General features: G+C 71.9%; 33 protein-coding genes (1 of these 33 cut by a window edge). 26 read left to right on the plus strand and 7 right to left on the minus strand.

What is annotated here, in order from left to right; translation table 11 throughout:
• On the minus strand, positions 1 to 610 hold the 5' portion of the coding sequence (locus AB0G04_RS04350; RefSeq protein ID WP_360976064.1) for a hypothetical protein. It extends 662 nt beyond the left edge of the window; 610 of the gene's 1272 nt are visible here — the first part of the coding sequence; its start codon is at positions 608 to 610; the stop codon falls past the left edge of the window.
• A 93-nt stretch (positions 611 to 703) separates the two neighbouring features.
• Positions 704 to 1645 (minus strand): LPXTG cell wall anchor domain-containing protein, encoded by a 942-nt coding sequence (locus AB0G04_RS04355; protein ID WP_360976067.1) that lies wholly within the window; start codon positions 1643 to 1645, stop codon positions 704 to 706.
• Positions 1646 to 1958: 313 nt separating this feature from the next.
• On the opposite strand from AB0G04_RS04355, the gene rsmD reads away from it, so the two are divergent.
• From rsmD to mutM, 9 genes are all read left to right on the plus strand, one after another.
• Complete coding sequence (gene rsmD, locus AB0G04_RS04360; RefSeq protein WP_360976070.1) at positions 1959 to 2522, plus strand: 16S rRNA (guanine(966)-N(2))-methyltransferase RsmD; 564 nt, start codon at positions 1959 to 1961, stop codon at positions 2520 to 2522.
• Positions 2519 to 2998 carry a pantetheine-phosphate adenylyltransferase gene (gene coaD, locus AB0G04_RS04365; RefSeq protein ID WP_360976073.1) on the plus strand — a complete coding sequence of 160 codons (480 nt, stop codon included), beginning with the start codon at positions 2519 to 2521 and terminating at the stop codon, positions 2996 to 2998. The genes rsmD and coaD overlap by 4 nt, the downstream gene beginning before the upstream one ends.
• Before the next feature lie 65 nt (positions 2999 to 3063).
• Positions 3064 to 3561, plus strand: a complete 498-nt coding sequence (locus AB0G04_RS04370; protein ID WP_093622215.1) for a hypothetical protein — start codon at positions 3064 to 3066, stop codon at positions 3559 to 3561.
• Positions 3562 to 3636: 75 nt separating this feature from the next.
• Positions 3637 to 4200, plus strand: coding sequence for a DUF177 domain-containing protein (locus AB0G04_RS04375; RefSeq protein WP_360976076.1), 564 nt, complete (start codon positions 3637 to 3639; stop codon positions 4198 to 4200).
• 5 nt (positions 4201 to 4205) lie between these two features.
• Entirely contained in the window at positions 4206 to 4379 is a 174-nt protein-coding gene (gene rpmF / locus AB0G04_RS04380; protein WP_043527495.1) for a 50S ribosomal protein L32, read from the plus strand.
• A gap of 36 nt (positions 4380 to 4415) precedes the next feature.
• Positions 4416 to 5378, plus strand: coding sequence for a phosphate acyltransferase PlsX (locus AB0G04_RS04385; RefSeq protein WP_360976287.1), 963 nt, complete (start codon positions 4416 to 4418; stop codon positions 5376 to 5378).
• On the plus strand, positions 5375 to 6121 hold the full coding sequence (rnc, locus tag AB0G04_RS04390; RefSeq protein ID WP_360976079.1) for a ribonuclease III: 747 nt from the start codon (positions 5375 to 5377) through the stop codon (positions 6119 to 6121). Before AB0G04_RS04385 ends, rnc begins: the two co-directional genes overlap by 4 nt.
• Positions 6118 to 7284: a mannosyltransferase family protein gene (locus tag AB0G04_RS04395; RefSeq protein ID WP_360976082.1), complete on the plus strand. Its 1167-nt coding sequence runs from the start codon at positions 6118 to 6120 to the stop codon at positions 7282 to 7284. The genes rnc and AB0G04_RS04395 overlap by 4 nt, the downstream gene beginning before the upstream one ends.
• Positions 7285 to 7310: 26 nt before the next feature.
• Positions 7311 to 8156 (plus strand): bifunctional DNA-formamidopyrimidine glycosylase/DNA-(apurinic or apyrimidinic site) lyase, encoded by an 846-nt coding sequence (gene mutM, locus AB0G04_RS04400; RefSeq protein ID WP_360976085.1) that lies wholly within the window; start codon positions 7311 to 7313, stop codon positions 8154 to 8156.
• Positions 8157 to 8240: 84 nt separating this feature from the next.
• Here the strand turns inward: mutM and AB0G04_RS04405 are convergent, their stop codons facing one another.
• From AB0G04_RS04405 to AB0G04_RS04415, 3 genes are read right to left on the minus strand one after another with little or no spacing between them, the layout of a single operon-like run.
• Positions 8241 to 8795, minus strand: coding sequence for a spherulation-specific family 4 protein (locus AB0G04_RS04405; RefSeq protein ID WP_360976088.1), 555 nt, complete (start codon positions 8793 to 8795; stop codon positions 8241 to 8243).
• Complete coding sequence (locus AB0G04_RS04410) at positions 8792 to 10849, minus strand: hypothetical protein (RefSeq protein WP_360976091.1); 2058 nt, start codon at positions 10847 to 10849, stop codon at positions 8792 to 8794. Before AB0G04_RS04410 ends, AB0G04_RS04405 begins: the two co-directional genes overlap by 4 nt.
• Positions 10846 to 12390 carry a DUF3492 domain-containing protein gene (locus AB0G04_RS04415; RefSeq protein WP_360976094.1) on the minus strand — a complete coding sequence of 515 codons (1545 nt, stop codon included), beginning with the start codon at positions 12388 to 12390 and terminating at the stop codon, positions 10846 to 10848. Before AB0G04_RS04415 ends, AB0G04_RS04410 begins: the two co-directional genes overlap by 4 nt.
• Positions 12391 to 13122: 732 nt before the next feature.
• Here AB0G04_RS04415 and AB0G04_RS04420 point away from each other — a divergent pair.
• From AB0G04_RS04420 to AB0G04_RS04435, 4 genes are all read left to right on the plus strand, one after another.
• Positions 13123 to 13317 carry a hypothetical protein gene (locus AB0G04_RS04420; RefSeq protein ID WP_106316364.1) on the plus strand — a complete coding sequence of 65 codons (195 nt, stop codon included), beginning with the start codon at positions 13123 to 13125 and terminating at the stop codon, positions 13315 to 13317.
• 228 nt (positions 13318 to 13545) lie between these two features.
• Entirely contained in the window at positions 13546 to 17127 is a 3582-nt protein-coding gene (gene smc / locus AB0G04_RS04425) for a chromosome segregation protein SMC (protein WP_360976097.1), read from the plus strand.
• A gap of 26 nt (positions 17128 to 17153) precedes the next feature.
• Positions 17154 to 17771 (plus strand): HAD-IA family hydrolase, encoded by a 618-nt coding sequence (locus AB0G04_RS04430; RefSeq protein ID WP_360976100.1) that lies wholly within the window; start codon positions 17154 to 17156, stop codon positions 17769 to 17771.
• 94 nt (positions 17772 to 17865) lie between these two features.
• Positions 17866 to 18552, plus strand: coding sequence for a hypothetical protein (locus AB0G04_RS04435; protein ID WP_360976103.1), 687 nt, complete (start codon positions 17866 to 17868; stop codon positions 18550 to 18552).
• A gap of 43 nt (positions 18553 to 18595) precedes the next feature.
• Here the strand turns inward: AB0G04_RS04435 and AB0G04_RS04440 are convergent, their stop codons facing one another.
• Complete coding sequence (locus AB0G04_RS04440; RefSeq protein WP_360976106.1) at positions 18596 to 20275, minus strand: alkaline phosphatase D family protein; 1680 nt, start codon at positions 20273 to 20275, stop codon at positions 18596 to 18598.
• 140 nt (positions 20276 to 20415) lie between these two features.
• Between AB0G04_RS04440 and ftsY the strand changes: the two genes are divergently transcribed.
• The 8 genes from ftsY to AB0G04_RS04480 all read left to right on the plus strand — a co-directional run bounded on the left by ftsY (position 20416) and on the right by AB0G04_RS04480 (position 32322).
• Complete coding sequence (gene ftsY / locus AB0G04_RS04445) at positions 20416 to 21594, plus strand: signal recognition particle-docking protein FtsY (RefSeq protein WP_360976110.1); 1179 nt, start codon at positions 20416 to 20418, stop codon at positions 21592 to 21594.
• Positions 21595 to 21678: 84 nt separating this feature from the next.
• Positions 21679 to 22476, plus strand: coding sequence for an aminoglycoside phosphotransferase family protein (locus AB0G04_RS04450; RefSeq protein WP_360976113.1), 798 nt, complete (start codon positions 21679 to 21681; stop codon positions 22474 to 22476).
• A gap of 238 nt (positions 22477 to 22714) precedes the next feature.
• Complete coding sequence (locus AB0G04_RS04455) at positions 22715 to 24100, plus strand: ammonium transporter (RefSeq protein WP_360976116.1); 1386 nt, start codon at positions 22715 to 22717, stop codon at positions 24098 to 24100.
• Between the two features lie 33 nt (positions 24101 to 24133).
• Positions 24134 to 24472: a P-II family nitrogen regulator gene (locus AB0G04_RS04460; RefSeq protein WP_170153773.1), complete on the plus strand. Its 339-nt coding sequence runs from the start codon at positions 24134 to 24136 to the stop codon at positions 24470 to 24472.
• A 4-nt stretch (positions 24473 to 24476) separates the two neighbouring features.
• Positions 24477 to 26747, plus strand: a complete 2271-nt coding sequence (locus tag AB0G04_RS04465) for a [protein-PII] uridylyltransferase (protein ID WP_360976119.1) — start codon at positions 24477 to 24479, stop codon at positions 26745 to 26747.
• Between the two features lie 64 nt (positions 26748 to 26811).
• Complete coding sequence (locus AB0G04_RS04470; protein ID WP_360976122.1) at positions 26812 to 29247, plus strand: glycosyltransferase family A protein; 2436 nt, start codon at positions 26812 to 26814, stop codon at positions 29245 to 29247.
• A gap of 55 nt (positions 29248 to 29302) precedes the next feature.
• The gene (locus tag AB0G04_RS04475) at positions 29303 to 30337 is read left to right on the plus strand and encodes a class I SAM-dependent methyltransferase (RefSeq protein ID WP_360976129.1); all 1035 of its coding nucleotides are present in this window, start codon (positions 29303 to 29305) and stop codon (positions 30335 to 30337) included.
• Positions 30337 to 32322 carry an acyltransferase family protein gene (locus AB0G04_RS04480; RefSeq protein ID WP_360976132.1) on the plus strand — a complete coding sequence of 662 codons (1986 nt, stop codon included), beginning with the start codon at positions 30337 to 30339 and terminating at the stop codon, positions 32320 to 32322. Before AB0G04_RS04475 ends, AB0G04_RS04480 begins: the two co-directional genes overlap by 1 nt.
• A gap of 361 nt (positions 32323 to 32683) precedes the next feature.
• Here AB0G04_RS04480 and AB0G04_RS04485 read toward each other — a convergent pair whose 3' ends face one another.
• Positions 32684 to 35146, minus strand: a complete 2463-nt coding sequence (locus tag AB0G04_RS04485; RefSeq protein ID WP_360976135.1) for a glycosyltransferase family A protein — start codon at positions 35144 to 35146, stop codon at positions 32684 to 32686.
• Positions 35147 to 35222: 76 nt separating this feature from the next.
• On the opposite strand from AB0G04_RS04485, the gene AB0G04_RS04490 reads away from it, so the two are divergent.
• From AB0G04_RS04490 to AB0G04_RS04510, 5 genes are read left to right on the plus strand one after another with little or no spacing between them, the layout of a single operon-like run.
• The gene (locus AB0G04_RS04490) at positions 35223 to 37397 is read left to right on the plus strand and encodes a glycosyltransferase (RefSeq protein WP_360976138.1); all 2175 of its coding nucleotides are present in this window, start codon (positions 35223 to 35225) and stop codon (positions 37395 to 37397) included.
• A gap of 9 nt (positions 37398 to 37406) precedes the next feature.
• Positions 37407 to 38027: a hypothetical protein gene (locus AB0G04_RS04495; RefSeq protein ID WP_360976141.1), complete on the plus strand. Its 621-nt coding sequence runs from the start codon at positions 37407 to 37409 to the stop codon at positions 38025 to 38027.
• Positions 38024 to 39592 carry a hypothetical protein gene (locus tag AB0G04_RS04500; protein WP_360976144.1) on the plus strand — a complete coding sequence of 523 codons (1569 nt, stop codon included), beginning with the start codon at positions 38024 to 38026 and terminating at the stop codon, positions 39590 to 39592. Before AB0G04_RS04495 ends, AB0G04_RS04500 begins: the two co-directional genes overlap by 4 nt.
• On the plus strand, positions 39589 to 40554 hold the full coding sequence (locus AB0G04_RS04505) for a glycosyltransferase family 2 protein (protein ID WP_360976147.1): 966 nt from the start codon (positions 39589 to 39591) through the stop codon (positions 40552 to 40554). The genes AB0G04_RS04500 and AB0G04_RS04505 overlap by 4 nt, the downstream gene beginning before the upstream one ends.
• A complete protein-coding gene (locus AB0G04_RS04510; RefSeq protein ID WP_360976150.1) occupies positions 40541 to 40921 on the plus strand; it encodes a GtrA family protein in 381 nt (126 codons plus the stop codon). Before AB0G04_RS04505 ends, AB0G04_RS04510 begins: the two co-directional genes overlap by 14 nt.
• Positions 40922 to 41058 lie beyond the last annotated feature (137 nt).

Consider the following 41058-nt stretch of genomic DNA (forward strand, 5'->3'; position numbering starts at 1 on the left):
TGGAGGTGCTGCGGTTGATCAGCTTGAGGGTGACGTTGCCGTCGCAGTCGGACAGGGCCTCGACCGCGGGCTCGGCCACGCAGGTGCCCTGGCCGCCGTTGTACCAGGCGTGCTTCGGCTGGTCCTTGGCCGGCCGGGACTTGGAGCCCTCACCCTGGTCGCTGCCGACCTTGCGGTCGTTGTAGAGGTCCTTGTCGCTCTTCAGCGGGTCGATGATGCGGTCACCGAAGACGAAGTCGACCTGGGTGAAGCACTCCGGCACCTCGACCTTGAAGTCGAGCTTGCTGCGGGTCAGCTTCTCGGCGCCGGTCGGGGCGGTGAACTTGTCCGTCGACGACTCGAGGACGTACTGGGGGAGGGCGAACGTCGCCGACGGGGCGGTGTAGGAGACCAGCGAGAACGCCTGCTCCTCACCCTTGCAGAGCGGCCCGTTGGTGATCTCGACGGAGGCGGTGCCGGCGGGACCGTTGAAGGAGTGCACGTATGTGGCTTCGGCGGCGGAGACGCAGTCGGCCCCGGTGGCGCTCGCGGGGGAGGAGAACCCGGCGAGTCCCGTCAGGCCGACCAGCGCGGCGGCCGTGAGCGCCGCTGCGCGGTGGAACTTCTTCATTCGTGCTCCAACTTGAGGGGAATGGGCGGGGCGCGCCGATTCGAGATCGACGCGCCCCCGGTTGTTGCTGTTGTCGTGGTGCTGCTGCCGCTGTCAGGCGGTGAACTTGACCTTGCGGCGGCGAGCGACGAAGAACATGGCCGCACCGACGGCCAGCAGGCCCGCGGCACCGGCGGCGACGCCACCCGCGGCGGCACCGGTGACGGGCAGGCCGCCGCCGTTGTCGTCGCAGCCCTCAGCCGGCTTCTCCCACGGGATGGTGCCGGAGGTGGTGTAGGTCTTGCCCTTGTACTCGACGGTGAAGGTCACGTCGACGGTGAAGCCCTCGGTCGCGCTGAACTTCTCGGTCTCGCGCTCACCCGGCTTGACGACCAGCGTGCGCTCCTCGCCCTTGCTGGTCTTGAACTCCACCGTGAAGGGGGTCTTGTTCTTGGTGTTGTCGACACCGATCTCGATGGTGTCGCAGGTCATGTCGAGGATCGGCTTGGCCGGAACCTCGTCGGGGATGTCCACCGGCGGGGTCTCGGGCTCGGCCGGGGTCTCCGGCTCGGCGGGGGTCTCCGGCTCTTCGGGCTCGGTGGGGGTCTCGGGCTCAGCCGGGGTCTTCTTGCACTCCTCACCGAACGTCACGGTGAAGGACGCGCCCTTCTCCTCCTGGAAGGAGGGGTTGCTCCACTTGGACGCGATGCTCAGTGTGGCGCTCTCCGCCTTGCCGTCGACCAGCTGCTTGGCGGTGACCTTCTTGCCGGCGGGCAGCGCCTCGCCGTTCTCCACGATCTTCGCATTGTCCAGCGTGGTGCCGGCGGGGGTCAGCTCGACCTTGGTGAAGGTGAAGGTCTGGCCCTCGGAGCCGTCGCCGATGGCGTTGACTTCCCAGTCCACGACCCACTTGCCGTTGACCTTGTCGCAGGTCGGCGTGCCCGACACGGTGCTGTGGTGAGCCAGGGCCGGGGACGCGAACGCGACAGCGCCGGCGATGCCGATCAGCGAGCCGGCGGCGAGAGCTGCCGCGCGACGGAGCGGGGACTTGGACACGTTCACGCATCTCCTGTGTAGGGGGTCGAAGGAGTGCGCGGAGAGATCGCAGAAGTCGCTGGTGGATAAAGCGAACTGCGACAACGCCTCCCCGCGTCATCGGCGGGGACGATAGAACGCACCCGCAACGTCGCCCGACCATAGTCACTTCCCGAGATCAAAGAAACGTCTCAGCCGCCGCTAATGCTGTTGTTGCCAACCTGAGATCTTCGATCTACCGAACGGCACCGTAACGTCGCCCGCAGTGCCCATGGGGAGGGAAAAGTTAACGCCACCGTGGTCTTGCGCGAGTGGTGAAGTAGCGTCGCCTGTGATGACGAGGATTATCGCGGGCGCACACGGCGGTCGACGCCTGTCCGCTCCATCGGGTGCGCACACGAGGCCTACATCGGACCGTGTCCGGGAGGCCTTCTTCAGCACCCTCGAGACGATGACCGATTTGTCGGACGTGCGGTTCGCCGACCTGTACGCCGGATCCGGCGCGATAGGACTCGAGGCGCTCTCCCGGGGTGCCGCCCACGCGCTCCTGGTCGAGGCGGACGGCAAGGCGGCCCGGACGATCCGGGACAACATCGTGGCCCTGAAGGCCGGCTCGGCCGCCCGCCTGGTGACCGGCAAGGTGCTGCAGGTACTCGGTGAACCGCCGGCCGGCGGACCGTTCGATGTGGTGTTCGCCGACCCGCCGTACGCGGTGGGTGACGACGAGGTCGCGACCGTGCAGGAGGAGCTGGTGGCCAACGGATGGCTGGCGCCGGACGCCGTGGTGATTTTTGAGCGATCCACCCGCGGTGAGCCGCTGAGCTGGGTGGACGGTCTGTCGGGCGACCGCACCCGGCGTTACGGGGAGACCACTCTTTGGTACGGTCGCCGATCATGAGACGAGCGGTGTGTCCTGGCTCCTTCGACCCGGTCACCAACGGGCACCTCGACATCATCGGACGGGCCAGCCGGCTCTTCGACGAGGTCATCATCGGAGTCCTCATCAACCAGTCGAAGACCGGGCTGTTCACCATCGAGGAGCGTCTGGAGATGCTCGGCGAGGCGACAGCCGAATACTCCAACGTGCGGGTCGCGGCCTTCCACGGCCTGCTCGTCGACTTCTGCCGGGACCAGGGCGCCGCGGTCGTGGTCAAGGGCCTCCGCGCGGTCAGCGACTTCGACTACGAGCTGCAGATGGCGCAGATGAACATCGGGCTCTCCGGAGTGGAGACGCTCTTCATGCCGACCAACCCGCTCTACTCCTTCCTGTCCTCGAGCCTCGTCAAGGACGTGGCCAAGTGGGGCGGCGACGCCTCGCCGTACCTGCCGGACAACGTGCTGGCTCGCCTCGTGGGCCGGTTGAAGCAGAATTAGGCGGCGGCACAGTAACGTGATCGCACCACGCTGGGTGGCGGTTCGACGACGGGAGTGAGGCACCGGTGGATCCGCTCGACCGTATCGACGAGCTCATCGAGCTAGTCCAGGACGCGCGCTCCGTGCCGATGTCACGGACGAACTTCATGTTCGACCGCGGCGAGATGATCGAGCGCCTCGAGGAGCTCCGCGCCGAGCTGCCCTCGGAGTTGCGTAAGGCGGCAGCGGTCCTGGACGAGCGGGACCGGATCGTGGACGCCGGGCGCCGCGAGGCCGACCGGATCGTGAGCGAGGGTGAGAGTGAACACGCCCGCCTGGTCTCGGTGAACGAGATCACCGTCTCCGCGGAGCACGAGGGTGCCCGGATCATCGCCGAGGCACGGACCGAGGCTCAGCGGCTGCGTGAGGAGGTCGACGACTACGTCGACACCGCGCTCGCCAACTTCGAGCAGTTCCTGACCCGTGCGCTGGCGTCGATCGAGCGGGGGCGTGACAAGATGCACGCGCTCCGCGAGATCGGCACCTTCCAGGGCGAGGACGCGGAGCGCCCGCTTCCGTTCTGAACGGGGCCGATTCGACGACGTACAGCAAGCTCAGGTAATGTTTTCGGTCGGCCTACCCATGGCTGAGGAATCACGATGCCCAAGTCACCACAGAGCCACCTGGACCCCAGGCAACCGCTGGTCGTCGACACGACGAAACTGCCGCGGCAGCCTGGTGCGACGCGTGCCCTGAATCGGGTGGTGCCGGCTCCGGCAGACCTCGGTCTGGAGTTGATCTCGGTCCCGGAAGGGTCCGACCTCACGCTCGACATGAGCATGACGTCGGTCTCCGAGGGGGTCTACATCAGTGGCACCGCCACGGGCTCGCTCACCGGCGAGTGCGGGCGTTGCCTCAACGAGATCGACAAGCCGTTCGAGGTCTCCATCGCGGAGTTGTTCGCCTACGCGGACAGCACCACGGAGGAGACCACCGACGAGGACGAGGTCGGCCGGATGCATGGCGACCTGCTCGACCTCGAGCCGGCGATTCGGGACGCGATCGTCCTGATGCTGCCGACCAATCCGCTCTGCCGCCCGGACTGCCCAGGGCTGTGCCCCGACTGCGGGGTGCACTTCGACGACCTTCCGGCTGATCACAGCCACGAGGAGATCGACGCCCGCTGGGCTGCTTTGCGCAACCTGTCAAAAAACGAGGAGTAGGAACCGTGGCCGTCCCCAAGCGCAAGATGTCGCGCAGCAACACCCGCTCGCGCCGGGCGAACTGGAAGGCGACCGCGGTGGTTACCGCGGCCTGCTCCCAGTGCAAGTCGCCGAAGCTGCCGCACGCCGCCTGCGGTGTCTGCGGCACCTACAACGGCCGTCAGGTCCTCGAGGTCTGACGTCGCCGCGTGACTCGCCCGATCATCGGGCGGGTCGTGCCCGAGCGGTGGCGAACCACCGGTGCCACGGTTCCCGGACAGCGGACTGTCGGGGAACCGGGCACCGCGCGGATCGCCGTCGACCTCCTCGGCGGGGACCAGGCTCCCGCCGTCGTGGTTGACGGCGCTCTGCGTGCTTGCAGGGCAGACCCGTTCCTTCAGCTGCTGCTCGTCGGTCCGGCCGAGGCTGCCGACGCGATGCTGGCCGCCCTGAAGCCGGGCGTACGCCGCCGCATCACCGTCACGAACACCCCGTCCGACACCGTGGGCGCCGCGGTGCTGGCCGTCGCCGAGGGCCGTGCCGACGCACTGGTCTCCGCCGGGGACACCCGCGCCACCGTTCTCGCCTCGGCCCGTGAACTGGGCCGCTGGCCCGGCATCCGCCGCCCGGCCCTGACCGCGGTCCTGCCGACCGCGGCCGGCCGTGTCGTGCTTCTCGACGTCGGCTCCAGCGTCGACCCCGACGAGGAGACGCTCGCCTGGCACGCCCGGCTCGGAGCCGCGTACGCCTCGGTGGTCCACCGCATTCCCACCCCGCGTGTGGGGCTTCTCACCATCGGCACCGAGCCCGGCAAGGGTGACCGCCTGCGCCGTGCCCTGCCCGCCCGCCTGTTCGACCTGCCGCTGCCGGCCGGTGCCCGTTACGCCGGCCTGGTCGAGGGCAGCGACGTCGTCCTGGGCCGGGCCGCCGACGTCGTGGTCACCGACGGTTTCACCGGCAACGTCCTGCTCAAGGGTCTGGAAACGGCGTACGCCCTGACCGGCACCCCGGCAGTCAAATCGGAACCACCACCCCGTGCGGCGCTGCTGCTCGGGGTCTCCGGCACGGTCGTCGTCTGCCACGGCGCGGCCACCGGCCCGGACATCGCCGCGGGCATCGCGCTCGCGGCCGACCTGCACCGCCGCGGCTCGATCGCGGCGATCGCCGATCTGCTCAGCGCTCAGCGAGGTATCGCATGATTGACAAGCGTCGCCGTCCATCCACCGAGCCGCTCGAGGAGGCCTTCGGCGTGCCGTTCAAGCCGGAGTTGCTGGAACGCGCGCTGACCCACCGGTCCTACGCCTACGAGAACGGCGGCCTGCCGACCAACGAGCGCCTGGAGTTCCTCGGCGACTCGGTGCTCGGCGTGGTGATCACCTCAGCGCTGTTCCACAACCACCCGGATCTGCCCGAGGGCCAGCTCGCCAAGCTCCGGGCCAGTGTGGTGAACATGCACGCGCTGGCCGACGTGGCGCGGGGTCTCGGGCCGGACGGGCTGGGTCCGCACCTGCTGCTCGGCAAGGGCGAGGAGACCACCGGCGGCCGGGACAAGGCCAGCATCCTCGCCGACACCCTGGAGGCTCTCCTCGGTGCCATCTACCTGGAGCACGGGCTGGAGATCGCCAGTGAGGTGATCCACCGGCTGTTCGACCCGCTGATGGCGGAGTCGGCGGGCCGGGGTGCCGCGCTGGACTGGAAGACCAGCCTCCAGGAGCTGACCGCGGCGCTGGGCCTGGGCGTACCTGACTACGAGATCGAGGACTCCGGCCCGGATCACGCGAAGACGTTCACCGCCTGGGTGGTCGTCGCCGGTGAGCGGTACGGCGGCTCCGAGGGACGCAGCAAGAAGCAGGCCGAGCAGCGTGCCGCCGCGGCAGCATGGCGCACCCTGACGGAACAGTCGGAGAAGACCGAGGAGCAGCCGGAGAAGACCGAGCCGTGACGCTGGTAGAAGAAACGACGAAAAAAGAGTCACTATGGGATAGATCGGGCGGGCTGAACGGCCTGCTCACTGCCGTCGGCATCCTCGCGCTGACCCGGGTCGGCCAGCTGCTCATGATCAGCTGGCTGGACGGGGGCACCGCCGAGCCCCGCCCACTGTTCGAACGCCTGCTCATCTGGGATGCCGGCTGGTTCCTGCGGGTCGCCGTCGACGGTTACCCGGAGGGCTACACCTACAGCGCCACCGGTCAGCTCGAGGGCAACGAACTGGCCTTCTTCCCGGTCTACCCGATGCTGATCCGGGCCGGCGCCGCCCTCGGCGCCGACCCGAGCACGGCTGCCCTCACCGTGGCGTGGCTCGCCTCCGTCGGCGCGGCCGTCGCCCTGCACCTGCTCGGTGCCTCGCTCTACGACCGCCGGGCCGGCTGGGCCCTGGTCGCCATCTGCTGCTCGGCGCCGGCCTCCGTGGTGCTGTCCATGGCGTACTCGGAAAGTCTCTACATCGCCCTCGTCGCCGGCATGTTCGCCGCCGCGCACCGGCGCGTGTGGTGGGCGGCCGGCCTGCTCGGCCTGCTCACTGCGCTGAGCCGGCCGACCGGCGCCGCCGCCGCACTGGCCCTGGCCGTCGCCGCGATCCTCGCGCTGCGTCACGACGACGGCCAGCCGAAATGGAAGCCGCTCGCCGCCGCCGCGGCCGCGCTCGCTGGAGTCCCCCTCTACCTCGGCTGGGTGGCCTACCGGGTCGGTGACCTCACCGCCTGGTTCAAGATCCAGACCGCGGGCTGGGGTACGTCCTTCGACTACGGCTCCAGCACCGGCAAGTTCCTCTGGACCACGCTGCGCTCCGGCGACGGCTGGATCCCGATGAGCGTCGCGCTGATCCTGCTCGTGGCCCTCGCCGCGGCCGGGGTGGCGCTGGCGCAGAAACCGTGGCTGCCGCTGGCCGTCTACGGCGTCGTCGCGATGATCCTCGTCTACGGCCAGGCCGGCTTCTACCACTCCAAGCCGCGGCTGCTGCTGCCCGTACTGTTGACGCTGCTGCCGGCCGTCGTGGCGGCCGCCCGCGCCCGCCCCCGGGTCGCGGTCCTGTCGATCACCGCGTGGGCGCTGTTCGGTCTCTGGTACGGCGCCTACCTGGTCACCGTCTGGCCGTACACGCTGTAGCCGTACCGTCGTAAAGGACCTTGAAGTTGCCCGAACTCCCCGAGGTCGAGACCGTCCGCATGGGGCTGGCGAAGTGGGTGACCGGCCGCACCATCGACACCGCCGAGGTGCTGCACCCCCGAGCCATCCGCCGTCACCTGCCCGGCGACGTCCACTTCGCGGCCGTGCTGGCCGGCCGCACCGTCCTCGACATCTCCCGCCGAGGGAAGTACCTGTGGCTGCCGCTTGATTCCGGCGACGCCATCATCGGTCACCTCGGCATGTCGGGCCAGCTGCTGATGCAGCCCGCCGACGCCCCCGACGAGAAGCATCTGCGGGTCCGCTTCACCTTCACCGACGGCGGCCCGCAACTGCGCTTCGTCGACCAGCGCACGTTCGGCGGCCTGTCGGTCTCCGAAGGCGGCGCCGAACTTCCCGGCGAGATCTCCCACATCGCCCGCGACCCGATGGACCCGCTCTTCGACGACGAGGCGTTCACCGCCCGCATCCGGGGCCGGCACACCGAGGTCAAACGCGCCCTCCTCGACCAGACGCTGATCTCCGGAGTGGGCAACATCTACGCCGACGAGGCGCTGTGGCGTGCCCGGCTCCACGGCACCCGCCCCACCGATCAGCTCACCCGCCCGGCCGTGAAACGCCTGCTCGGCCACGTCCGCGACATCCTCGGTGAGGCCATCGTGGCGGGCGGCACCAGCTTCGACGAGCTCTATGTGAACGTCAACGGCGAGAGCGGCTACTTCGACCGGTCCCTCAACGCCTACGGCCGCGAGAACGAGCCGTGTCACCGGTGCGGCGCCCCGATCCGGCGCGAGCAGTTCATGAACCGGTCCAGCTTCAGCTGCCCGAAATGCCAACCCCGGCCCCGTTCATAGGCCACACAGCCGGCTGTGCGCCACCGCCGTCTCAAGCGCCTCGAGACGGCGTGGCGCACAGCTCGGGTTTTGGGGTTGGGTGGCTCAGCTTGACGCGCCGGCCTGAGCCATCCGGACCCGGGGGCCCGCGTCGGTGGCCAGGCCGAACCCGGCGCCCCGCCGGCCCATCAGGCGGCGGGCAGCGGTGAGCAGCGGAGCCGGGACGCCGTACACGATGTGGCCGTCACCGGGCCGCACCCCGTCGCCGTCCCAGCTCTGGTAGGCCGACCACGGTCCCTCGAAGGTGCAGATCCGCACACCGAGGTCGCGGTAGAGCGGATGGGTCGGCACCCCGGGATTGAGGACGACCCGGTGCAGGCCGCGCCGTGCGGCGAGCCGGACGGTGAGAGCGACCGGCCCGACGCCGCCGGATCCGGCGGGAGCCCGGTCGAGGAACAGTCCTTCCACGCCGTCGGCCCGCCATGCGTCGACGTCGGCGAGCACATCGGCGAGGGAGCGGCTGCCCCAGTCGAGGTCGATGCGGCCGAGTGACTGGTGCAGGGTACGGCGGTCGCCGGGCTGTTCGCGGACGATCCAGGTCTCGGCGTCCAGCTCCAGTTCGGGCGACGGGTGGGCGTACGGGGGGAACAGGGTCTTCACGGCGTCCTCCGTAGATCGGCGGCGGTCAGAGCGACGATGAGCAGGCCGGCGAGGTGGGTCGCGGCGAGGACCGCGACCGCGGCGGGCAGGAGCCCGGCCGGCGGTGCGGACATGGCGAGCACGGCGGCGGCGATCGGCGGGATGGCGGCGAGGGCCGCGGCGATGCCGTGCCGGGAGCGGGCGGCGAGCAGGAACGTGACCGCGAACACCCCGCCCAGCAGGGTGGCGGCGGCGAGGGCGAGGACCGCGTCGCGGGCGCCGGGTACGCCGGAGAACCCGTACGGCAGCCGGTAGGCGGCAACCAGCAGCCCGCATCCGGCGGCGAGTGGTGGCAGCAGGCCGGCCAGGGTGATGGCGGTGACGTTGCGTACGTGCCGGTCGAATTCCTCGGGGGTCTCGGCCGAGTCGAGCCCGGCGTCGAGACGGTGGGTGTGCCATCCGATCAGGCCTTCGAGCAGCGGCACGGCGAGCAGCAGCGGCAGGGCGGCGGGCAGTGGCATCACGGCCGGCCCGCCGCACCAGAGAAGGGTGACGGAGACGGCCTGGGCAGCGCCGATCACCAGGTAGGCGACGGCCCGCCGGCGGTCGGCGGCGGTGAGCCGCGGTGGCGGGCCGACCGGAGTGGACAGGACGGCCGGCAGCACGGCGGGCCGGAACGCGCGGATGGCCACCGCGACGATCGCGGCGGGCAGCAGGGTCTGCACCGGCACCAGCGCCGCCTCGGGAATCCCGGCGGCACCGGCGAGCACCGCGGCGGCGAGGAGCCAGCACGGCACGTGCCATCCGGCGACCGCGCCTTCGGACCTGGTGACCAGCGCGGCCGTCACGCTGGCGAGGGTGACCAGCCCGCCGACGCCGGTGGTGGCGGCGAGCAGCCGATCGGGCCCGAGCAGCGGGTCGGGGGCGATCCAGACGAGCGCGCACCAGAGCCCGATGACCCCGGCGAATCCGGCGCCGACCATCCGGGCGGCCGCGGCGGGTCCGCTGCGGCGGGCGATGCTCACACCGACGCCGGTCAGGCCCTGCGCCGCGGTCCAGCCGAGGAGCAGGAAGACGGCGGGCACCGGCCAGGCGACCCGTCCGAGCGGTTCGGCGGCGGCCACGGCGACGCTGAGCGGCCCGAGATACAGCCCGCACCGGATCAGCGCGGCGTTCAGGAAATTGTTTCGCGGGCGCCGGGCATGTGCGCGCCGGCCGAGGCGGCGCCGTCCGGCATCGCGGTCCTTGGCAGGCCTTCTGCGGTACGGACGACGCGCGCCGTCCCGGGCCGCTTCGGGGACGTTCTCCACCGCGTCGGAGGCGTCTCCTGCCGGTGGGTTTCCGCCGTCGTGCACAGCGTCCGTGCCGGACCACCCCGCCTGGGCACCGGAGCCGTCCTCGGCCTCGGCCACGTCCCAGCCGACTCCCGGGCCGGCGGCTCCGGTCCACCCGATCGCGGATCCGATGCCGGTGACGGCGCTGTCGGTCCACGCGGGATCGATCCCCGCTTCGGCCTCCATGCTGTCGGTCCAGGCGAGGGCGGATCCGGTCCCGGTGGCGGTGCTGTCGGTCCAGGCGAGGGCGGATCCGGTCCCCGTGGCGGTGCCGTCGGTCCAGGCGGCCGGATGGCCGGCCCGGACCGCACCGCGTTCCCCGCTGTGGGTGCCGGTGCCCGCGTCGAACCAGCTCCTGGTCCCCGCGTGCCCGTGAGGTGCGGGTCCGGCCGGGCCGGGCGGCGCCTGGTCCCAGAACACCCGTCCGTCCACGACGCCGGAGGCTTCGAGCGGGTCGGTGATGCTGGCGGGCGGCAGCGCCTGCCCGGCGCTGGTGGCCCACGGGTCCCAGGCCGGTGCCGGGAACTCGACGTCGGTGACACCGGCGACGTCGGTGACGCCGGCCTCGTCCGGGACGGCCGGGTCCTCGGCGGCGTGCCGTCCACCGCGCCTGCGTGGCGCGGCCTCGACCTGGTTGAGGGCGGCGTGCCGTGGTTCGCCGTTCTGCCGGCGGCGGTTGCGGTTGCGGGCGGTACGCGTGGTGGCCGTCCCGCCCGCGCCGCGCGGGGGAGTGATCGTCATGAGGTCTCCCGTGTGAGCCAGCGCACGGTCGCCGGCGTCATGGTCCGGGGCGCGGGAACGGTGAGCGCCAGTTTGAAGGCCGTCACCGGGGGTGGCGCGGCGAGGTCGTTGTAGAGAGCGCCGTAGACCCGTACGACCCGGTCGACGGTGAAATGGCCGAGGGCGCGCTGGCGGGCGGCGTCGCCGAGGGCCCGGCGCCGGTTCGGGGACCGCAGCAGGCCGACGACGGCGATGGCGAGCTCGGACGGGTCGCCGGGCGGTACGAGCACCCCGGTGTCACCGAGGGTCTCGGCGGCCGGGCCGACGTCCACCCCGACCACCGCGCGGCCGGACATCATGGCCTCGACCAGCCGGTACGGCGGATCTGCCGGCCCTGGTACGTGCGCGACGACCTGCCCGACGGTGTAACGGTCACGCGGGTCGGCGGGCAGCGGGTGAAGCCTTATCGCACGGCCTAGCCCGGTGCGTTCGATCTGCTCGGCGCAGTGCTCCTCGTGTGCCGCGGTGACGCCCACCAGGTGCAGCACGACACCGGGTACGGCCGCCGCGACCTCGGTGAACGCTTCGAGCACGAGGGCGAGCCCGCTGTCCGGGCCACCGCTGCCGGCCCAGACGACGGCGGGTGTGTCGGTCGGTTCGGCGGCGCCCGGGTACTCGCGGGGGTCGACTCCGGCCGGCACCTGGACGAGCCGGGTGGGCTGTGCGCCGTGGTCGAGCGCCCATCCGTGGTGGTACGTGCTGAGCGGCGCGATGAGTTCCGCCTCGGTGTAGCCGGTGCGGGCCACCGATGCGCGGAACCGGCGCAGCACGATGCGGACGGCGGCGGACAGCCGGTCCTCGGTGGGTCGCTGCCGGGGTACGGCGGCGCGGGCCTCGGTGAGCAGCAGCGGTGTGCCGGTCCGCCAGTGTCCGGCGAGTGCGGCGAGCAGCGGTGTGGTGCCGCCGACGCAGTGCACCAGTTCCACCTCGGGCAGCGGCACCGCCAGTGCGCGCATGGCGTGCCGCAGCAGGGTGGCCGCGGTCCGGGCGTCGCGGACGCTAAGCCTGGGCAGGGGCGGCCGGCCGCCGGTGACCGCGGTCTGTCGCTGCCGCCACGCCTCGAGCAGTGCTTCGGTGAGCGGCAGGGTGGCGAGCGGGTCCGGTACGTCGCCCCGGCCGTCGCCGTCCCGCGGCGGGCAGAGTGCGGCGATCCGCTGGAGGCCGTCGCTGAACAGGGTGGTCAGTGGGGTCTGGTCCCCCAGCAGGCCGCGGCAGAGCATCGCGGCGGCGTCGACGGCTTCGCCCGGTACGGGGCCTCGCCGTCGTTCGGCGCGTGCCGGGTCTCGGCCCAGCGCGACGGCGTGCGCGGAGCCGACATTGAACGGGAGCGGGTACGCGGGGGCGGACGGCAGTTCACGGTCCGTGACGGTCAGCAACTCGAAGCGGAACCGGCCGAGCCCTTCGACAAGGGTTCGGCACCATCCTCCGAGGGCGTCCCGCCGATACGGGTACCCGCCGCCGGTGAGCAGACAGATGCGCTCGCGCGACGGGGTCGGATTCACGCTGGGGGCAACGACGCAACCCGCCGAAGTTGCCGGAGCATGTCGGCTAGGCGACACAATTACGTACCTTTTATACCGCTTTGTTGGCCACCTTTGACCGTTTTTGCCCGAAAGGCCACGAGGTGCGGAACGGTTTTCCGGTGCTCGGGGCCACCGGTCACCCGCTCCACGTCGATCCCACCCGCGCCGCGCGCTCCGCCGGTTGCGCGTCCGGTGGACGGTGCCATCGAGTGCCCCGCGCCACGGCTTCGGAGGGAGGGAAGCGGACGGACATGCCCGAGTACGTCGGATCTTGCGAAAACGGACCGGTCTTGACGAGATCGACATGCCCGCGAAAGATGTATAAGACCTGGTGGGATGCCCCTGAGGTGCCTTGGTGGCGTGATTCACTTGACTCGCGCGCGCAACCGGCACTGCCCCGGCTTGACGGAGGGTGGGTATCAGCGGACTATGGAGTTGTCGCCAGTCGCGCCCACTCATGCCTCGGTTTGAGCACTGTCTCGGTCTGACCGCGGTCTGAGTTCCCGCACCATAAAGAGCCCCGCAGCTTCACTGGCGGGATTCTGCGCTCACGCGTGCCCGTGAGCATGTGGTGCGTCGGTTCGCATGAGGTTCACTGCGCACTGAACCGCTGGGTGCGTGCACAGGGCGCCACGCTGTCCGGCTTTTCCGGCAGCGACAAAAGACAGCGCACCACACAAAAATCGACGCAGCGCGTCACAAGGAGTCACGATGGCGAAGGCCCTCTTTGGCCACGTAGGTGCGGCGCCCGACCGGCGCCTCCTCGACGAGGTCACCCGACTGCGTTCCCGGGTGCAGTCCCTGGAGTTCGAGGTCACCCGCCTCCAGGCGGAGAATGATCGTCTCGCGGCGGCAGCCGTGGAGGCAGATGATTTCGCACGGCTGACCGAGCCGGCTCTGACCTGATCTCCAGCGGATGCCGGAGGGTGTCAGCGGGGTGACCGTCCGGCGTTCAATCCCCTCGGAACCGACGAACAAGCACTGAAGACGCAACGAAGACGCACCGAAGAAAAAGCGCGCCTCCACTCCCGTGGCGGCGCGCCGTTTTTTAGCCACGTGATTCCGCTGCGGACCAGCACCGGCGGGTAGCCTGCCTCCCAGCAGAAACGTCCCCCGACCGACCCTCGGAGATCCGTGCACCTCAAGAGCCTGACGGTCAAGGGCTTCAAGTCCTTCGCCTCCGCCACCACCTTGCGGCTGGAGCCGGGCATCACCTGTGTGGTGGGGCCGAACGGGTCCGGCAAGTCCAACGTCGTCGACGCCATCGCCTGGGTTCTCGGCGAGCAGGGCGCCAAGGCGCTGCGTGGCGGCAAGATGGAGGACGTCATCTTCGCCGGTACGGCCGGCCGCGCGCCGCTGGGCCGCGCCGAGGTGACGCTCACGATCGACAACAACGACGGTGCTCTGCCGATCGACTACACCGAGGTCTCGATCACCCGGCGGATGTTCCGCGACGGCGCGAGCGAGTACGAGATCAACGGCAACTCGTGCCGCCTGCTCGACATCCAGGAACTGCTCAGCGACTCGGGCATCGGCCGGGAGATGCACATCATCGTCGGGCAGGGCCGGCTCGACGCCATGCTGCACGCCAAGCCCGAGGACCGCCGCTCGTTCATCGAGGAGGCGGCGGGCGTACTCAAGCATCGCAAACGCAAGGAAAAGGCGATCCGCAAGCTGGACGCCATGCAGATCAACCTCAACCGCCTCGGTGACCTGACCACCGAGCTGAGGCGGCAGTTGAAGCCGCTCGGCAGGCAGGCCGAGGTGGCGCGCCGGGCCGCCGGCATCCAGTCCGACCTGCGCGACGCCCGCCTCCGGCTGCTCGCCGACGACCTGTACACGCTGCGCACCACCCTGGACAAGGAGATCGCCGACGAGTCGGCGATGCGCGAGCGCCGCGGCGAGGTGGAGGAGGAGAACCGCGAGATCCAGCGGATGCTCGCCGACCTGGAGCACGAGCACGCCGAGGACGCGCCGCTGCTGCAGGCCGCTCAGGACACCTGGTACAAGCTGTCCACCCTGCAGGAGCGGTTCCGCTCGACCGAGCAGCTGGCCACCGAGCGGCTGCGGCACCTGGCCGCCACCCCCGACGACGAGCGTCCCGGCCGTGACCCGGAGATGCTCGAGGCCGAGGCGGAGCGGGTCCGGGAGCAGGAGGAGGAGCTCCGCGAGGCGCTCACCGAGGACCAGATGCGCCTGGCCGAGGCCGTCGAGTACCGCCAGGACCTGGAACGTCAGCTGGCCGCGGCCGAGGGCGCGTTGCGGGCCGCCGCCAAGGCCATCGCCGACCGCCGCGAGGGCATGGCCAAGCTCATCGGCAACGTGAACGCCGCGCGCGCCCGGACCACCAGCGCGGCCGAGGAGATCGAGCGCCTCGCCGACGCGCACACCGACGCCCTGATGCGGGCCGAGGCCGCCCAGGCCGAGGTCGACCTGGTCGCGGCCGAGTCGACCGAGGCCGACCGGGACAACGCCGACCTGGACGCGCGGCACGACGAGGCGGTGGCCGCGCACGACCGGGCGGCGGCCGTGGTCCGCGAGCTGTCCGACACCGAACGCGCCGCCGAGAAGGACGCCGCCAGCTGGAAGGCCCGTGAGGAGGCGCTCGCGCTCGGCCTCCGGCGCAAGGACGGCGCCGGCGCGCTGCTCGCCAAGGCCGGCCAGGTGCCCGGTCTGCTCGGCAGTCTCGCCTCGTTGCTGACCGTGCGGCCCGGTCACGAGGTGGCGCTGGCCGCGGCGCTCGGCGGCCTGGCCGACTCGGTCGCGCTCTCCGGCGTGGACGAGGCGATCGAGGCGATGCGCACCCTCAAGATCGCCGACGCCGGACGAGCCGACCTGGTCGTCGCCGGTACCGCCGGGCCCGGCATGCAGGCACCGCTCGCGAACCTCCGTCCGCAACTGCCGGACGGCGCCGTCTGGGCGCCCGAGGTCGTCGACTGCCCGGAGCAGATCCGTCCCGCCCTCAACCGGGCGCTGCGGGACGTGGTCCTGGTTCCCGACCTGACGGCTGCCGCCGCCCTGGTCGCCGCGAACAACGAGCTGCGTGCGGTCACCCCGGAGGGCGACGTGCTCGGCGCCTACGCGGCGGCCGGCGGTTCGGCGAAGGCGACCAGTTACATCGAGGTGCAGGCCGCGGTCGACGAGGCCAAGGCGAAGCGGGCGCTGGCCGAGCAGACCATCGCCGAGGTCAAGGAGCAGCTGGGCGCGGCCCGTGCCGAGGTGGCCGAGCTCAAGCAGGCGGTCGGCGTGGCGGCCCAGGCCAAGCGGGCTGCCGAGGGTGAGCGCAACGCGGCTGCCCGCCGGCTCGCCGAACTGGGCGCCGCCGCCCGGTCCGCGAAGGCCGAGACGGACCGGCTCGGAGCATCCCTGCAGAAGGCGCAGGCGGCCCGCGAGACGGATCTGATGCGGGTGGCCGAGCTCGAGGAACGGCTGCGGCTGGCCGAGGACACCCCGATCGACGAGGAGCCGTCCACCGAGGAGCGTGACCGGCTCGGCGCTCTGGTGCCACAGGCCCGGCAGAACGAGATGGAGGTACGCCTCGCGGTCCGTACCGCCGAGGAACGTGTCTCCTCCATCGCCGGCCGTGCGGACTCTTTGCTGCGCCAGGCCAACGCCGAACGGCAGGCCCGCGAGCGCGCCGCCGCCAGGCGGGCCGCACGCGCCCGGGGCGCCGAGATCGCCCGTGCGGTCGCGCACGGCGCGGCCGCCGCCCTGGAACGCGTGGCCGTCTCGCTGGCCGCCGCGGCCGACAACCGCGACCAGATCGCCCAGGCCCGCACCAGTCGGGAGGCCGCGCTGCAGGAGGTGCGTGCCACGGCCAAACGCCTGGTCGCCGAGCTGGAGCGGCTCACCAGCGAAGTGCACCGCGACGAGATGGCCCGCGCCGAGCAGCGGATGCGCATCGAACAGCTGGAAGCCAAGGCTGCCGAGGACTTCTCCCTCGACGTCGACACCCTGATCAGCGAGTACGGCCCGGACCAGCTCGTACCGCCGACCCAGGCCGAGGTGGCCCAGGCCGAGAAGGACGGTAAGCCCGAGCCCGGGCCGGCGCCGTTCCACCGGCCCACCCAGGAGAAGCGGGCCAACAAGGCGGAACGCGACCTCACCCTGCTCGGCAAGGTCAACCCGCTGGCGCTGGAGGAGTTCGCGGCGCTGGAGGAGCGTTACAAGTTCCTCTCCGACCAGCTCGAGGACCTGAAGGCGACGCGCAAGGACCTGCTCACCGTGGTCAAGGACGTCGACGACCGGATCCTGGAGGTCTTCACGTCGGCGTTCGAGGACACCGCGCGCGAGTTCCAGACCGTGTTCCAGGTGCTCTTCCCGGGCGGTGAGGGCCGGCTGATCCTCACCGACCCGGAGGACATGCTCACCACCGGCGTCGAGGTCGAGGCCCGCCCGCCCGGCAAGAAGATCAAGCGGCTGTCGCTGCTGTCCGGCGGGGAACGCTCGCTGACCGCGGTGGCCATGCTCTGTGCCATCTTCCGGGCCCGGCCCTCGCCCTTCTACATCATGGACGAGGTGGAGGCGGCCCTCGACGACGTCAACCTGGGCCGGTTGATTACGCTCTTCCGGCAACTGCGTGAGAAGAGCCAGCTGCTCATCATCACGCACCAGAAACGGACGATGGAGGTCGCGGACGCCCTGTACGGCGTCACGATGCGCGCCGGCGTCACCCAGGTGATCAGCCAGCGCCTTGCGCGCGACCCCGAAGAGTAGAGCGACCCGGCGAAAAGTAGAGGACGTTGATGCGCGACCGCGCCCAGGCCCTGATGATCGACTTGGACGGCGTGCTGCGCCGCTGGGACCCGGCACCGATGATCGCCGTCGAGGTCGAGTACGGCCTCAAGCCGGCCTCGCTGCTGGAGACGGCGATGTCGTGGGACATCTACCGGCCCGCCATGGCCGGTGAGATCACCGACGCCGAGTGGATGCGGCTGGTCGCCGACCGGCTGCCGATCGAGGCGGACCGGGCCGCCGCGGCGGTCGCGGCGTGGCAGTCCTACCGGGGGGAGGTCGACCCGGAGGCGCTCGCCTTCGTCCGCGAGGTCCGGGCCGGCGGCCGGAAGGTGGCGATCGCCACCAACGCGACCGATCGTCTCCGCCCCGATCTGGACGCGCTGGGGCTCACCGGTGAGGTCGACCTGGTCCTCAGCTCGTGGGAGCTGAAGGTGCACAAGCCGGCCCCGGAGTACTTCCAGCAGGCGTGCCTGCAGCTCCGCGTACTGCCGAAACATGTGCTGTTCGTCGACGACGACGATCGGGTGATCCGGGGCGCACGGGCGGCCGGCCTCTCCGGATACCGGTGGGCCGGGCCGCAGCACGTACCCTATTTGCGCAAGGTTCTTGATCTACCGGTTTGATGCCACGTGCCGTGTGCGTGAGGCAACCGGGAGTGGTTTCTCCCTGAGGATGTGGTCGTGCCAATGAGGCATGACTTTTCGGAAAGGGATTGATATGTCTGCTGTGACCAGGATCGCCGCTCTCGCCGGCGGATGCGCGCTCGTCGCGGGCCTGACGGCGTGCGGATCCACACAGAAGACCGACACGCCCGCGGCCGCGCCCACTGCCTCGGCCGTCGCCCCGGCCGTCACCTCCGCCACGCCGGTGCCCGCCACGTCGGCATCGGCGGGTGGCACGTCCGCGCCGGCGCGTGACACGGCCGGTGGCGCGAGCGCGCAGATCCGGGGCGAGCGGGAGTTCGCCTTCCTCGCCAGGGTGGAGAACAAGCCGAGAACTCTGACCGTGGGCCCGGACGGCTTCGCCACCGTCACCGCGGACCCCGGCGACCGGTCGCTGTTCGTGACCACGCCGCTCGCCCCGGGCTCGCAGAGCTATCTCATGCAGACCGCCAGGATGATCGAGGGCGGCGAGCCGTGGTGCCTTCAGGTGCACTCGGCGGGCGGGACCGAGCCGCTGCGGCTGAAGACCGCCGCCTGTGACGCCGGTAAGAAGGACCAGATCTTCACGTTCCCGAAGTCGTACGACGGCAAGGGCCGCCACATCGAGGTCAACGGCCTCTTCGTCGCCGCCGACACCGGTGACGGCCGGGTGATCGTCCAGGAGAGCGGGGACGGCGACCGGGTGAGCTTCTTCACCGTGCAGGACAAGGGCAGGTCCACCCTGCCGCGTCTCGGCGACTGACGACTTCCGTGGGCCCCGGCGTGATCGCCGGGGCCCACGCGCGTCACGGGTGGTAGCTGACCGCGGAGACGTCGTGCAGTTCGCCGTCCTTGGTGGTGCCCTCGATCCGGGCGGTGGCGACCTGCCCGTCCAGGCGCAGCGTGCCGACCGCGTTGCCGAAGTACGGCCCGGCCAGCTTCTTCCAGCGCAACGCCGGCTTGTGCACCGACACGGTCCGGGCCAGCCCGCGCACCGCGTGCACCACGCCGGGCCACCAGGCGACCCGCATCAGCGGGCGCAGCGGCAGGGGCACCTCGTTGTGGATCGGCGAGCAGGTCAGCTGGTAGACCGGGGTCGCCATGGCATGACCGAAGTCGGCCCTGGCCACGTACGAGTGATGAACATCACCGGAGAGCACACTGATCGAGGCGGGCGCGCGATAGGCACCGCCCGCACCGACCCGGTGACCGGGAGCGTCCGGGCCGCCCTCGCCGAGCCGCCGGAACAGCTCGCCGAGCGCCGCGAACGACCGGCCGAACGCCGCCCAGTGCTCCAGGTCGAAGGTCCGGCGTACCTTCTCCCCGAAGGCCGCCGCCCGGGGCCGGTGCGACTCGGAGATCCGCTCGTTCCACGCCTCCAGGTAGTGGATGGCGGGCGGCATGAGCCACGGCAGCGACGACCCGACCACCAGATGGTCGTAGTCGCCGTGGGCGTGGTCGAGGAACCAGTTCCACTCGGCGGCCGGCAGCATCGCCCGGGCACCCGGGGTCAGCACCCGGTTGCAGCGGTTGTCCAGCACGATCAGCCGGGTCCGGCCCACGTCCAGGGCGAAACTCCACTGATAGGGCACGTCGGTGTTCTCCGCCGACTCCGGTTCGTCCACCCGCAGGCCGAAATCGCGCAGCAGGTCGGTGGCGTCCTCGGCGCCCGTCACCTTCTGGAACAGCGGGTCGGCGGCCAGCTCGTCCGGGCTCAGGTTGCCCAGGTGCTGATAGATCCAGTACGACGCCAGACCGGCGGAGATCCGCTCCCGCCACCACGCCTGGCGGGCCATGTCGGCGCGCCATGACGCGGACGTGTTCCAGTCGTCGATCAGCTCGTGATCGTCGAAGATCATCGCGCTCGGCACGGTGGAGAACAGCCAGCGCACCTCCGGGTCGCGCCACGACTCCAGGTAGAGCTTGGTGTACTCCTCGAAGGAGACGACCTGGTCGGCCGGGCCCTGGTGACCGTTGCGCCGGCGGTGCCGCAGGAACCGGCGCACCTTGGTCGAGGTCTCGTCCGCATACACCTGGTCACCGAGCAGGACCAGCAGGTCGGGGCGGGACTCCGGGTCGGCCATCAGGCGGCGTGAGAACGCGTCCAGGGCGTCCGGCGGCAGCCAGCGGCCGCTCACCTGGGGGGTGCCCTTCCGGCAGGAGCCGAAGACCAGGCTCACCGGCTGGGCCCCGTCGTCGGCGGCCCGGGTGCGGATCACCGGCGGCGGGTACTCGGAGTCCTGCTCGGGCCAGACCTGCCGGTCGTCCAGATACAGGCGGTACGGGTTCGCGGAATCGGGGGCCAGGCCCTCGACCGTGATGAGCGCGTAGTGATGGCCGTACGCCGAAAAGGTCCGCGCGGACCCGGCGCCCGCGCCGTCCACCTCGACCCGCGTCTGTGCGGGCGAGCTGGTCTCCAGCCACAGGGTCGCGCGGTCGCCGTCGACCCGGCGCAGCACCGGTCCGATGAGTAGTTGAGCTGTCACCGGTGGATACCGGGGGTGTACCGCATGGGGGATCCTCCACGCCGTTTCAAGGGGCGTCCCATCCTCCGCCAATCCGGCCCGGAACCGCCAGTCGCCCGGCCTCCGCCACGACCGGACGACGCATCTGTCAGGATTCGGGCATGGAATACGTGGTCGCTGCAGTGATCCTGCTCGTCGTCCTGATCGTGGGCGCCGTCGGGCTGGTGGTGCCGAAGATGCGCCGCCGCGATCTTCCGCCGCCGCCCGCCAAGGGCTCGACCACCACCCTGGAGCGCCCGCCCGCCGACGAACTCCCGCCGCTGATCGAGCGGCCCGGGCCGGCCGCCCCGGTAGTGGTCGAGGAACCGCCCGCCCCGGTCGTCGAGGAGAAGCCGGCGCTGGAGACGCCGGAGCCGTCCGCCGGGCGTCTGGTCCGGCTCCGGGCCCGTCTGGCCCGCTCGCAGAGCGCTCTGGGGCGCGGCCTGCTCAGCGTGCTCTCCCGGGACCACCTCGAGGAGGAGGACTGGGAGGAGATCGAGGAGAGCCTGATCACCGCGGACGTCGGGATCGAGGCCACCCAGGTGATCGTCGAGCGGCTGCGCGAGCGGGTCCGCGTCCTCGGCAGCAAGACCGTCGCCGAGGTGCGTGCGCAACTGGTCGAGGAACTCGTGGCGGCCCTCGAACCGGACATGGATCGCACCCTGCGGACCGCCCCGCACGACGGCCGGCCGGCGGTCGTGCTCGTGGTCGGCGTCAACGGCGCCGGCAAGACCACCACCTGCGGCAAGATCGGCCGGGTGCTGATCGGGGACGGGGGCACCGTGCTGTTCGGCGCGGCCGACACGTTCCGGGCCGCCGCGGCGGACCAGATCCAGACGTGGGGCGAGCGGGTCGGCGCCGAGACCGTGCGCGGACCCGAGGGCGGCGACCCGGCCAGTGTGGCGTTCGACGCGGTGAAGCGGGGTATCGACACCGGCGTGGACACGGTTCTGATCGACACCGCGGGCCGGCTGCAGAACAAGGTCGGCCTGATGGACGAACTGGGCAAGGTCAAGCGGGTGGTGGAGAAGCACGGCGCCGTCGACGAGACGCTGCTCGTGCTGGACGCCACCACCGGCCAGAACGGCCTCGAGCAGGCCCGGGTCTTCACCGAGGTGGTGGACGTCACGGGAGTGGTGCTGACCAAGCTGGACGGCACGGCCAAGGGTGGCATCGTCATCGCGGTGCAGCGCAAGCTGGGGATTCCGGTCAAACTGGTGGGTCTGGGCGAAGGCCCGGACGACCTGGCCCCGTTCGAGCCGGCCGCCTTCGTCGAGGCCCTTGTTGGCGGCGACGCGTAGGCTCGCGGAAGGCAGGCCTTTGCCTCGTTCTTACGGGCGGCGGGCGGGGCGGTTGGATGGAGGTCAGATGTCAGGAGGCTGTGAGTGACGCAGGAGCCGCTGCGCGAGATACCGCTGCACGGTGGCAACGTCTCCACGGTCTCCCGGATCGGTGACACGGTCCGCCGCAACGCGGGGCCGTGGACGCCCGCCGTGCACGCGCTCCTCCACCACCTGGAGCGGGTCGGGTTCACCGGCTCGCCGCACGCCCTCGGCATGGACGAGAAGGGTCGCGAGGTCCTCTCGTACCTGGACGGGGAGTGCGGGGAATATCCCCTGGCGCCGCACTGGGTCACCGAGGAGGCGCTGGTCACCGTGGCGACCATGCTGCGGATGTTCCATGACGCGCAGTACGGCTTCGTCCCGCCGCCCGGTTCGGTCTGGCGCTCGTTCGGGCCGCCGCCACCGGACACCGAGGTCATCTGCCACCACGACGCCGCCCCGCACAACGTGGTCTGGCGTCCGGACGGCACCCTGGCACTCATCGATTTCGATCTCGCTTCGCCGGGCTCACGGCTCTACGACGTGGCGTACGCGGCGTGGACCTGGGTGCCGCTGTTCAGCGACCGTGACTCGTACACCCTGGGCTGGAAGCGTCCGAACCGGCCCCGCCGGCTGCGCCTGTTCGCCGACGCCTACGGCCTGATCCCGCGGGACCGGCACCGGCTGGTGCGGACCATAAGGAAGCGGATCGTCGATCACGTCGAGGGCATCCGGCGGATGGCGGCCGCGGGTGATCCGGCGTTCGTCCGCATCGTGCACAAGGGCCACCTGCGCCGTCCGATGCGGGATCTCCGGCTGCTCGACTACGAGCGCCACACCCTGGAGTACGCGCTCCGCTGAAGCTGCGGAGAAGCGCTGCGATCGGGGCGAAAGCGGCGATATCGTGGCAGCTCAGCACCCCTCCCCTTGCGGACTGTGAGGTTTTCTTCACACGTCGGAAACAACGCGTGACGTCGCGGAAATCGGGTGAAGACCGTGCCCGAAACAGCAGGCCGGAAAGCTTCGCGCCGAACCGGCCGACAGGCGGCGTTGCCCCAGGTCCGGTGTGCGAGGACACCTTATTCCGAGAGGAGGCAGCGTGGAGATCAACACCGGCAATACCGCTTGGTTGCTCCTGTCGTCTGCGCTCGTTTTGCTCATGACACCGGGTCTGGCGCTGTTCTACGGTGGCCTCAACCGGTCCAAGGGCGTTCTGAACATGATGATGATGAGCTTCTCGTGTCTCGGGCTCATCAGCGTCCTGTGGGTTCTGTACGGCTTCAGCCTTGCGTTCGGGGTCAACGAGAGCTCCGGCCTGAACAACATCATCGGCAACTTCGACTACCTCGGCGCCGACGCCGCCAAGATCTCTGAGGAGTGGCTGTTCTTCGGGGCCAACACCGGCATCCCGACGTACGCCTTCCTGGTCTTCCAGATGATGTTCGCGATCATCACCGTCGCCCTGATCAGCGGCGCCATCTCGGACCGCCTGAAGTTCGGCGGCTGGGTGCTCTTCGCTCTCGGCTGGTTCACCCTCGTCTACATCCCGGTCGCGCACATGGTCTGGGGTGGCGGCTTCATCGGCACCACGATCCGGGCGCTCGACTTCGCCGGTGGCACCGCGGTCCACATCAACGCCGGCGCCGCGGCGCTCGCACTGGTCCTGGTGTTCGGCAAGCGGATCGGCTGGCCGAAGGAGAACATGCGGCCGCACAACGTGCCGTTCGTCGCCCTCGGCGCCGGCCTGCTGTGGTTCGGCTGGTTCGGCTTCAACGCCGGCTCCGAACTGACCGTCGACGGCACCACCGTCATCGCCTTCATCAACACCCAGGTCGCCACCGGCGCCGCGCTCGTCGGCTGGGTCGCCGTCGAGTGGATCCGGGACCGCAAGCCGACCCTGGTCGGCGCCTCCTCCGGCGCGGTCGCCGGTCTGGTCGCCATCACCCCGGCCTGTGGCTTCGTCGAGCCCGTTCCGGCCGTCATCATCGGTCTGATCGCCGGTGTGCTCTGTGCCCTGGCCGTCGGCCTGAAGTACAAGCTGGGCTACGACGACTCGCTCGACGTGGTCGGCGTCCACTTCGTCGGCGGCTGGATCGGCTCCGTGGCGATCGGCTTCTTCGCCACCGACTCGGTCAACGCCGGCATCACCGACGAGAAGATCCTCAACGCCAGCAACGGTCTCTTCTACGGCGGCGGCGTGACCCAGATCATTCGCCAGATCGAGGCGAGCGCCCTGGTCACGGTCTACTCCTTCGTGGTCGCGGCGATCCTGGCTCTCATCCTCAAGGCCGTCAAGCTCGGCCGGGTCAGCGATGAGGCCGAGGTCGGCGGCATCGACATCTCGGCGCACGGCGAGACCGGCTACGACTTCACCCCGGCCTCCGGGGCCGGCGGGGGCGGCGCGTTCGCCCTGGCCGGCATCGGCACCAAGGAAACCGTGGACGCTGACGGCAAGGCTTCCGTCAGCCAGAAGGTCTCCGGCTAGATTCCCCCGATGGCTGCAATGGAAGGACTGAGCATGAAGCTGGTGACCGCGGTCATCAAGCCGTACCAGCTCGACGCGGTGAAGGAGGCTCTGCACGCCCTCGGCGTCGCCGGGCTCACCGTCAGCGAGGTACAGGGCTACGGCCGGCAGAAGGGCCACACCGAGGTGTACCGGGGTGCCGAGTACACCGTCGAGTTCCTGCCGAAGATCAAGGTCGAGGTGCTGACCGACGAGATCGACGTCGAGAAGATCGTCGACGCCATCGTCACCGCCTCGCGGACCGGCAAGATCGGCGACGGGAAGGTCTGGGTGACCTCGATCGACGAGGTCGTCCGGGTCCGGACCGGCGAACGCGGCCTCGACGCCCTCTGATCCGATGACGAACCCGTCGAGTGAGCCGCCGGCCCCGCCCGCACGTCCGGCAGCGGGCGGCTCACTCGGCGAACTGAAGGAACACATCGGCACTGCCGCCCGCACCGAGCGGGCGGCAGCGCTGGACATCTGGCTCAAGAGCCTCTTCCCGTCCCACCTGACCGGCGTCAGCCTGATCGCGGTCGGCGGGCTCGGCCGGCGCGACTGCGCCCCCTACAGCGACCTCGACCTGGTGCTGGTGCACAACGGCACCGCCGGGATCGACCGGATCGCCTCCTCACTCTGGTACCCGATCTGGGACGCCCGCCTCGGGCTGGACCACTCGGTGCGTACCCTCCCGGAAGCCCTGTCCGTCGCCCACGACGACGTGAAGGTCTCCCTCGGTCTCCTCGACGCCCGGCACGTGGCCGGCGACGCGGCCCTCTCCGCCGAGCTCGTCGCCGTGGTCGCCGACCAGTGGCGGCGGACCGCGATGCGCCTGATGCCGCAGCTCCGGGAACTCACCACCAGCCGCTGGACCCAGCACGGCGAACTGGCCTTCCTGCTCGAGGGCGACCTCAAGGAGGCGTGCGGCGGGCTCCGCGACGTGACCCTGCTGCGTGGCATCGGACGGACCGGGGCCGCCGACACCATGCGGCCCGCGGTCCGCGCCGCCACGCTGCGTCTGCTCGACACCCGGGACGCCCTGCACCTGGCGGTCGGGCGGCGCGTGGACCGGCTGGTCGCGCAGGAGCGCAAGGCGGTGGCCGACCTGCTCGACATCGACGACCCGGACAACCTGCTGCGGCGGGTGGCGAGCGATGCCCGTACCGTCGCGCATGCCGTGGACGACGCCTGGCGTGCCGTCGACCGCCTCCGTGGCGGGCGCCGTCGCGGCGGACCCACCGGCGTGCCGCACCGCCGCCCGGTCGCTCGCGACGTCGTCGAACACGACGGCGAACTGGTGCTGGCCCGCACCGCCATCGGCCCGGTGCCCGACCCCAGCCTCTCGCTGCGGGTGGCCGCCGCGGCCGCCACCTCCCAGCTGCCCATCGCCCGCGCCACCAGCGAATGGCTCGCCGCGTTCTGCCCGCCCCTGCCGACGCCCTGGCCGGCCGCTGCCCGCGCCGCACTGGTCAGCCTCCTCGGGTCCGGGCCCGGTCTGCTGCCCACCTGGGAGACCTGTGACCGGTACGGCCTGATCGACGCGTGGCTGCCGGAGTGGGCCCGGATGCGCAGCCTCCCGCAGCACCACCCGATCCACCGGTACACCCTCGACCGGCACCTGGTGCAGACCGCCTACGAGGCCACCGCACACACCCGTGAGGTGGACCGTCCCGACCTGCTGCTGATCGGCGCGTTCCTGCACGACGTCGGCAAGGGCCTGCCCGGCGACCACAGCATCGTGGGTGCCCCGATCGCCGCCGACATCGCCACCCGGATCGGCCTGCCGCCCGCCGACGTGGCCACCATCGAGAAACTGGTGCTGCTGCACCTGCTCCTGCCCGACGTGGCCACCAGGCGTGACCTGAGCGACCCGAAGACGATCTCCGCGGTCGCCGGGACGGTCGGGGACACGCACGTCCTGCACCTGCTGCACGCGCTGGCCCGTGCCGACTCGCGGGCCACCGGCCCGGCCGCCTGGTCGGACTGGAAGGGCCGGCTGATGGCCGAACTGGTCGACAAGGTGGACACCGCACTCGACACCGGCGCCCTGCCGGAACCGCCGGAACCCGACCCGGAACTGCTCGACGGCGCCCTGCCGGCGGTGCACCTGGACGGCGACCGGGTGGCGGTGGCCGCGGCCGACCGCCGGGGCCTGCTCGCCGGAGTGGCGGCGTGCCTCGCCATGCACCGGCTCGACGTGGTCGCCGCCAACACGAGCACCGTGGACGGGCGGGCCATCGTCGAGTTCTACACGTCTCCCCGGTACGGATCGCCGTACGAGCCGGTCGCTCTCGCCGCCGACCTGCGCCGGGTCGGCGCCGGTGACGTCTCGGTGACCCAGCGGGTCCGGGCCCGCGCGATGAGCGCCCGTGGCGGCACCGCCTCGCCGCGGGTGGTCTGGCAACGGGACGTGGCCACCGACGCCGTGGTGCTGGAGCTGCGGGCCGCTGACTCACCGGGCCTGCTCTATCGCGTGACCCACGCCCTCGACGAGGCCGGTGCGGAGATCCGCGCGGCCCGCATCTCCACCCTCGGCAGCGACGTGGTGGACGTGTTCTACCTGGTCGGCGCCTGGTCGTCGGCGGCCGAGCGGGAGCGGGTGCAGGCCGCGGTCCTGGCCGCCGTCTAGCGTCACCGGGCCGTCGCCCCGGCGTTGATCCGGAAGGACATTGCCGGGTACGGACGGAGAGTCGATGGCTGAGGCGCAGCCGGTCGCGTTGCTTGACGACCACGTCACCCTCGCCGGTGCCGGGGCGGAGGTGTCGCTGCCGAACACGGCGATGCGCAACCGCTCCGTGGCCGCGCGCCGGGTGCTGGCCCGGGCGGCCGGGATCGGCCTGGACGAGGTCCTGGAGGCGGCGCGCAAGGGCGACACCCGCCGGATCCGCCGCCCGGTCGACCCGGTGCTGCTCGCCGGCCTGGCACAGACCATCGCCCTGCAGGACGAGTTGCCCGGCGACCGCGACGACGCGCTGGCCCTGTACGCGCTGATCCGCACCGCCCGGGGCGCCCGTGCCCTGCCGCCGAGCCACCAGGCACTGCACGCCCAGCTGGTCTACGCCTGGCAGGGGCCGGTGAACGCGCGGCAGCTGCTCGGCGCGTACCGATCGATCCCGGCCGCAGCCCGCGAGTCGCTGGAGATCGATCTCGCGAACCCGTACGCCGGTGGTCTGCCCTCGATCCCCGAGGAGGTCTGGCTGGCCCGGTTCGGGGCGCTGTTCCCCGCTCCGGGGCCGATCCTGGCGGCGGCCCCGGAGAAGGTTCCGTTCGACCGGCTCACCGGTTCGGCCGGTCATCTCGTGGAGACCGGAGGCGAGCGCGTGTCGGTGGTCGTCACCGCGTACCGGCCGGGGGAGGGCCTGCTCACCGCGGTCCGCTCGATCGCCGCCCAGTCCTGGCCGGACCTGGAGATCATCGTGGTGGACGACGCGTCGCCGCCGGAACACGACGCGATCCTTGCCGCCGCCGAGGACCTGGATCCGCGGGTACGGCTGCTCCGGCTCACCGAGAACGGCGGCACCTACGCGGCCCGCAACGCCGGTCTGGCGGCGGCCCGCGGCGACTTCGTCACCTTCCAGGACTCCGACGACTGGTCGCACCCGCGGCGTATCGAGCTGCAGACCCTGCCGATGCTCACCGACCCGGCCGTGGTCGCCACCACCTCGGAGGGCATCAGCGTCACCGACCAGCTGGTGATGACCCGCCCCGGCATCCGGCGCGGCCGGGTCAACGTGTCGTCCCTGCTGTTCCGGCGGGAAGTCGTGACGCGGCGGATCGGGTGGTTCGACCGGGTGCGCAAGGCGGCCGACTCCGAGTTCCTGGAGCGGATCCAGGCCGCCTTCGGCGCTGATGCGGTACGCCGGATCGCGAAACCACTGGCCCTGATCAGGCTCTCCGAGGGCTCACTGTCCCGGTCGGAGATCCGTGCCTACTGGATGCATCCGGCCCGTACCGCGTACATGTCGGCGTATCGCTGCTGGCATGCCACGACGCGTCCGCTGCACCGTGACCGGGCCGGGGAGGTCCGCCCGTTCGTGGCCCCGGCCCACCTCAGCGGCCTGGCCGCACCCCGGCACTTCGACGTGGTGGTGGCCGCCGACTGGCGGTTCCTCACCGGCGCGCACCGCTCCGCGCTCGCCGAGATCCGGGCGCTGGGCACGGCCGGCCACTCGGTGGCGATCCTGCACCTGGAGGCGCTGCGCTCGGTGAACCGGCAGCGGCGGTCACTCAGTCCGGGCGTCCAGCAGCTGATCAACACCGGTCACCTCGACCAGGTCCTGGAGACCGACGAGGTGTCCGCCGGCGTGCTGCTGGTACGCCAGCCGGAGGTGCTGCAGTTCGCCCCGGAGGACGGCTGCCGGATCCGGCCCGGCCGGGTGGTGATCGTCGCCGACCGGGCGCCCGCTCGCCGGGACGGCAGCGACCGCCGGTACACCGTGGACACGGCCACCGGGGCGGCGCTGCGGCTGTTCGGGATCGCCCCGCTCTGGTGCCCGCAGGACGCCGCCGTCCGGGAACTGCTCGCTCCGGCCGGCCTCACCGACTTCGACCTGCCGATCGTCGCCGAACCGGCCGACGTGGCCCGCCCGCTGCCGGACCCGCGCGGCCCGGCCGTGGCCGGCACCGACCTGTGCGACGTCGGCGAGTGGCCCGGCGATCTGACCGCGGCCCTGACCGTGCTGCGGCGCTGCGAGGGCGCCGACGTGCGGCTGCGGCTGCCGGAGAGCCCGCTGCGCCCGGCCGGTCTGCCCGCGTCCTGGCTGGTCTACGAGTCGTCCGACCTCGACCCCCGGACCTTCGCCGCGCAGCTCGACTTCTATCTGCACTTCCCGCCGGAAAACGCGCCGGAGATGGTCTCCCGGCCGGCCCTGGAGGCGGCCGCCACCGGCTGTGTCGTCCTGGTGCCGGGGCACCTCGCCGGCGCGTTCGGGGACGCCGCCGTGGCGTGTGCGCCCGCCGACGTACCGGCCATGATGCGCCGCTATCGCACCGATCCGGGTCGATACGCGGCGCAGAGCGGCCGAGCCCGTGCCGCCGTCGCCCGCGACCACCATCCGTCCTACTTCGCTGAGCGGATCGCCGGCCTCCTCCGGGCCGGGGCACCGGCACCCGCCCAGCGCGTGCCGTAACGAGGCCGGTCCCGGCCCCGTTACCCCGTCGGAACCGCACACGAGGAGCGTCCGCATGAGCAAACTGAGCCGAATCCGCCGGAGGCTTCCGCGCCTCACCGGCCCGCAGCTCGCGGTGGTGTCGGCCGCCGGTGTCCTCTGCGCCGGCGTCGTGGCCACCGCGCTCACCGGGTACACCGGTGTCGCCACCGCACTGCTCGCCATGCTCGGCGGCACCATCCTGGCCGGTCTGATGCTGCTGTACCTGCGTCTCGCACGGGTGCAGAAGACCGGGCTGGCCGCCCAGCGCGACCTGCGTACCACCGTCGAGGAGATGCAGCGCCGCCTGGTCGCCGCCGTGGAGCGGGAACGCCTCACCGCCGGCGACCGGCACCTCGAACTGGCCGAGGCCATCGCCCGGGTCAAGCAGATCACCGACCGCAAGGCCGCGGCCAGCCAGCTGCTCACCCTGCCGCGCGAGTTCGAGGCGACCGTGCAGCTCTTCCAGGGCTTCACCCCGCGCGCGCCGATGCCGTCGTCCGGTGACTTCGCGCTGAACCCGACCGACCTGCTGGAACTGCTGCACCTGATCCGCGTGCGGCAGCCCCGGCTGGTCCTCGAGCTCGGCAGCGGCACCTCCTCGGTGTGGATCGCCTACGCCCTGGAGAAGTCCGGCGGCCGCCTGGTCTCGCTGGACCACGACGCCGGTTACGCGGCGCGGACCCGGGCCGCTCTCGCGGCGCACGGGCTGACCGAGATCGCGGAGGTACGGGACGCGCCGCTCACCCCGGTCGGCATCGACGGCCGCGACTACCCCTGGTACGACCCGGAGGCCCTCGCCGACCTGCACGACATCGACTTCGTGCTGATCGACGGCCCGCCCGCGTCGACCGGGGCGGACGCCCGATACCCGGCCCTGCACATGATCGAGAAGCGGCTCGCGGACATCGCCACCCTCGTGTTCGACGACGCGGGACGCCCCGACGAGCAGGCCGCCATGACCGCCTGGACCGACCGGTACCAGGGCCTCACCCGCGAGGGTGAACTGCTGGGCCGGCACGCGGTGCTGTCCTTCGCCCGGCCGCCGGCGATGGCTGCCGCCCGCGCCTGATGACGGTCACGCTGCCCCTGAGCCGCCCACGGCCGGTTCCGCCCGGAGTGCCGGCGGCCCACCGGGGCGACATCGAGGGGCTGCGCGCCGTCGCGGTGCTGCTCGTGGTCCTGGCCCACATCGGGGTGCCCGGCCTGTCCGGCGGGTTCATCGGGGTCGACGTCTTCTTCGTCATCTCCGGCTTCCTGATCACCTCCCTGCTGCGCCGGGAGTTCGCCGCGACCGGCCGGATCGACCTGGCCCGGTTCTACGCGCGGCGGGCGGTGCGGCTGCTCCCGGTCGCCACCCTGGTGATCGCCGTGACCCTGGCCGGCGCCTGGTACCTCGCGCCACCGGTGCGGTTCGCCACCTTCGCCCGCGACGCCCTGAGCGCGGCCACCTGGACGATGAACCTGCGCCTCGACACGGCCGGGACCGACTATTTCGGCGACCCGGCACCGTCGCCGTTCCAGCACTTCTGGTCGCTGGCCGTCGAGGAGCAGTTCTACCTGGTGTGGCCGCTGCTGGTGGCCCGGGGACGGCTCGCGCCCCTCGTCATGGTGGCGGTCACGGCCGGATCGTTCGCCTGGAGCACCCACGCCACGTCCTACTTCGGCACCCCCGGCCGGGCCTGGGAACTCGGCGCCGGGGCGCTGCTCGCGCTCGTCGTGACCCGCCCCCGCCGATGGCTCGGCTGGGCCGGGCTCGCCGCCATCGGCACGGCGGCGGCCGCCCTCGACGAGACCACACCGTTCCCCGGCACCGCGGCCCTGCTGCCGGTCCTCGGCACCGTCGCCGTCATCGCGGCCGGCGGCAACCGGCTCCTGTCCACCGCGCCGATGCGCTGGGTGGGCCGCATGTCGTACGGCTGGTACCTCTGGCACTGGCCGCTGCTGCTCGTCGCCCCGTCCGGCCTGGCCGCCCGCGCCGCGGTCGCCACCGCCGCGCTGGGGCTCGCCGTCGTCAGCCACCACCTGCTGGAGAACCCGGTGCGGCATCATCGCTTCTGGACCGTACGCCCCCGTCGTGGCCTCTTCCTCGGCCTCGGCCTGTCCACCTCGGCCGCCGCCCTGGCCGCTCTCGGCATGCTCAACCCGCCCGAGATCCCGGCCCACGGCAACGCCCCCGACACGAACCGGGTCATCGCCGGCGCCGGCAACCCGGTGACCACCCTCAACCGGATGTTGTCCACCGCGACGGCCGCCACCCACCTGCCCCGCAACCTCACCCCCACCTTCGAGGACGCGGCCCGGCAGCGGCTCGCCCCCCAGCTCGACGGTTGTCACGTCGGTCTGACCGGCCCGTTCCGGCCGAAGAGCGACTGCTCGTACACCCCCGGCCGGCGCACCGTCGTGCTCTTCGGCGACTCCCACGCCCTGCAGTGGTTCCCCACCATGGAGACGCTGGCCCGGCAACGTGGATGGCGGCTCTACAGCTTCACCCGCAGTTCCTGCAGCCCCGCGCAGATCGCCCTCGACGAACGGCGGGCCCGCAGCCGGTACGTGGAGTGCGACAACTGGCGTGCCCAGGTGCTCGCCCGAATCGCCCAGCTACGGCCCGACCTGCTGGTCGTCTCGTCGAGCGTCAACTACCGCCAGGTCCTGGCCGGTGCGCCCGCCGACCCGGACGCCGTCTGGCAGACCGGCTGGCTGCGCACGCTGATCGCCCTGAAACGCTCCGCCGGGCAGGTGGCGGTGATCGCCGACACGCCGTTCCTCACCGTGGCACCCGCCGACTGCCTCAGCACCAATGCCACCGCCGTCTCGGTGTGCGCGGCGCCCCGCGCGGACGTGCTGCCCGAACCCCGGTGGCGGGAACTGCTGCGGATCATCGCGGTCGCCTCGGGGGTGCCGGTGATCGACCCGGTGCCGTGGCTGTGCGCCGCCAGATGTCCGCTCGTCATCGGGGACACGCTCGTCTACCGCGACAGCAACCACCTGACGGAGGCGTACGCCCGCCTGGTCGCCCCCTTGCTCGAGCCCCGCCTGCCGCAGCCGCGGAAGTAGCCCCGAACCCGCCGCACGCGGGGCAGGTGTGGGGTGCGGGATGGCCGGTCCGGGGTACGGCCGCGGGGCTTGCACCGGGGGAGAAGCCCCCCCGCCATGGGGAGAAGCGAGCGCGCCCCCGCCATGGGGATGGCGGGGGCGCGCGTTTCGCGGTGCGGGGGCACCGCGCGGGCCGGGGAGGGGGTTCCGGCCCGTGCTCATGTCGTCCCCGTTCTCATCGGCGCGCGCCCGGCCGGCTCGAATGCCGCCGAGGTGCCGTCCCGTCGTCGTTCGGTTGCCGCACTCTCGCCTCGTGATCGCCCGGCAGTGACCACGCACCCGTAGGCCCGGCGTGCGAAGGCGGAATCCGTGGTGGCGGACGTCAGTAACCGGCCAGCGGCAGCGGCGTCAGGACCTGCCCGGAGGCGGCGATGATCTCCCCGGTGATGACCTCGCCGCTGGACGTGATCGGTGGGAGCAGCAGGTCCTCGACCGCTTCGGCGTAGCGGGCGTGCGGGTGTTGCTCCTCGATGAAGGCCAGCCCGCGTTCGCTCTGGGCGAGCAGTGCCGCCGGGTCGCGGTGCAGGCGGGTCACCAGGGCCGCGACCTCGCCGGGGGCGGCGTACACGGCCGCCGTGCCGAAGGCTGCCGCGTGATGGTGCGGCAGGATCGGGATGCAGCCGGCCGCCATCGCGATCAGCACCTCGGGGCAGGTGGCCGGGAGCCGGTCGTCGACCGGCAGATGCAGGTAGAAGTCGAGCTGGTGCAGGAAGCCGCGGGTGTCCAGGTCGGCTGGGCGGTAGACGAGCCAGCCGTGCGGGACGGCCTGGGCGGGGTCGTTGCGGTCGAGTACGCGTACGTCCAGGGCGGGTGTCATGGTGGCGCGCAGCCGCTGCCATTCGGCGGGGCCACCGGTGCAGATGCGGCCGATGACGGGGCGGTCGGCACGCGGGCCGGAGCGGTGCAGCCGCCAGCGCCGCGGGTTGACGGTGCCCGGTACGTCGACGGCGGTGAGCCGGGCACCGAACTGGCCGGCCGCGAGGGTGGCCCGGGCGGCGGCGTCGGTCGGTGCCCAGTGCGGTTCGACGCCGAAGAGGCGGCGTGCCTCGGCGGCGCAGTGCGCGGCCGCCGGGGCCCAGGCCGGGTCGGCTTCGATGACGACCTGGGAGCCGTGGATCCCGGACGGGATGCCGGGCGCGAATCCGAGAACTTCCGCGTCGTGCACCAGGACGAGGTTGGCGTGCACATCGTCGGGGAGCACCACCTGGTCGATCGCCCCGGCATTGATCATCTGCTGGAGGGTGGGGTCGAGCCGGGCGGGCGTGCCGGCGACGCTCGCCAGCGAGTCGAGGTGCAGGATCGCGACCGCGCGGCCGGGCGTCAGGAGGGCGCGGACCCGTTCGGCGGCGGGCCAGGCGGCGTCGCCGTGCGCGTTCCAGTCACCGGCCAGGACGATGTCGTAGGTCGCCCGGCGCCGATCGTCGTCGCCACGCAGGGCGCGCGGTGCCGCGAACGGCCGTGACCTCGGGGAACGGGACCGTACGGCACTGTCGGTGCCCGCGGCGACACGGGCGTGCCAGGCCTGGAACGCCAGCAGGTACGCCCGCCGCGCCGGGTGCATCCAGCCGGGCCCGATGTCGGCGCCGGACAGTGATCCGGCGGTGAGCCGGATCAGGGCGAGCGGTTCGCTGCCGAGGTGCCGGACCGCGGCCCGGCCGAAGACGGCGCGGGCCCGTTCCACGTACTCCGCGTCGGCGCCCTTGCGGACCGGGTCCAGGTAGCCGAGCCGGTCGAGGGCGACTTCCCGGCGCATCATCAGGGACGACAGGTTGTACGAGCGGAACTCCGGGTATCCGGGCCGGGTCACCACCAGGTCCTCGGTGACCCGGATCGCCGCCGAGGTGGTCGCGACCACGCCCGGGTCCTCGATCAGCGGGGCGGCCTGGCGTTCCAGCCGCAGCGGGTGTGACCAGTCGTCGGAGTCCTGGAAGGTGACGAAGTCCCCGCCGGCGATGTCGAGGCCGGCGTTGCGGGCCCGGTATGTCCCGCCGTTCACCGGGATCCGGATGATCCGTACCCGCGGGTCGAGCGCCGCGGCCCGCGCCAGCATCGGTTCGTAGGCGGGCCCCGAGCCGTCGTCGACGACCAGGATCTCGTGGTTGGTCCAGCTCTGCGCGACGAGCGAGCGGACCGTGGTGATCAGGGCCGGTCCGGGCCGGTACGTGGTGACGATCGTGCTGATCCGGTGCGGCGAACCGTGCCGGGTCGCCGGGTTCGCCCGGATCCGATCGAAACCGGTCACGTCGGAGGGGGCCAGGGTGATCCCGGGCGCCGGCAGGAGCCCAGCGAACCGGCCCGGCCACTCGTCCTTGGTGGCCAGGTCGACGACCAGCGCCTCACGGACCGGTGCCGGCACCGCCGGATAGTCGGCGAGCAGCTTCGCGACGCGGACCGGGTCGCCCGCGGCGAACGCGATCTGTGCGTGCAGGCCCTGATGGGCGGGTGCCACCCCGGCCGGCCCGAAGGTGCGCAGCAGCGAGTCGAACAAGGCCAGCCCGTCGGCCCGGTCGCTGGGGTAGAGGTTCTGCAAGGAGACGACCCGGGCCAGTTCGCCGAGCGCCCACGCGTCGGCGTCCGGGAAGAGCCGTCCCTCGCGGGCGGCTACGACGAGTTCGTCGGCGGAACGACGGGCCGCCGCGTAGGCGAGCAGGGTCCGGGCCGCGGCTGAACGGGTGTGCAGAGCGGCCGTGGCGGGGCCGGTCGGCGCCACCGCGGTCAGGTTCCGCCAGTGCCGTTCGAGCAGGTCCGTGCCGTACGCGTCCGGTGTCGTGTGCTGCCTGCGCATTGCCCCCCTCAGCTGTCGGGAGGATCAACGCATCGGGGCCGGGGTGCGTGACGCGGGGTGTGCACGGTTCGTTGACATGACCATGACCGCGACCGTGCACGACGTGGCGATCCTCTCGGACTTCCGCTATCCGGGCGGCACCTCGGCCAGCATCGCCGCGGAGGTCCGCGCGCAGGCCAGGGCCGGGCTGACCACCGTGCTCGTGCACGTGCGGTCGCCACACCTGAAACGCGACCGGCCGTTCCATCCGCTGATCACCGAGTTGATCCGGGACGGGTCGGCGTACCTGGCCGCCGAGGGCGAGCGGGTGGCCGCGAAGCTGCTGGTGGTCCGGCAGCCGCGGATCTTCACCGAGGACCTGCGGGTCCGGCCGGAGGTGGCGGCCGGACGGGCGGTGATGGTCCTGAACCAGGCGCCCGGCGATGCCGGCGACCCGGCCCGCTACTACGACTTCGCCCAGGTCCGGGCCCGGGTGGAGGGGCTGTTCGGGGCCGGCATCGAGTGGGCGCCGATCAGTCCGCAGGTCCGTGCCGAGGTGCTGCGTTCCGAGCCGGGGGCGAACCTGACCGGGCTCGACTGGCACGAGATCATCGACGGCTCGGAGTGGTGGGGCGAGCACGCCCCGCGCGACGGGGTGCCGGTGATCGGGCGGCACGGCCGGGCCGACCCGGTGAAGTGGCCACGGACCCGGGAGGAACTGCTTCTGGCGTACCCCGATCTGCCGGATGTGAAGGTCCGGATCCTGGGCGGCGGCGAGCTGGCCGTCGAACGGCTCGGCCGGGCCCCGGCCAACTGGGAGATCATCGAATTCGGTACGCGTGAGCCGGCCGATTTCCTGCGCGGGCTGGACTTCTTCGTCTACTTCCACGACCCGGACCTGATCGAGGCGTTCGGCCGGACGATCATGGAGGCGATGGCCGCCGGTGTGCCGGTGATCGTGGGCGAGCACTTCCGCCCGCTCTTCGCCGACGCGGCGCTCTACACCACTCCGGAGGGTGTGCTGCCGCTGGTCCGCCAGTTGTGGGCGGACCGTGAGCGGTACCGGTCGGTGTGCCTGCGCGGGCGGGAGTTCATCGAGTCCCGCTACGGGTACGGCTCGCACCTGGCCCGGCTCGCCGCCCGCGGGATCCGCCCGGACGCCCCACCGCCGCCGGCTCTGGCACCGCCGCAGCCACCCCCGCCCCGGGGTGTGCTGCTGGTCAGCGACAACGGTGTCGGGCTGGGCCACCTGTCGCGCCTCATGGCGATCGGCCGGCGACTGCCGCTGGACGCCCCGGCGGTGGTGGCCACCCAGTCGCACGGCGCCATGGTCGCCCACCGGGAGGGTTTCCTCACCGAGTACATCCCGTCCCGCAGCGTGCTGAGCCTGCCGCGGCAGGCCTGGACGGAGCTGCTGCGCAGCCGGCTGGAGCATCTGATCGACCTGCACCGCCCGGCGGTCGTGGCGGTGGACAGCGTCCCGCACGACGGCATCGTCGCCGCGGCCCGGTCGCGGCCCGGGGTGAGGTGGGTGTGGGTGCGCCGGCCGATGTGGCGTCGCGGCACCGGTGCCGAGTGGATCGAGCGCAGGCGGGCCTTCCACCACATCCTGGAGCCGGGCGAGTTCGCCGCGGCCGCCGACGAGGGCCCGACCGTCGCCGACCGGGACGGGGTGCACACGGTCCGGCCGATCACCTATCTGGACGCCGCCGAGCTGGCGACCCCGGAGGAGGCCCGGGCCGCCCTCGAACTGGACCCCGATCGGCCGGCCGCCCTGCTGCAGCTCGGCGCCGGGAACATCAACGACATCACGTCGCCGGCCGCACGGATCGCCCGGCACCTGCGCGACGCCGGGTTCCAGGTGGTACTGGCCGAGTCGGCGATCGCCTGCGAGCCGATGCCGCCGATGCCCGGCGCGCACGTGGTCCGGGTCTACCCGATCAGTCGATACCTGCGCGGATTCGACCTGGTGGTGAGCGCGTCGGGTTACAACTCGTTCCATGAGCTGATCGCCTTCGGCATTCCCGCGGTGTTCGTGCCGAACCGGGAGACCGCCCTGGACGACCAGGTCAGCCGCGCCCGGTTCGCCGCGGCGGCCGGCGCTGCACTGATCGTCGAGGACCCGGACAGCGACGACCTGGACCGGGTGCTCGCCCAGGCGGTGCGGGCCGACGTCCGCGACGCGCTGAGCAGCCGCTGCGCGGAGGTCTCGCCGGGGAACGGGGCCGCCGACGCCGCGGACTGGCTGACCGCTCTCGCCGCTCTCACGTGAGGAATGACCATGCCCGATGAAGGCGATCTGCAGTCCCTGGTGGTCCGGCTGCGCACGGTCGAGCAGGAGCGGGACGCCTGGCGGTCCCGGTGCGCCGGCCTGGCCGGGGAACGGGACTCCGAGCGGGAGACCGCCCAGCGGTTGCGCGGCAGTGGGTCGTACCGGCTGGGCCGGGGGCTGGTGACGCTTGCCCGTGACCCGTTGCGGCTGGTGCGCCGGATCCGCCGGACTCCGTCGGCACCGCGCCGCCGGACCGTCAAGCGGCCGCTGCCCTCCCGCCTCTACGTGGCGATCGGGCTGGACCTGGACCGGCTGCGGGAGTTCGTGCAGACGGTCCGGCGGAGGGTGCTCGTCGAACCGGACCACCGGGCCGTGGTGCTCACCGACAACGCCGAGTTCTCGCTGCTGCGCGGCTCCGGTCTGATCCTGGAGTACCTGCCGGACCGGGCCACCTGGGAGCGGCACCGCCCGGACCACCCGTGGGACGTGGTGCTCTCGGAGCGGCTGTCCCGGCTCTATGCCGAGCACGGCGCGACGCACGTGTCGTTCGTCGACCCGGACCGGCCGCCGACGCTGCCGGAGATGCTTGACACAACCACGCCGGGCCGCACGTCGTTGCAGCAGTCATGACCGCGCAAACGGTGTCGATCCCGGCGGCCCGGGCTCCCCAGATCCCGGAGACCCCCGAGCGGACCGGACTCTGGGGGCACATCCTCCGGCGGTGCGTCCTCGTCCCGCTCGTGGTCCTCACGCCACTGCTGGCCGTAGCGCCCTCCCGCGACCACCGGTTCAACGTGTACTGGCACGGCGGCATGTTCCGCGACGACCCCGGCGCCATCGTGTCGCACACCGTCGCCAGTGGCGACGCGTACCTGCGGCTCGGCAACTTCCGCCCGCTCGGCCGGATGCTCGAGAAGAGCCTCGACCTGCTCGCCTTCACCGGCATGCAGCAGCTCGGGCTGTCCGCCACGGTCATGCTGCGGGCCGTCGCCATCCTCGCCGCGATCGGCCTCACCCTCGCCGTGGTGATCCTCGCCGAAAGTGTGCTCCACCGGGGCCGGCTGATCGGCGGGACACCGTCGGCGGTGGGACTGCTCCTGCCGTACGCGGTCGGTGCCGGCTTCGTCGCGGCCGGCCAGGACAGCACCACAATTCTGTTCGGCGGCCTCTACCACGGCACCGCGGCGCTGGTCCTGCTGGTGGCGGCCGCGGCCTGCCGGCTCGACCGGCTGCGCTGGTGGAACGCGGTGCTCGCGATCACCGCCGGCGCCGCCCTGGCGATCTTCAACGAACCCGCCTACTTCGCCGTCCCGCTCGCCACCGCCGCGGTGCTGCTGCGCGGCCGGTTCGTGCTCGGGTACGGCCCGCGGCGGCTGCTCACCTCGCCGGGGATGCGGTTCGCCGGACTGCTCTGGGCAGGGTTCCTGCCGGTCTTCGTCACCGTCCGGTGGGTCATCCGCGGGTTCTGTGCCGACGGCGGCTGCTACCAGGGTTCCGACCTGGTCGTCGACGCGCGGTCGGCCCTGCTGCTGCCGGTCCGGATGACGGCCTGGCTGCCGCCGCTGCAGTGGCGGGCCGCCACCGAGGCGACCCCGGGGCCCTGGCTGCGCGGGGTGATCCCCGTGGTGGCGTTCCTGCTGATCGCGGCGCTCGCCGTACGTACCGCCAAGATCTTGCCGAAGGCCGCCCGCCCGGACCGGACCGCATCGCTGGGCCTCGCCGCCCTCGCCGTCGTCGTGCTCGCCTGCGGTGCGCTGCTCGCCACGCTGAGCGTCGCCGTCCGGGCCGCGATGAGCGGTCATCAGCTGTGGGAACAGGGCTGGCGAGACTCGGCGCTGACCATCCCGGGCGGCATGCTGCTCGTCGTGCCGCTGCTGCTGCTCCTCGGCCGCCGCGCCGCCGCCGGCCTCCTGGCCGCACTGGTGCTCTGCGGTGCCGTGTCCGCGACCGCCAACCGCGCGTACGCCGACACCACCGCGACCCTGCGGTCCGCCCAGCTCGACAACCGGATCGCCGCGGCCATGGGCTCCTTCGAGCACGGCCGGGCCGGAAACGCGCGCCGATGCGCCCTCCTCGACGAGGCTCTGCAGACCAACCACCACAAGCCGTTCCTGCAGCGCCGTTACCACGACTCGCTGGACGTGGCGGCCCGGACCGTAGCCGGTGTGCCCTTCTGTGAGCGGGTGACCCGATGACCTCGCTGATCTCGGTGGTCGCGCCGATCTACAACGAGGGCCCGGGCGTCGACCGGTTCGTGATCCGGCTTGCCGAGGTGCTCACCGCCGCCGCCCTCGACTACGAGCTGGTCCTCGTCGACGACGGCTCCGCCGACGACTCCTGGTCCCGGATCGCACGGCTGGCCCTCGTCGACCCCCGGGTACGCGGCCTCCGGCTGTCCCGCAACTTCGGCAAGGAGGCCGCCCTGCTGGCCGGCCTCGAACACGCCGCCGGCGACGCCGTCGTGATCATCGACTCGGACCTGCAGCACCCGCCGTCCGCCATCCCGGCGATGGTGCGCCGCTGGCAGGACGGGGCCCAGGTGGTCGAGGCCGTCAAACGCAACCGGACCGGCCAGTCGATCGGCAACCGGCTCAGTTCCCGCGTCTTCAACCGCACGTTCACCCGGTTCACCGGCGTCGACCTGGTCGACGCCACCGACTTCCGGCTCCTCGGCCGCCCCGCCGTCGACGCCCTGCGCCGGATGCCCGAACACTCGTCGTTCTTCCGCGGCACCAGCAGCTGGATCGGCTTCACCCGGGACACCGTCGAGATCGACATCGACCACCGTGCGGGCGGAGCGTCCCGCTGGACGATGCGCGGCCTGTTCCGGCTGGCCGTCAACGGGCTGACCTCGTTCACCTCGGCCCCGCTGCACATGGTCACCCTGGCCGGTTTCAGCTTCGCCGTGTTCGCCGCGGTCCTCGGCGTGCAGACCCTGGTCCGCTGGATCAGCGGCGGCTCGGTGGCCGGCTTCACCACCGTCATCCTGTTGCTCCTGGTCACCGGCACGTTCGTACTCATCGGGCTCGGAGTCATCGGGGAATACCTGGCCCGCATCCACGAGGAGGTACGCGGCCGCCCCCGATATCTGATCCAGGAACGGGCCGGATCCACCGTCCCGGAGCGCTGGGTGGTCGAACAGCGTGCGGAGCGCTGAGACCCGCCCCGCGCTGGCCCGCTACGCCGTGAGCGGCGGCCTCAGCGCCCTCACCCACTTCACCGTCGGTCTCGCCGCCGTCCGGTTCGGGCTGGCTGCCGTACCGGCCTCCACCACCGGCTTCGCCGCCAGCATCGCCGTGTCGTACCTGCTGCAGCGGGCCTGGGTGTTCCGCTCCGGCGCCGCACACACGGTCACCGCGCCGCGGTTCCTCACCGTCACGGCGGCGGCCTTCGGCCTCAACACCGCGGTCCTCTGGACCGGCACCGACGTGCTCGGCGTGCCCTATCCGGTGGCCCAGGTGGTCGCGATCGTGCTGATCCCGGGGCTGAACTACGTCCTCAACTCCCGGTGGACCTTCGCTTGAGGCCAGCCGGCTGGTGGTGGCTGTGGCGTACCGCTGTCTCAAGGCCCTTGAGCCGACGAGGGCGGCATCGTCACGGGTCAGCTTGTGCTCGAACCGCGGCACCTGGAATCGGACCACGGTGGACGAGGCGGAGAGCT

Source organism: Actinoplanes sp. NPDC023801 (genome assembly GCF_040639655.1).
Lineage (GTDB): Bacteria > Actinomycetota > Actinomycetes > Mycobacteriales > Micromonosporaceae > Actinoplanes.

Excerpts from the sequence above, each read along its gene's own strand:
- rsmD (WP_360976070.1), top strand. The coding sequence starts at position 1,959 with ATGACGAGGATTATCGCGGGCGCACACGGCGGTCGACGCCTGTCCGCT.
- coaD (WP_360976073.1), top strand. The coding sequence starts at position 2,519 with ATGAGACGAGCGGTGTGTCCTGGCTCCTTCGACCCGGTCACCAACGGG.
- AB0G04_RS04375 (WP_360976076.1), top strand. The coding sequence starts at position 3,637 with ATGCCCAAGTCACCACAGAGCCACCTGGACCCCAGGCAACCGCTGGTC.
- rnc (WP_360976079.1), top strand. The coding sequence starts at position 5,375 with ATGATTGACAAGCGTCGCCGTCCATCCACCGAGCCGCTCGAGGAGGCC.
- AB0G04_RS04410 (WP_360976091.1), bottom strand. The coding sequence starts at position 10,849 with ATGACGATCACTCCCCCGCGCGGCGCGGGCGGGACGGCCACCACGCGT.
- AB0G04_RS04420 (WP_106316364.1), top strand. The coding sequence starts at position 13,123 with ATGGCGAAGGCCCTCTTTGGCCACGTAGGTGCGGCGCCCGACCGGCGC.
- AB0G04_RS04435 (WP_360976103.1), top strand. The coding sequence starts at position 17,866 with ATGTCTGCTGTGACCAGGATCGCCGCTCTCGCCGGCGGATGCGCGCTC.
- ftsY (WP_360976110.1), top strand. The coding sequence starts at position 20,416 with ATGGAATACGTGGTCGCTGCAGTGATCCTGCTCGTCGTCCTGATCGTG.
- AB0G04_RS04460 (WP_170153773.1), top strand. The coding sequence starts at position 24,134 with ATGAAGCTGGTGACCGCGGTCATCAAGCCGTACCAGCTCGACGCGGTG.
- AB0G04_RS04465 (WP_360976119.1), top strand. The coding sequence starts at position 24,477 with ATGACGAACCCGTCGAGTGAGCCGCCGGCCCCGCCCGCACGTCCGGCA.
- AB0G04_RS04470 (WP_360976122.1), top strand. The coding sequence starts at position 26,812 with ATGGCTGAGGCGCAGCCGGTCGCGTTGCTTGACGACCACGTCACCCTC.
- AB0G04_RS04475 (WP_360976129.1), top strand. The coding sequence starts at position 29,303 with ATGAGCAAACTGAGCCGAATCCGCCGGAGGCTTCCGCGCCTCACCGGC.
- AB0G04_RS04480 (WP_360976132.1), top strand. The coding sequence starts at position 30,337 with ATGACGGTCACGCTGCCCCTGAGCCGCCCACGGCCGGTTCCGCCCGGA.
- AB0G04_RS04485 (WP_360976135.1), bottom strand. The coding sequence starts at position 35,146 with ATGCGCAGGCAGCACACGACACCGGACGCGTACGGCACGGACCTGCTC.
- AB0G04_RS04490 (WP_360976138.1), top strand. The coding sequence starts at position 35,223 with ATGACCATGACCGCGACCGTGCACGACGTGGCGATCCTCTCGGACTTC.
- AB0G04_RS04495 (WP_360976141.1), top strand. The coding sequence starts at position 37,407 with ATGCCCGATGAAGGCGATCTGCAGTCCCTGGTGGTCCGGCTGCGCACG.
- AB0G04_RS04500 (WP_360976144.1), top strand. The coding sequence starts at position 38,024 with ATGACCGCGCAAACGGTGTCGATCCCGGCGGCCCGGGCTCCCCAGATC.
- AB0G04_RS04505 (WP_360976147.1), top strand. The coding sequence starts at position 39,589 with ATGACCTCGCTGATCTCGGTGGTCGCGCCGATCTACAACGAGGGCCCG.